This window comes from Rhizobium sp. Root708, from assembly GCF_001429725.1.
GTDB lineage: Bacteria > Pseudomonadota > Alphaproteobacteria > Rhizobiales > Rhizobiaceae > Rhizobium.
This window is the reverse complement of record NZ_LMHV01000044.1, coordinates 115,344-173,014: the sequence shown is the minus strand read 5'-3', so window position 1 is coordinate 173,014 and position 57,671 is coordinate 115,344. Positions and strand designations below refer to the sequence as shown.

Below are 57,671 nucleotides of genomic sequence, written 5' to 3'. Positions count from 1 at the left end.
GCCTACCGGATTGCGCTAAGGCGAGCGAGGGAGGACCTGACGATCTGCCGGCGGGATGTGCGCAAGCTCATTTCGGCCGCGATCGAGGAGGGCGCCGCAGGCAATTGGGAAGCGATCGAAGACGTTTACATTGACCTCGTGAGCCGTATTCCGAAGTCTCCATCGTTGGCACAGGTTGCCGATATCCTCGATGAGATGGGTTTGCTGAGGGATGAGATCCTCAACGCGCTGGATAATCAGGAAGATTCCGAGAATAATAGCACCAATGCTGCTCATTTTGAGCGGCACAAACAGAATTCAAATCCCGAATCCAGCAATGAACTTGAACCTAGCTCCGAAAAAGAGCAGGAGGCGAGGTCGAGCCAGAAACTGAAGCCGCAGAGCGAGCCGATAAAGTCGTTTCCGCTTTCGTTGGTACTGCGTGCCTGCCCGGAGATTGTCCCCTACGGTCCGGCTGGCGTAATTGGGAACTGGCGCGAAATGATGACCGCGGCGATTGTCGCGAAATCGACGCTGGGGATCAGCCCGTCGGCCTACGAGGAAGCTTCCGTCGTGATGGGCCCGGAGAATGCGGCTGCCGTTGTTGGCTGCATTCTCGAGCGTGGCGGACACATCAACTCGGCCGGCGGATATCTCCGCGACCTGACTGCAAGGGCAAGGAGAGGGGAGTTCTCACTCGGACCGATGTTGATGGCGCTCTTGCGTGCAGATGGTGCCGAAGGTCGAAGAGCCGGATGAGCGCCCTCCCCTCCAGAGAACCGCACGTTCGGGTGACCGACGGTGTCTCGAATGGAGGGTTGGCGGCGCTTGCATCTGATCTCGAAAACGGCCGATGGGTCAAAGACAAAACGTGTCGCCCAGCACTGGAAGTGCTGCATGGATCTGGTGCATCTCCTGCAGCACTAAAGGTTTCGACGCGGAAGCCGCAGTGGTCGGAGGCAGTCGTGTATCGAATAGTCAAGGATGTCGAGCAGGGGTGAAATGACCGTTTGCTGCGCATGCACGGCTATCATCGCAGAAATATAAGCCTACTTAAGCGTTGTGCATCGTCGCCGGCTGCTTCCATTTGTATTTCGAGCTTGACTGCCGCATCGAGAAGTTTTGCTGCTTCTTGATTTTCCTCAACGACGAACGGGTCCGATTCTTGAGGGGTTAGGCCCCTCGAGAGCCCGATGAGCGTTCGGAGAACTAGCTTAGTCTTTTATCCCCGACCGGGGGTTAGAAAAACCGAACACAGTCGGCCCCTGAGACCTTTAGCACGAGTGTCTGAACATAGGTCACGACCTCCCGGGCGGGAAGCCAGAGGATTCGATATCGTTTCGGCCGATGTCAGCTGTGTTCGGGATTTCCAGGCGCCAGGGCGGCTCGTACCGCTTCGAAATCTGATAGGGAAAATGGGCGGACCGCGTTGGTCCGCAGCCACGCCCGGGTAACAGGAGCAGTTCGATCGTGCAGGATGTTATGAAGAGCCAAGATATTGTCGTTCTGCTGAAACTGCTCAGCCTGCAAGAGCAGGGGCTTACCAAAGGCCCGGATCAACTCCGATCGGACGCCCCGGGCGGAGAACCGTATTCTGTGCGCAATCTCGAAGCACTGCTTGGTAAAAGCAAGACGGAAATAGCCCAATCGCTCAAGCGAAGTGTCGCCTGTAGCATTGCGCGTAAGGACAACGGCAAGAACGAGGTCAGGCCACATCGCAGAAACCAGTTCGGCTTCATCACCAACGGTCTCAAATTCGTGTTGCCAGCGCACGTCGGTTCAATGCAGCGAGGCGTGCCAACCGCTTTTACAGCTCCAATGCTTGAAGGATTGCTGATCAGCGGCGGGACCTACAACTACGTTTGGCCTTTCGCCGAGGGAAAGGAAATGGGCCAATCGGTCGTCTTTTCAAAAGACGTTCCTTTGGCTGCCATGAGAGACGAGCACCTCTATGAATATCTGGCTCTCGTCGATGCGATTAGGTTCGGAAACCAGCGGGAAGCCAGTCTCGCAGCCGACCAACTCCGGTCAAGGATCCTGAGCAAATGACTGCGATCCGCGCCCAACTGCTCGAGATGTTGAAGGCTCTCGCATCAGCGCTCGGGGAAGACCGCCGGGTCGACGGATCGACGGCCGGAAAAACCAACGGGCACTGTGATGAAGCTCATTGACGCTGTAATCGCCGCGGACTCCGTTGAACAAAAGGCAAAGTCTAGCGCCTGTTGGGTTTCCGGAAGCGGATCCAACGTTCATCGAAACAGAACATGGTGGCTGATGGCGGCGCGCAACGCTGGGTCCCTTTTTGTGCCTCATAGCCATTGAATGCATAGGTGGCGAGGCGGCGGCGATGCGGCCCGTGACCTGCGGCATGAGCTTTTACTGCTCGAGGCTTGATCTCTGAGTGAGGTTTCGATCGCCGCAATCGACATTGTTCGGGAACGGGAATGGATACTCTGCTCTTCAGTTCGCTGGCCCCTGCCCTCCATTTGTCGAGATCGGAATACATTAGGTATGTGCCCGATTCTCTGCGCGTGGCTACAAGTCCCTCGAGGGGTCAGGATCCATAGGCTTCTGACCGGATCGCCGTTTTCGTCAAGCCGACGCGCGAGGGCTTTGTCGGCCGGCGCCGCGGAAGCCTCAGGAAGGCGGGAATTCTCTCCGCTTGGTGCTGCATTTGGGTAAAACGAGAAGATCCTCGTGAGGAGTTCAGGGTCGGTGGTGATTTCCCGTTCAAACTTCTGGAACGTTCGTACGTTGAGCATTCTGTTGTCCGTCCCGGAGACTCGGTCCCGGCATCAAGCAAGGACTTCTGCAGCTACCATTCGGAGAAAATGAACGGGGCTAGGCTGAACGTTTTCGAAGAACTCTCAACAGGGCTGGAGACGAGCGCGCCCGATTGCGTTGCGTGTGGCCGAGGACATACGAACAGTGCTGCGAGGCGGTTGCTGCGCCTCGCGCCTTCACTGACATCAGCATGGATTCTCAGGCGATGGCAACGTATGGGTTGCGTTCGTCCATCGGGTGGTTAACCACGGTTCAGCGTGGAGCGAATAAGGAGTGGTACTGTCGTGCAGTCGCGTGTTTTGCGTTACCGCCTCCCCTCCCCTCCCCTCCCCTCTCCTCTCTTATCCGAAACCGGGAAGACGGACGGTTTATTGCAGCGGGGCGCGTGTTCTGATGTGTCTTCGCCAGGCGAGTCGATCTTAAGGACTTGTTAAGGAATGAATGGTCTCGGTTTGCGTTCGTTCTCCGCGTTGAGTTTTGCGATGCGCGATAATTCGGGGGCCGTGTACGCTGGAACCGCATGTTGGGTATCAGCAGTCTGATCAGTTTCAGGACGTCGCGAGTTTGCGGGCGTTCAGCGCGTCGGTAGCTACGCACGCCGATTGCGCAGAAATGCTACCCGGGCACAGCAATCGTTGCGTTGGGTCACCGGCAAGTGCTTGTGACGTAGTGATCGTCCTGACCTTGTCAGCTGACAAGCTTTCAGTCGTCTTACCATTTAAGTGATCCTGCTCTAGGATTTAGGTAACAGGACGTTTGGCGGCTCCACGGTTGGAATAGAGTTGCGGTGGACGTCGTTGCGTCGAGCGCGCGAGGTGCTTTTGCTCGGCCGAACGTTGTCAGGTCTCAGGGTCCCACGCGGTTCGTCGGCGCCGGAGGGCCAAACCTTGTTTATCTGCTCGTGAGTTACGAGGGGAATGATCCTGGTTCGGCTGGAGGCATGGCTGCGAAATTGCGTCAGTGATAGCTGTCGAAGCGATGAGATCCCCTCGCCCCGCTCAGCGCTGTTGCTCACGCTTCGACGTCGGTCCTGTTAGTATACGGGGCAGCTGGCGTGCGCGGCGTTTTGGTTTTTCTTCAACAGCGGTTTCGCAGCAGGAGGATATCAGCGTCCATCGACCTGATTTGAGATCCTTGTCAGCTGACAAGGATCAGGCGTTCGCTCGGCGTCTCGTCCGAGGGCGCGGGAGTGAACCCACGGTCCGCGGTGGCGCGTTAGCCCTCAGTATCGGAGATCGTCCATCGGATGGATAGAAGGAGCACCGCGCCCTGCTGGCAGAAACGCGGTCCGAGTAGAAGGCTATTTAACAGTGCCAGGGAGAGCTATCTCGCGGCGATCCATTGAATCGTTCGAAATCGCGGCCTTGAGGATGCGGTGCTTCGGGCGCCGGCGTTTGATGGTGCATATGTCGATCGGATCGCATTGGCGCAATTCGCTGCCATAACTGTGGGTGATGTCGGGGCCATTTGAGTCGTTTATGGCCATGAGGACCGCGGTGTTGTAGGCAAGAAACCTTGTCAATTGACAAGGTTTCTTGCCTTGCCCCGAGCCGGGATTGGCTTCGGCTTAGGCACAGAGTCGGGGCTCAAGTCGCCAGCGCAGGTAAACAACGAACTGGTCGCAAGCAGTGCGAACGGCTATTCAAAGGCGCCTGCGGCCTATGTGTCCAAGGGAACAAGGTATGCCAATTGTTAGCGTTATGGCGCCCGTCCATTCTAGGACGCCCGGGAGCATTGCCCCGCCCGAGCCGGCTCGGTCCTGCTTAGACGGACAGTGATATCTACGCGCAACGTTCGCATGCTCGCATTCTTGGTCCTTGCCCGTTCTGCGGCGCCCAAGAGGTTCGTTGTCATCTGACAAGTTGTCGGACTGTGTTCTGAGCGAACAGACCGCGACTTCGATCCGGTTCATTCCGACAGGATGTACTCTGCCGAGTGACGAACCCCAGTTAATGCGGTGCGATCCGCGGCGGGCGAGGTCGACATTTCTCTCCAACGTAGGAAAATTTGTCAGCTGATAGGTCGCCGCCAGTCGCCAGGTTATTCTTGTGGGTTCCGCTCCGGCGGTGGAGTAGAAGGAGCCAACCGACGCCGGGAACCGTGGGGAACGAGTATGATGGTATGCCCTTTGCGAAATAAAGTGCAGCAGGCTTTTCACGGCAGTCGGGCCCTAGATGAGGCGTGCTTCAGTCAGTTTAAATTGTCGTCCCGCCAAGTCTTGGGTGAAGACCTTGTCAGTTGACAAGGTTTAGACAGCTTCCACTAGAAGGGGTCTAGCATGAAGCCAGTGCGCCAGACGGTGAGTGAAATACCGAATTGCGGGATGTAATTTGCATCTCGTCCGCGCTCAGCGGCGACCGGTGCGTTCGGGTTAGGGACTAGCATTGCACTATGCCCTTGCGCATCTGCATTGCCATTACCCTGGCTTGATACTTCAACCCCTGTCAGCTGCCAAGGTTTCGGCTGGTCGACGATGCTTCTGCCAGCGAGTGAGTAGCAGCGCGCAGGGTTCAGCTGGACGAGGCGGTGTCCCATTCCTGTCTGTTCCGATGATTGTTAGCCCGGTGACGAAAGAAGCGATTGTCGTGCTACGCGGGCGTCGGATTGTTTTTGTTCGTGAAGAGGCAATACTAGAGCGGGAGCGAGCCCGGCGGCTCTTGTTTGTAGTGGTTCGTCCGCCTGAAGACGGTCTTCGGGGATGCGACCAAGGATTCAGAAGTTAGATGGCTCGATGTTTGGCAAGCCTTGGCAGCTGTCAAGTCGAAGGTCGCGGTGTGGACGTAAACGGCGAACGAAACCAATTTTGTGCTTCGGGAGTCCGACAGGGGTGAATTGATCGGGCTCTTCGTTAATGCTTGTAAGCTGCCATGTTTTCGGACGCGACGGACAGCGCCGAGCGTTGCCGTCGATGGCGTCGGGTTGGGTTCTAATCTGCGTGGCTCACTAGGAGCTGATCGGTGATGGAAACCCTGTCAGCTGACAAGGTTTCTATCACGCCGGAGCTGCGCGACATTTGCTTTGTGACTGCTGGAGTACGCTGATCGCGACTGCTCGTCATTGGGAACACTGACCCCGCCAGAACTGATGGATGTCTCTTTGCCTTCTAAGTTGCACCAACGCTAAACCTTGTCAGCTGACAAGGCCAGACGGGCTAGGACGCACGAGAGTGCCGGACGACGGGTGCGCGAAGAAGATAACAGGACCGGCTTTATCAGCGCGATGCTCGAGCTGCAGCTTGTGCCTGCCAACGTCTGAGCGTACTGCAAGGAGGCGATGTCAGCTGCGAGGGTCTCCAGGGGCGCCCGCTTGGGGACTTTGCGCGGAAGCGAGGGGGAGGCCAGTCCACAACTCTGCGCTTGGTTGATAACCCCAGGGTCGGTGCGGACCGGTGAGCCGATAATGGGAAACAAGGGGCAGGCGGCGAGGCGAGCTCGCGGCGACCTTTGTCAGCGCTCGGGACAGGCTGGTTCGTTGAACATGAAGAGGAATCGGATGGTTCACCAAGGTGGTTTGATTGCGCAAACGGCGACGCTCAATCGAGTAAGCCGTGCAATTGGGGTTAGAACACGGGGTGCATGTTGGCTGAACCGACGGAGCTTGATTCCGCCTTCCAAAATGAAGGCGCGGATGTTGTCATACATTCCAATCGAATGACCGCCATTGCCAGCTTGTGAGGTCTCCCAGTCAACGGCCCCGGAGAGCATCGGGGTGAGGAATTTCTGACAAACGCAAGCGACCAAGTGGGCCCCATTGCTAGGAGGTACCGCCTCGATCAATCCGTAAGTAAGTGCGGTTTGAAAGAAGGCTACCCATGGAGGCGCGCCGAGGTTGGTCGCGACGATCGGCAAACTAACATCGCCTAAGGTTGGACAGGACGTGCGATTGTGGAGACCGTTAAGGCGCATGTGAGCACGGTGCTGGCAGGTCGGTCGCTCGCAGTTCCGTCAGCTGACAGGGCGGTCGGAATACTGGAGCCCGGTTGCCCTGTTTACGTATACGATGTGCCAAGCTCGCCGCGCGCCTGAATGGCTTGAGTGGACTTTAAGGAAGCCTGTGTGTTCAGAATGTAAAGGTATTAAAAAAGGAACAGTTGGAAGCGCGTTTTAAGGGGCAAATGCAGCCCCACCAGACTCAAAGAGCGACGTCGAACGGGCATCGGTTCGTGACCAGCGTCCAGCGCGCTCTGGCGGCCATCTGCGGCGGAGATGCCTGAAAATAAGGAGATCGGAGGAGGGGAGGGCCATCAAAGCCGGTTCATGCGTAAAGACCATGGGGAATTCTGAGCTCATCGGCACGAGACGGCTGCTGCAAGTGGCCTTCAGAGCAGAGACCGTCCCGCCGAACCTGGCCCAAATCTGCTCGAAAGGCCGGAAAACCAGGCGTTTCCGGTTATCCAAGGCGACCGACATTGCTGATTTGCGACTCCAGATCAACTTCCATCGATAAGGGATACTTATCGATGGTTAGCCCATCAACCTACAATCATACCATGTGAGGAACCAGAATATTCAGATAGAGTTCCTATAGGAATTCATTTACCATGATTTCAATGGCTTACGATTTCGCGAAAATCAGCATGACAGCGCTTTTGGAGCCGGCTTTTCGGGCGGGTATCGAACTGGCGCGTCTCGATGAACGCCTTGCCCGCTCGCCGGTCGGCCAAGGCTTCCTCGAACGCGTGCACTTCACCGATGCCTGCGCCTCGCTGTGGATCGACGGCGAACTCGTCCATCTGGAGGACTTGGTCCTTCATGACGCAACACGCGATATTCGCACGCCAACCCACGAATTGACAATCGCCCGCGACGTGCTGCGGACCCGCCGACGAATTGCGGGGCAGCTGCCCGGCTGGGCGTTGTCGGCCGACGGCGTTCGTACGCTCCGGCAGACATCTGAGATTATGTCGGCCGATGGCGACGAGGCGGAGAGCGTGCCCGCCAAGCGCGCGATTGCGATCCAGCCGGAGGGGCAGGGGGATGATGATACCGACGGCGGCGAAACGTTTCCCGATATCGACTATGCCGCCATCGACGCAGTGCTCGCCCGCTCGGACGCCGCCATCGCGCAGGCCAGGAAGCCCGGCCGGGCTGCCGAACAAAATCCGATGATCTATGATCTCGACTGGGACGAGGATTCTAGGCTCGACGAATGGCGCGGCGTGGTGCGGCAGGCCGAAGACCTGCCGGCCGTGCTGCAGGCGATCGTCGCCCTCGATGCCTGGAACGAGCTTTTGGTGCTGCAGCACGCGCCGTGGCTCGGCCGACTGTTGGCCGCCTCCATCCTGCGCCAGGCCGGCGTCACCACCGGCGCCCATCTTGTCGCCATCAACCTCGGCCTCAAAACCATTCCGGTCGATCGGCGCCGGCATCGCGATCGGGAGACCCGGCTGCTGGCCATCGCCCACGGATTTTTGGCGGCCGCCGAGATCGGAATGAAAGAGCATGACCGGCTGACTCTGGCGAAGACGATGATGGACCGAAAACTTGAAGGACGGCGGACGTCGTCAAAACTGCCGGAACTGGTCGAGCTGGTGATGGCGAAACCGCTGGTGTCGGCGAAAATGGTGGCGAAGACGCTCGAGGTGACGCCGCAGGCGGCGCGGCGGATTGTTTTGGAGCTGGGGTTGAGGGAGATGACCGGGAGGGGGAGGTTTCGGGCGTGGGGGATTCTCTGACGAGACTTTTGTCTGCTGGTTGTCGTCTTTGATGAGACCCAAGCTACCTCATGGCAAAGGGGATCACGTTGTCACTTTCGTCATGCGCGACCAGCGGTAACTGGAGTCCCGATACACTGGCAAACATCATATCATTTAAACCCGCCTCGTAAGCCAGCCGCCTCACCGCACCTGGGAAAGCTTTCTCAAGTTCCATCATGGCGGTTTGGAGCAATTCGGGTTCTTCGGCAGGAATTTTATCGTCGTAGCGCTCAGACCTTTTCTGGCCCGTTTTACTGAGGTGGATATAGCCCGTGCGATACTGGTCGGCAGAAATAATATTGAGATCATACGCTCGACGTATGATCGCAGCGGCAGACACTTTCCACCGCAACTTCATATCATATATTGCCTGCCAGTTTAGATTTCGCGCTCTACTGAACTCATGGATAAACGATGACCGAGGCAGCAGGAAAGCACTCGCGAAGCGATTAGCTTGCCCTTCAGTTACCTTGTCGCCCGTTTCGATGCCCCGGTGCATGACCAAATGTCCGCACTCATGTGCTAAGTCAAAACGTAGTCTAACAGCGGCGGGTTTAGCCTCACTTCGTATGATAAGGGGGCGAGGACGATCTATTGAAAGTGCATCAACCCTCTCCGAAACGCCGTTGAAGAAGCTGACCACGGCCCCGGCGTTCTCCACAACGCGCATCATGCTTGAGATCGGACCTGAACCAAGTTTCCATACGCTTCTAGCAGCGTCTGCTGCTTCCTCTATCTCAGAAGCAGTATGGGCTTGGACGTCAGGAAAGGAAACTTGCGGCAGGTCAAGTTCCCGATCCAACGAGGCTACAAAATTGTCGAGCAAGGTGCCACGCGCTATGACTTGGCTGACAACGGACATTGGCGTGGTGCGCTGTTTGCGGAAATGACACTGCTCTGGACGCACGCTCCCCTTCAACGCCATGTAAAAAAACTGCGTGGTTACGCCGATCGCAGCGGCCAGCGCGTCAGTCATCTGTCCAGTAGGCAGTTTTGTGCCTTGCTCTAACTGGTTCAAATACTGACGTGTCGCACCAACTCGCGCGCCCAGATCATCAAGCGTTAAACCTTGGGCAACGCGTGCTAGGCGCAAGCGCTCCCCTTCGAAAGTCAGGTGGTCGGGCATTTTTGGTCTTCCGTCAGACTACTAGGCTCACGAGCCGGTGGCGCCGTCATCGCGCTTACGGTCAGAACGGACGCCAACGGACGGCGGATCCAGTTTGACGATTTCCGAGGCTTCTCTACCCACTGTGCCTGTAAAGCCAAGGGTGCTATCGAACGGGACATTCCAATTCAGTATGGCAGTATCTCCGTGGAACCCGACAAAGCTGACAGCAAGAACCGCGCCGTCAACGTCCGTTTCGACTGCGAACCGATAGGCCAAATCCTGTGCTTTTTCGTCCCGAAGCAACAGAAGGCCCAACTGATTGAGTTCGCCAAAACTCTGTCGAAGTGTCCGAGATGTCGGTTCATCCGGCATCCCTTTATAAATCCGGACTGGGACTTCCCCAATTTTGAAAACCAACTGAAGAGTTCGGTCAATTACGGACAGCCAAGGATAACTTCCGCTATCTGCAGCATTGAGAATGCGGAAACGGCCAAATTGGAACGCGCGGCAGCCGTGGGTCCAGCTATTATCACCCGCAGCTTCGTCATAACGCTCCAGCGCCGAATGTCGCCCATCAACAATCATGGAAGCGACGGCGCAGAGCCTCTCCTCAGTGAGATCTGGATGATAGTCCCAAGGGGTGAGTTCCGTCAAAGCCGTCTCCTATCTCTAGCTTCCCTATAATGGGCATTTCCGTGATTCTGTCAACTAGCCTTGGATTTGTAAACCGGAACATATTTTCTCCCCTAGCTACAGCGTTTTAAGCTTGTTGGGCTTGACGCAATTGGAAAAGCGCAGTCTCTGGCTGAGCGAGCTGTCGTTGAAAGTATATGCTTAGGATTGTGGTCGCTGTATCAAAGGCTGGGGGCGGGTGGGAGAACATGGATCATTGGCAGCTCAGAGAGAGCGAATGGACACCGCAGCCAGAAGACGCACGCGGACCGTTCGATGTCGACTACGCGAGGATTGTGCATTCAGGCTCGTTTCGAAGGCTTCAAGGGAAGACCCAGACACTAAATCTCGGCGATAGTGATTTTTATCGCACGCGCCTGACGCACTCCTTGGAAGTAGCTCAGATCGGCGCCAGCATCGTGCGGCAATTGGCGGCGGCGAAGACGCACAACGCGCACGACTTCCTGCCACCTGCAAGTCTAATCCAAGCTATCGGTTTCGCTCACGACTTAGGTCATCCACCATTCGGTCACGGGGGTGAGGTCTCGCTAAATTTTTGCATGCGTAACAACGGTGGCTTCGAAGGCAACGGCCATACGCTACGCATACTCTCGAGACTGGAGAATTTTTCGGAAAAGCATGGCGCGGATCTGACGAGGCGGGCCCTTCTGGGGATTCTGAAATATCCAGTCAGCTTCAAAGAGGCTGCAAATCCAGAAATTAAGCCTAAAATTGACGCTACGCCCCAGTCGATCAGGGTAATCAACCGAGAGAGCTCGAAACCACCGAAATGTTATCTTGATAGCGAGCGCGAGGTGGTGGATTGGATCCTAGAACCGCTTAGCGACGACGACCGGGATCTATTCATTAGTGTTGATCCCGAGCTTGTTGATGCAAAAGGAAAGGCGAAGCATCGGAAACCACTTCATAAGTCGTTGGATTGCAGCATTATGGATGTGGCCGACGACATTGCCTATGGCGTGCACGATCTGGAAGACGCGATAGCAATGGGTTTGGTGTCTGAACGCGATTTTCGGGAAGCTATTAACGAAAGCGCGTGCGCGCCTTTCTTGAACTCGTTGAATGAGAAGTACTCGCTCGCCAACTCGAATGACGTCTACGAGTCTGTCGTGAGAGCTCTGTTCGGTCTCGGGAAAGAGCGGAAGCACTGCATCGGCCGGCTCGTTCATCATTTCGTCACGCATGTCGAAATGACTGAGCTTGAAGATTTCGAAGAGCCGCTGATCAGGTACCGCGCAAAACTGCACGCTCCGCAACGCATTTTCCTGGATGCGCTCCAGGCGCTTATCGTTACCAAAGTGATCAGGAGTGCCGAGGTTCAACATCTAGAGTTCAAGGGGCAGAAAATGGTCGTATCTGTCTTCGAAGCGTTCGCATCTGACCCAAGGGCTTTTTTGCCAGTTGATGCTTATAGCGATTTTGTTGGGGCAGAAGACGGTGCCCGGGTAATTTGCGATCATGTTGCGGGTATGACTGACAGCTTCCTACTAAAGACCTACGACCGCCTATTCAGCCCACGTATGGGGTCCGTCTTCGATAAACTATAATCCGAAATCTTGCGAACGCGGCGTCCCCGCCGCGTTCGCCTCGAAGCTATCCATTGCTTAAGAGAGGACGTAAAACAGAAGTTTCCGAGCCCACTTCGCTGCCAGTCGTGCTTGGATAAGCGGTGCCGGTTAAGTCGCTAAGCGTTCTCCTAATACAAAGCAATATTCGGCGCCGATCGGTATCAAACATTAAGTTCGTCCACATCGTTCAATCTGAGTGATTTCGTCAGCTGCAGGAGACAGCCGGTATAATTCTTCTTCATGGCAACGATCGTCCAGGAGGATTTAGCAACGGATACTAAGTTTACTAAAGCGGCGTGCGATAATCTTGCGGATACCCTGTATTTGTTCGATACAAGCACAGTGCCAAATTGAGATCGTGAGGTACTGATTAGTGCGTCAGTGGGTAGGGAAGTAATTCGATGGACAATGCACAGGCGAAAATTTTCGCCGAAGGATTTATTGGGAACAGCGTTGGCGGTTGGGCTATCGATGGCATTCTCGGAAACGGCAAGTCTGCCGTTGTCCTTTCAGGTATTAGAGGTGGTGTCGAAGGCGCCGTAAAAATATTTCATCCCGAGCTAATCGAACGCTACGGGAGGGCTGTTCAATTGGAGCGTATCAACCGCGAACGACAGCTAATTGGCAAAAGGCATCCTCATCTGGTCAGGATATTGGAAGGTGGAGAGTGCACTGCCACCGGCCACCTATTCGTCGTTATGGAACGCCTGCCTTTCAAAAACTTTCATCAGGTTGGGTCATCAATTCCGCCTGAGAATTACGGAACCCTTGTCTCACAGATAGCTTCCGCAGCTCGGTTTCTCGAAGACCTTGGTATGGCTCACCGGGATATCAAACCAGAGAACATCGCGATCAGTGATGACTTCAGTCGCGCCATTCTCCTCGATCTAGGTGTACTACTTCCTATAGGGGTCTCCAACCTGACTGATGCAGATCAACGGCCATTCATTGGTACCCTGCGCTACAGCTCCCCGGAATTCTTGGATCGCAAGGAGAAAGATACGATAGAGGGTTGGCGGGCCGTGACCTTTTATCAGATGGGCGCGGTGCTGCACGATCTGCTGATGAAGAAGCCAATTTTCGCGGACGTGAGCGAACCCTTTACCATGCTGGTTGATGCGGTACGAGGAACGACGCCTAACATTAGTGGCGGCGAGCCCCGCCTAATGTTCTTAGCTCGCCGTGCCTTAGTCAAGAACCCCGAAGTTCGTCTGGAAATGCTAAGTTGGAGTGACTTCGAGGACGCCGCCAAGCCGGAGAATGTCGACGCCGACGCACGCAAACTGTCTATTCTGGAACGGCAGAAGCTCGCAAGGGCCAACATGTCGACGGCCAGCTTGGCAGACGCGGAGAGACGACGCTTGTTCTTGCAGAGGATGGACCAGTTCGCTCAGCAGCTCGACACACGCTTGGCTTCTATCCTTGCGGAAGCTGCATATTTCCCTCTTCGGAGATCCGATATCTTTGAGGCTGAGAACGACAGTCGTGAAATTATGCTTTCGTTCAGTGCGGATGAAGCTAAGGGTATGGAGTTTCCGCTCGCCCTAAAATTTGTGATCTCGAACCTGGACGATAATGAAGGCGCTCCGCAGTACGTTATCCGTTACAGCGACGCGCTTTCTTCTAGGGCCATCGAAGCCTCCGAATTGAACCACCAGCGCACGATTTTTAAAGGTTCCGAAGAGGATTTGTACAGCAGCTCACTGCTTCAGGCTGTGCTTCTTGAGACATTAGAAAGCTATTACACCAAAATTGAGAAAGGGTCGATTGCTGGCGATGCGATCCACTTTCTATCAGCGAAAGAGAACGGCATATGAGCACTTGGTGGAAAGACGACACTGATCTTATCGACGAGCAAATGGCAATTCTCGACATCGCCGCCGATGAAAGCATTTTGATTCAAGGCCCACCAGGTAGCGGCAAAACCAATCTCCTGCTGCTCCGCGCGAATTATCTGGCGTTAGGTGCATCCCCGAATTTGCAAGTCGTTGTCTTCGGTTCGTTATTGAAAAGCTTCATTCAAATCGGCGGCGCACAATATAAATTTCCTGTCGAAAGGATCACCACTCATGCGAGGCTGTTCAACGATATCCTGCGTGAGAACGGTAAGGGTTTCGATGCAAATGGCATGGACTTGGAGCAAGCACGTCAGCTGAGAGCTGATGGCGTTCAGGCATTGATCAACAGCGGTAAGGTGGCGAAGCTATTTGATGCGCTTTTGCTGGACGAGGCACAGGACTATACGCCTCAAGAGATCAAGATATTCGCTGCGCTGACAAAAGTCCTGGTTGCGGCGGCTGATGAGCATCAACAGGTGTTCGAGGTTGACAGCTGCTTTGCTGAGCTTGAGGCAGCAACCACCATAAAGCATGGTCTTAACTATCATTTTCGAAACGGTCGCGATATCTGCAGTATCGCAGACGCCATACTCGCAGGCTATCCGTCACACGTTCCGTTGAGGCCCAATGCGCAGTACGATGAACTGGCATATCCTGTGAAGGTCACCTCCAAGTCAGATCTTTCGATTGCGGAACAGGCACAAGCCATCGCAGACCAGATCGCCGATCAGCTAGTGGCTTATCCGGGGGAGAAGATCGGTGTTCTTTGCCCTAAGAATGAAGACGTTCTGCTCATCGCGGATCATCTCGCAGGCCTGGGTTATGCGTCCCAACTGACTATCTGCAAAAGTGATGAGTTTGATCCGCAAGCTCCGATCTGGCTGTCTTCAATGTCGGCGGCAAAAGGTCTCGAGTTTCGATGCGTGCACATTGCCGGGCTCGATAACCTCTCACGTATGGGCGGGGTTCAGAAGAGACTTGCTTATACAGCCGTGACGCGTGCCAAAACCGCGCTGAGCTTTTACTACGATAAAAAAATACCAGCTTATCTCGACGGTGCTATCAGTGTTGTAATTCCTCGTAGTAAGATTGTTACAAAGGCGCGTATTTTTGGCAAGGAATGAGACAATGTGGACAGCGTCCTTATCTAGACGAGAGCTTCTGGAGGTTTTTTCCTCAGGAACCTCCGACGCTGTAATTGAGAGATCGAGACGCTTAGACTTGAAAGCGGTTTTGAAAGAGGAAACCGGCGGTGTGACGGTCGTCTGGGGGCAACAGCCCGTGAATCAGATGTCGTTTCCAAATCTGGCCATTGCACGCGAAGGCGAGATTAGCGACTTGCTGGCTGCTCTTAACGCCAATCCAAACGCCGTTTCCCCTTTCTCCGCTTTTTGTCGGCTTGTCCCATTCGAGGCCGCAAGAGCATTTCTTGAAGCACCACGCGGCGATTCTCATTTAGTTACTTCCATCGTCATCGACGCGGTGGCTATGCTGTCACTCGTCGAAGTCCAACTCCACTCAGATGGAATAATGAAATTGCGACAGGCAAGCCCCGCCGCCTGCCGTCGCACGCTCAGCTATGTTTGGGCGCGGGCGCTGGCAGCGGGAACCCCGGAAAGCCAGTTGCCTTCGCTTCCAGACAAATGGCTCGATATATATGAAATTTTGAACGGTGGCGTCCTGGGTGATTTGGTGCCGTCCGTATCGAAGCAAGCACTCGCAGTACTTCGGGTAGCGGCAAGCGTCTTTCACGAAAAGCAATCGACTTCGGTGGTGCAGAAGCTCACCGAGGCTCTTGTCCGTTCGGATGGTGTCGGACTCGATCGAGCCTGGAGAGACATTTCCGCGAAGGTCGGCATTGATGTTTCGTTGGAAGGAATTTCAAAAGCTCCACGGGAGGAGCGAGGCTCCTTGCTGCAGAAGTCTTTGCAGGATCAGGATTTAAGTGCGAGCACAGAAGACCGCGACGCAGCGCGGGGTTTTCTAGCAACTCAAGTGGCACCGAACTCCCTTGATCACATCGACATCCTCCTGACAAGAAGCGGTCCCGGAGCCGCTTTCTGGTACGTATTTTTCGCGACTTTGCAAAGCCCTCTCGCATTGCTGAGTGCGTTTAGCGGAATCGGGCGTCGACTTAGCCGCGACATATACGATGTCGAAAGCTTTGACATGCCCCCCAAGGCAGATATCGGGTTTGAAGAGTTTAAGGTTCTTTCCCGATTTGGAATGGACGACCTTGGCCGCAAGATTGGTCACTCTAACCAGATCGAGGTCGAGTTGTTACCGTTGGTCACGGCAGCATTTCGATTTGGTCGCACGCAATCTGCAAAGCCAGCATCGTCGAGCGAGATATTCGATAACCCGGTACCGGAAGAAGTGATCTCGAATCTGCAGCTGATTTCCTCGATCGTCAATGAGACGATGGCCAGCCTTAAGTCGAAACCAAATCTAGAAAAAACTTCTAAGCCAAGGCGAAACCGCAAGCCTTATTACTGAGGATGTCGAACCAAGTTAGATCAAAGTAAGAGGATTGAAATGACTGAGCTGGCCTGAGTACAAGACGAGCCATGCGGCGTGGCACACGATCCTCGTCGAGGCAAAGGCGCATGCCCCCAGGTCTCTGGATTTCGTCCACGATCAATTCGCCTGCGGCGGGCGCTTCCGCATCTCCAATGTGGTCGACGATGTCACGGGCGAATGCTTGGTGGCGATCCCGTATTGCTAAGGCAATGTCGTTGGGGGAGGCGTCCGCGATTACCCCATGTTCAAGAGCAAGTCGACATGTTCTAGGTTGACCCGACGTATGCCACCTTCCTCGAGCCGTCTTGAAGAAACGACTCGCAGCAGGTGAGAACGTCGTCCATTGGCCTTCGCTTCAAGCCCTTAAGCGAACATTCCCAAACAGTGAGAACCCTCCATCCCGCCTCGGACAGCGCCAGATCCGTCCGCCTGTCGCGTAGACGGTTTGCGGCAATTTTCTCCGCCCAGAATTCCTGACGCGAATTTGGCATCTTGAAGAGATGACAGTCGTGGCCGTGCCAGAAGCATCCGTTAACTTGAATGACTGCTCTGTACTTTGGAAAAACAATATCCGGGCGGCCGGGGAGATCACGCACGTTCACCCTGAAGCGGTAGCCCCGCGCGTGCAGCCCTTTGCGCAGCAGCAATTCAGGTTTTGTGTCCCGACCGCGGATGCGGCTCATGTTAAGACGGCGTTGTTCCTGCGTCAGAACATCCATTATTCAGGCTCCTCTGACGTGGCATCGGCGATGATCAGTCGGAGGGCTGAGGCCAGATCTGACGTAGCCATGCCCGGCTTCAAAGTCATTGCTCCGAAGCGGAAACCGGCTCGATATTGCGGATGAAACAGCCGGCCGGGCATAGCTGTGGAGCGGTAGGTGCTTCCGACAGCCGGCATGTCAGGCGTCAGCAGATAGGCAGCGCTTACAATTCCTTTGACGTCTCCTGCTTCAGCCTCCTGAACCAACGCGTCACGATAGGTGTGGATCGAGGTCAAAGCATCGTTCAGCCCGTCAGCGACCCTGTATTTAGCATCGAGAACGATCATCCTGCCCCGGTCGCCTTCAGCCGCCGCGTTTCGAGCGGCAACGATGTCCGGCGTCATCGTCCGGCTGTAAGATCCGCGCCGATCCGGCTCAAGCCAGAATTCGCGATATTGTTTCTGGAAACAGAGCTGCCAGCTATCGCCAACGGAGACAGTAACAGCGCCGGCTGCAAGCGTGAGACCTCCCGAAGCATCGCTGATAAAGAGATCCTGAACTGCAAAACTCTCGTCTCCAAATTCCAGCGTCGCGGCGCGCACGAGCCGCAGGAAACACCAGAGTTCGTACAGCTCGAAGGTTCGCGCTAGCGGCAGGTTCAGGAAGTCACCGAAGATTGCAGCGATGCCGAGATTCATGTCCTGCCAGAGCCGATAAAAGCGGCGATAGGACGGGTCGTTCCGAAACAGAGCCGAAAGCGTCAGACGCGGAGGAGCGTCTCCAGCGTCAACGAACGGTGCAGACGTTCCGAGCTGGCTAAGTCGTCTTGCAAGACGTCTGCAGCGCCTCGCCCAGCCGCTCGCTTCCCTGCCGACCTCGGTGCCGCGCTCGCGGCCACCTTTGTCCAGTTGCTCGGCGGCTACCGTTAGCCATGCCGTCCAGGCGCGAAGACAGGCGGCCATCTGTCGATGTTCCGGAAGATCAAGAGAACTCTGGCGCTGGCGGATACGAATCTGAGCTGGAAGAAAACCATTCAGCGCGGCCGGTAGCCGCGTCGTATTCGTCGTCTCTCTCAGAACCGGTCCGGATTGGAAGGATCGCAGGATTTCGGGGCCGGTTGCCCGCGTGGCCTGATAGTGCGCGACATTCCGATCCTGGGCCTTCAGGATCCGCCTCGGACTGCGTGCTATCGCAGCGACGATGGTCTCCAGTTCCTCGATTCGCGACCGAAGGAATTCAAGCCTTGCTATTGCCGGTGGGCGGGCGCCGTTCCCCCTTGCGATCCCCTTCCTGAAGCTGCTCAATGAAAAAAGGGCAAACGTATCGTCGAGGATTTCGCGAACCATCGCATCGAAGTCGTCTCGCGTCAGCTTGCGCAGATCAGGATCGGTGGTGATTTCGAAGCGGCGAGGCGAGCGGCCTGAAAGACGAAGCTCGGCTTCCACCAGTCCGGCCTGGAAACCCGGCGGCCATCGCCAGCGCGCGGCGTCGGGTGCCGGAGCGCGTAAAGCCTCCAGCCTGACATCGTCAATCAGGAGATCTGCCGTGTCCGCGTGCTCGGCTCCGGTGAGTTCGAAGAGGTAGGAGCCGGTTTCGTGGATCGATCCCGCCGGTATGACGTCTGGATCGGGCCAGACGCGCCATTCAGCGCCGGTTTTCTCGTCTCTTATGAGCAGGGCTTCCATCTGGCTACCTGTTCGCCTGGAAGGCCCCGTACTCGTCCAGATCTGAAAGAAGCTTCGTCAGGAAGTTCTGAGAGCGCGGAAGTCCTGCAAGAGCTTTTGTCAGTCCCGCCAGCATCGGGCGCTGACGCTCACCGCCACGCAGTTTGACCAGAATTTTCTGAACCATCAGATCGTCGATAACCGAGTTCGGAGCCGGGTTCAGGTGCTTTTCTGCGAAGGTATGGTAGCGCACGACTTCTTCAGCAACGCGATAGCCGAAGCCCAATCCGTGCGCGGCAAGGATTGTCCGCGCCTGACTAAGCACCTCCTCGCAGGCCGCTCGCGCGTCGGTCAGAGAGGGTTCGCGTTTCACAAGGGCGTCAAAAAAGCCCGGGAGATCAACGCTGGACATGTCGATCACGATTGCCCGGTCCAGTACTTTGTCGCTGACAGGATTGGTTGTTTCATCGACGTTGATCGTGCCGGCGATGTAGAGGTTCGACGGGAGCTCGAGCGCCGCAGGAACCGGCGTGCCATTTGAGCCTTCCAGCGGCACGCCGCTGGAATGAAGGCGTATTTTTTCGCCACTTTCCATCGCAGAGAGGACGTCAGAAAGATAGTATTCGACTCGGGCCAGATTCATTTCGTCAAGGACGACGAATACCGGTGAATCCCGATGCGCAGTCGCCAGCAGGACTGCCTCAAGGAACGGGGGGATCATGTATCGGTTCGATAGCACATCGTAATAGCCGGTCAGCCCCGTCGGATCCGTCCACTCCGGCCTGACCGGGCAAATGAACAGGAAGGGATCGCGGCTCTCCTTGCCGGATAGTCCGTGGACGGCATGGGCATATTGGATCGCCAGGCGGGTTTTCCCTGTGCCCGACAACCCGGACAGGATGACAAAATGCTTGGAGGGGAGGAAATTCATGGCGCCGTGGAAGCGCGAGATTTCTCCATCGGGATAGTGGCCACCCGCTGCGGCGACTGCGTCTTCGATCTCCTTGAGAGACAGACTTGCCGGCATGCGTTGCATGTCGGCGCTGACGGCGTCCATGTCAGCCCACACGCGTAACTCGTGGATTTTCTCGCGTCCGATCAGGTTGCCCAGATACCCGATCAGTTCGCGAGCCATCAGGCCCCTACTGGCAGATGCTGCTGGCGGCCATATGGCAAAGACGATCCGATCAATTGCGACAGGCTTGCTGATCGTTGAGAGATCAGCTGGCATCGTATCCCAATACCCTTTATTGCGCAGATAAAGACGCCCGTCGCTGGCAATGTAGCCTTTCACATTCTTGTTGTTATCAGTGTAATCCAGAGTGTCAGGGGCCGCGCTAGCGATCGGCTCTTCGTTTGCGATGCTCTCCTCGACAGGCTCGTCCTCATCGGCAACGCTTTTCTGCCCGGAGTTCCTGGGCTTCGAGCTGCCTGACGCACGCATCTCTTCTAGCCGGGCTTCGAGGACTGGAAGATCATTCTTCACGAAGATCGTGAAATAGATCTCGTCCTCCGGCGGGAAGCGAAGCAGGCAATGGACCGCTATCTGGTCATATGCCGCGCTATAGGATGCGAGATTGATGTTAAAGGCAAATAGTGCCCCGCCCACAATCTTGGCGCTGTTCGAAACACCAAATGCGTCGGCTACGCGTGTGCCCTTCGTCATGCCCGGAAAGGCCTGAACTGCGTCCTTATACTGCTGCTGCCGCTCTCGGATATCCATCAAGACTTTCTTTCTGACTCGGACACAAGGTCTCCATGATCCGGGCAGCAAGTGCTCTTGCCATCAGGGGAGGTACGGCATTTCCAATTTGCTTGAAGCTCGGGTTCATAGTACCGCTGAAGACAAATCCGTCCGGGAACGACTGCAATCTAGCGGCTTCACGGACCGAGATCGTACGTGCCTGCTCGCTGTCATAGTGAATATGGCTGTAACTGTCCTTGCCCAGATGAGCCATCAGGGTTCTGGCCGGCTGATCACTCCACATCTTGCGCCACTTGTTCGGAAACTTCGACGCGTCATAGGGTGGGACGATCGCGACCCTCAGGCTCTCATATTCGGGAGATCCCTCGGCGATTTGTTTCCCGGCCTTTTTGAGATCAGCAAGTTTTTCGTTGAACATGTTCGTCGCATGCTGCCATGCCTGCGGATATTGGTCGCCAGGGTTGAGACGAGCAAACAAAGGGTAGTCTCTGGGCAGGTAGCGGATGACGTGGTCGCGCAGCCCGTCTTGCGGCGCTTCGAAGCCCGGCCAGGACCTCATCAGCTTCGCGTATGCCGATATCTTCTGACGCCGGTCGTAAGGGATTGTCTCATCCATGCGGCGTGCACCACGTCGCAGTTCTCCTGAGGCGAGTTTGCTGCGGGCATCGATGCGCGGAAGATCTCCGATCGCTTGTTCGACGGTGACTGCCGCGGGCAGCGAGGGGACTGCAGAGGGAGGTTCGAGATAGTCATGCGCTGACGAAAGGTGGCCGTTGAGAACTTTGAGCGCAACTGCCCGAGATCCTTCGTAGCCCGGAGGAAGCACCAGCCAGTTTGTTGGGTCAGGAAATGATATCTTCTCGGAGACTTCGCGACGATAGGCGATCAGGAACATACGTTCGCGCATTTGCGGCACGCCATAGAACGCCGCGTTCAGCAGCGTATAGGCGCAGACGTATCCTTTATCCTCGAGAACCTCGCAGATCTCCTCGGCGATGTTCTGGCCCCCATGGTTCAGTACGTCCGGAACGTTTTCCACCACGACTACCAGCGGTTTGAATGCATCGACGTAGCGCAGATATTCCTGATACAGACGCGCGCGCGGGTCGTGGCGAAAAGCCTGCGGGTGGGCATCGACCTCACGAAGCTTTGGGCGGCCGACACGTGCGAAGGCCTGACATGGCGGGCCGCCAACGAGAATGTCGAACGCATCCTGGACCGGTCCCAGACCGAGCTCTGCAACGAGATCTTCAGGGTGTGTATTGATGATGTCGCGCGCTTTGCTGTGACGGGCGTCACCCCCGTGGAAGTTCAGACCATGGGAACGCGCTGCGTCCGGGTCGAACTCAACGGCAGCACGCACGGAAAAGCCGATTGAGTGAAATCCGAGTGAAAGGCCGCCGCATCCCGAAAACAGGTCCAGAAGTCGCGGTTTGCCACCGGCCTGTAGTCGGGCGATTTTCTGACGAATCGTTTCCGCGCTCATCTCACATCCTCTTTCGATCTCGGAAGACGCAGCGGGAGATTTGTCTCTTCACCGTGCTCCGCAAGAAACTGCATGACAGCCGCACGGATAACCCACGCGGCGGAAACATCACTGGCATCCGCAAGCAACTGGATGCGGTTATGAACCGCTTCCGGAAGCATTACGGACGTTCTGACGGTTTTCTTATGAGCTGGAGCTTGCATGAATCATACCGGGTGCAGATATCGCCGAACCTATGCCAAAGTGGTGCATATTGCATCATGACGTCTCTCAAATCCTGTGGACTGCGGTTTTGAATTGGAACATATAGCGAACATCTATCGCGTTCGCAATGCCGATCCTGGAGCGGCCCTCAATATGTCTTTGTAAGATTGGGAGAAACTGGAGTTTCGCATCTTGAAAAATGCGGTCGCCTTTGACCAGACTGAAGTGAAGTAGAGGAAGGGTACATGAACGAAACCATGCTGGTTCAACCTGGGGAGCCTTCTGATGAGCTGGTCGGCCTCAGTGATCTCGACTTGCTTCGTTTGCGCGCCCGTGTCGCGGCCGAGCTAAAGAAACGAGGTCTGGCCTTAAATGTCGGTCAGGTAGCGGAAAGCCTTGCGATTGCAACGTATAACGCTACACCGGGTCGTGCCAACCTGCAGCCTGCTCCTACAGGCACACAGAACGTTGATGCGCTCTCCAGACGCGGCGATCGCTATTCGATCAAAGGCGTGCTTGATGCCCGTAAGACCGGGACCGTTTATCCCGACCGGGAGGATCCGGACAAACAGCTGTTTGAGTACCTGATCGTCGTCCGCATCGACGCCGACTGGCAGTTGGTTGCGCTTTACGAGTTCGACTGGAAGACGTTCTGTGAAGTCCGTAGCTGGGACAGGCGCATGAACGCATGGTATGTCGGCCTTGCGGCAAAAACGCTTGCCCGCGCAACGCAAATCATGCCCCGGGTCTGACGGGTCCATAGAAGTACGCTCTTTCGTGGAGTGCAGCGAGGGCGCTGGACGATGGAAGCAGCTGGTTGCGTGATGGATTCCAGTTGTCCGAGCGCTGATAATCTCCGAAGTTGTAGGCGGAACGGTTCCACCGGGCGCAGTCGATCCCGCCTTCCTGCTGTCGCGGCGCTATGCTAAGGCTCCTGCGGCTGCGCATTTTCCGGCTGAACCGTGTCGAGAATTCCCGCTTTCCCGGACACGTCCGGCGCTATGCTGAAAGCTCCGATACTCTTCAACTTTCCCCGGCCAGCGCGCCGCGCCGGCTGATCGGTTCTGATTAAACGAGGAAGAAGAACACCTGAAAGTGGGAAAGCGACGCATCTAGCCTCTAAATCAACGAGTTAGCCAGAAGAGTAGACCGGACGCCGGTTCGAGTCCTTTCAAGGCGAGACATTGATAGGTCTTTGCGCTCCGTCGCGAAGCGTTACTGGTGCCGAACGGTCCTGAAATCCGTCGGGCTCGAGCCGATCATCTGCCGAAACTGCGTCGAAAAGTGGAACGCCGAGTGAAAACCCAGGAGCCCGGCGATCTCCTTGATCGACTTGTCGGTATTCACCAGAAAGTCGCCGGCGCGCTGAATGCGGACGGTCATCTGATATTGTTTGGCCGACATGCCTGTCTGCTCGCGAAATAGACGCCGGAAATAGGGATAGCTGACGCCGAGTTCCTCGGCGAGCCGCTCGACTGACAGAGGCTGGCCGCATCGTTCCATCAAAATCATCCGCGCACGATCGACGAGCCTGCCGGACGCGTTGCTGTTAATATCGGTGGGACGGCATAGAAGCGCCAGCAACTGAAGGCCGAGGGTCGAAATAAGCGGCTGATTGCGCAAGGAATCGTCCTGCGCCAGCGCGTGGATCGATGCGAACACACCTGCAATCTCAGGGCTGCTGGCATGCACCGGCCGCTCCGGTTGCAGCAGACCCGCATCGCAGGCAAAGTCGAAAGCGCTCCCCCGGCATTCGATCCAGTGTTCGACCCATCCGGTGCGTCGATCCGGAGCGAACCGGTGCCAGACCCCAGGAAAGAGCAGGAAAATCGAGCCTTCGACGATTGCGACCTGTCGACGTTCAGGCCCGAATTCCAGCCGCCCGCTGCCAGCGCTGATCTGCACAACCTGATAGGCGTTCAAGATACGACCGCGCGCCCAGCTGAAGTGGTGATCGTCCGGATGGCGGCTCGGTGGATAATCGGAATTCGGTACGATCTCCGTATAGCCGCTGGAAACAGCCGTGCAGCCCCAGGCGGCGCAGAGGCGGTTGTCCGGCATGTAGACGAAGTAACTCTGCATCATACCAGCTCAACTTTTGGATCATATTTTGTATGCAAAAGATCATTTTTGCGGAATATGCCGGCGTGTCAATGAAAATGCTTGGTGTTAACGTCAGATGGTAAGGTCATTTTTCGAATGACCTGCACATCTTGCTGAGATCATCAGCGGTTGCTGCTGCCAGGGAGGGCAGCGGCTGGGAGGAGAGAGACATGAAACATCAAGCCAGATTGCTGGCAGTTGGCGCGTGCCTTGTCGCGTCTGCTGCCTATGCCGAGGATTTCCACGGATTCGATCCGCAGAAATTCGATGGCAAGATGCTATCGGCCGACAATCTGAAGGCGATGGCGGCGGATGCCGCCAAGGTAACACCGCCGAAGAACGGCAAGGGCTATAGCATCGGCTTCGCCAATCTGCAGCGCGACATTTCCTTCGGCGTGCTCGTCGAAAAAGGCATCCAGCAGAATGCGGACGCCGCCGGCATCGAACTTGTGATTGCAGATAATCGCCTTGACGGACCGACGGCGCTCGCCAACGCCAAATCCTTTGCGGAGCGCAAGGTCGATTACGTCATCGAATTCCAGACGGATGCCAATTTTGGCCAGACCGTGATGGACGTTTTCAAAGCGGATGGCACGAAAGTCACTGCGATCGACATTCCTATGCCAGGCGCAAGCTTCTTCGGGGTCAACAATCCGAAGTCAGGGTTTATGGGCGGGTCCTATCTGGCAACGGCGGCGCAGAAGAAATTCGGCGCCGATGTCGTCAATACCGGCTATCTGGTCATCGGCGCCCTGCCGCAATCGGGCGTCATTCCGCGCATGCGTACGGAGGGCCAGCGGGCCGGCTTCATGGCGCTGACCAAGGACTTCCCGGCAGATCATATCATCGAGATCGATACCAAGAACACGCTGCAGGAATCCTTTGCGCAGATGAACAACGTCATCGGCCGCATTCCGCCCGGCGCGCCGATCCTCATCATCGCGATCAACGATCAGGCGACGATGGGTATGCTGCAGGCCGTGCGGGGTGCGGGTCGTATCGATCAGGCAATCGCGGTCGGTAACGGGGCAGATGAGGCAGAGGCGCTCGCCACCGATCCGAACCTGGTTGCCGCTACCGGTTCATTCCCCGGCAGCTACGGCAACTATCTGATCCCGATCGCGCTCTCCTCCCTTGCTGGAAAGCCCGTCCCGGAGGCGACGTTCGTCACCCACCAGATGGTCACCAAGGCCAATATCTGCCAGTTCTACAAGGAGTTTCCCTGCGTCGGCGAGGCGGATGGCTACGTATTCCCGGAAACGGAATTCGCAACCTATCTCGCAGACCTGAAGAAGCAGGACTGGCTGAAGGGCTACGAGGCCATTCTCCCTCAGCAGTGAGCGGAGACCGTCAAGGGAGCGTCACATGACCGACCAGAGAACCGAAGGGAGCCGCAATCCGCGGCTCCAGATCGCCAATGTCAGCAAAGCCTTCACCGGCGTGACAGTTTTGAAGAACGTATCGCTTTCGGCCCATGAAGGAGAGATCGTCGCGCTTCTCGGTGCAAACGGTGCCGGCAAGTCGACACTCATGAAAATCCTGTCCGGCGTCTACACGCTGGACAGCGGACAGATCCGGATCGACGACACGCTCACGACGGTCGCCACCCCGCAGGATGCGATTGCGGCCGGCATCCGGCTGATGCCGCAGGAGCTTTCGGTGCATCCGGATCTCTCTGTTGCCGAAAACATCGCGCTCGGTTCCATGCCCAAGCGGCGGTTTGCGGGCATTCCCATGATCGACCGGCCGGCAATGGACGGACAGGCGGAAGCGCTGCTCAAGCGATTGCGGCTCGAGCATGTCGCGCCCGGTCGGCGCATGGGCTCGCTGCCTTTGTCCGAGCAGCGCATCGTCGAAATCGCCCGGGCGCTCTCCGGCAAGGCACGGATCCTGATCATGGACGAGCCGACGGCATCGCTGGGCGAGGCGGACGCCGACAATCTGTTCGAGGTGATCGAGGCTCTGAGAGCCCAGGGCGTCACCATCATCTATATCTCGCATTATCTGGACGAGGTCTTCCGGCTCAGCGACCGGATCGTCGTGTTACGCGACGGCGAGGTTCGCGGCCAGTTCAAGACGGGGGAGACCAGTCGCGACGAGGTGCTGACGGCCATGCTCGGCAGCGAGCTCGGTGACCTCTATCCGGCCAAATCGACGGTGGTTCCGGATGCAAGGACCGTCCTGTCCGTGGAAGGCTTGTCTCTTCCCGGATGGCTCGACGGCGTCTCGCTTTCTGTGCGGCGCGGTGAGGTGTTCGGCGTTTTCGGACTGATCGGTTCGGGCGCCGAAAAGATCGGTCGGGCCATCTACGGTGCCGAACCTGCTGCCCGCGCCACAGCCGTCCGGCTGAGCGATATCGATATCGGCCTGTCGGGACCGCGAAAGAGCGTGCGCAACGGCATCGGCTTTGTTGCCGCCGAGCGCAAGCGTCAGGGGTTGATCGGCAATCTGTCGGTGCGCACGAACACCACGCTGCCTTATCTCAGCCTGTTCACGCAATCCGGCATCGTTGATCAGAAGCGCGAACACTTAAGTACCAGAGACTGGATCAAAACCCTGAGGGTCAAGACCTCGGGGCCGGATCAGGAGATTCGCCTTTTATCCGGCGGCAACCAGCAGAAAATCTGCCTGGCCCGCTGGCTGCTCGGAAGCCCGAATTTCCTGATCCTCGAAGAGCCGACACGTGGCGTCGATCTTGGCGCCCGGCGCGAAATCTACGCGGAAATCCGCCGTCTGGCGGAGGCTGGACTGGCGATCCTGATCGTCTCCTCGGACGCGGAAGAGGTGGCTGGACTCGCCGATCGTAGCCTCGTTCTGGAGGATGGAAAGGTCGTGGCCGAGCTTGGGCAGGATGCGACCGCGACGGACCTGATGCGGGCGGCGGAACCCCCGTCTGCCAACCGCGATACGAATGAACTGGAGAAAGCATGAGCAAGTCGTCCTCCATTCCCGCAGCGTCGGGTGTTTCGAAGAAGCAGGCAAGTTCGCTGACCGACCTTCTCGGTCGTCCTGCCGCCGGCATTGTGCTCCTTCTGGTCTTCTACATCCTGCTTCTGGCCGCGTTCTCGCTTCTCTCTCCTTATTTCCTGACGCTGAGCAACCTGTCCAACATCGGCACCAACATGGCCTTCATCGGCCTGATGGCCGCGGCCGGTACGCCGCTAATCATCGGCGGCGGCCTCGATCTGTCGGTGGCCGCCGTTGCCGGTCTTGCCGGTGTCATCGTGGCGCTGATGCATGCCAACGGCATCAATATATGGGCGGGCTGCTTCACGGCGCTTGTCATCGGCTGCGCGGTCGGTGTGCTCAATGGGTTCATCGTCACCAGGCTGAAGCTCAATCCGCTCATCGCCACGCTCGGGACGATGAGCATCTTTTCCGGTCTTTCCATGGTCATGACCGGCGGCCTGTCGAAGCCGCTTTTCATTCCGGCCTTCAACTGGCTCGGATCCGGCCGCCTCTTCGGTATCCCGTTTCCGATCGTCCTCATGCTGCTGGTGTTCGTCGTTCTGTGGCTGATCCTGTCGAAAACACCATTCGGACGCTTCGTTTATGCGACCGGCGGCAATCCGGAGGCCAGCAGCCTGCTCGGTGTGCCCGTCGAGCGGACCCAGATGGTGCTCTACATCGTCTCCGGACTTTCGGGGGCTGCGGCCGGCATCATCCTTGCGGCGATGCTTGGTGCGGCGGCGCCGAACGCCGCCGGACAGCATCTGCTGACCATCATTGCGGCCATCATCCTCGGGGGCACCAGCCTGTTCGGTGGGCGCGGCAGCGTCTGGGGCACGCTGATCGCCGTTCTGATCCTCGGTACGCTCAACAACGGACTGACGCTGATGAACGTCTCCTCCTTCTGGCAGGATGTGACGCGCGGCGTCGTCCTTCTGATGGCCGTCGGCCTCGATCAGCTACGCGTGCGCCTTCAGAGCTGACGCTTTTCAATATTGCATCGGAGAAACAGATATGTCTGAACGCCCCTTGAAGGCCGGCCTTTTCGGCATCGGTCTGGAGGCCTATTGGCCGCAATTCAAAGGTCTGGAAACAAGGTTGCGCGGCTATGTCGATTCCGTCGAGGCAAAGCTTGCGCGTCCCGGCGTCGAAGTGGTCAACCTCGGGCTGATCGATACACCCGAAAAGGCGCTCGAGGCCGGCCATCAGTTCCGTCAGGCCGATGTTGATATCATCTTTCTCTACATCACCACCTATGCCCTGTCGTCGACCGTTCTGCCGGTGGTTCGTCGTGCCAAGGTTCCGGTGATCATTCTCAATCTGCAGCCGGCCGCAGCCATCGACTATGCCACCTTCAACGCGCTTGGCGATCTCACCGCGATGACCGGCGACTGGCTGGCGCATTGCTCTGCCTGCCCCGTCCCTGAAATCGCCAATGTCTTCCATCGGGCAGGCATCAGCTTCCATCAGGTGACCGGCATTCTTACCGGCGATCCCATCGTCGATGAGGAGATCAACGACTGGATGGAGGCCGCGCGCGTCGCGCATGTCATGGCGCATAACCGGCTCGGTGTCATGGGCCGCTATTACAATGGCATGCTCGATATCTATTCGGATCTGACCGCCCAGGCCGCAGCCTTCGGCACCCATATCGAGGTGCTGGAGATCGACGAACTGGCGCGGCTCCGCAATGACGTGAGCGAGGCGGATGTCTCCGCCTGTCTGGCGACGATCGAGACCGAATTCGATGTCCAGCCCGACTGCGACCCGAACGAACTGGCGCGTGCGGCAAAAACCGCCGTGGCGCTGCACAGGTTGGTCACCAACAAATCGCTCGGGTCCCTCGCTTATTATTACGAATCCCAGCCCGGGCACGACTATGAGGACATTATCACCTCGGTCATCGTAGGCTGCTCCATGCTGACGGCCGACGGGGTGCCGGTTGCCGGCGAATATGAAATCAAGAACGCCCAGGCGATGAAGATCATGGACAGCTTCGGTGTCGGCGGCTCATTCACCGAGTATTATGCCATGGATTTTGCGGCCGACGTGGTGCTGATGGGCCATGATGGGCCGGGGCATACCGGAATTGCCGAGGGGCGCATCAAGATCCGGCCACTGCAGGTTTTCCACGGCAAGGTCGGTTCTGGCGTCAGCGTCGAGATGTCGGTCAGGCACGGACCGGTGACGCTGCTTTCGGTCATCGAGAGCGCCGGCAAGATCAAGCTGCTCTGCGCCGAAGGTGCCTCCGTCGCAGGGCCGATCCTCGAAATCGGCAACACCAACAGCCGTTATAAATTCCCACTTGGAGCCCGGCGGTTCGTTGAGGCATGGAATGCGCAAGGACCGGCCCATCACTGCGCCGTTGGCGTCGGACATATTGCCGGGCGCATCGAAAAACTTGGAAAGCTTCTGCATCTTGATGTTGTGAAAGTCTGCTGACATGACGACGAACTGTCAGGGCGCTTTCGGCTAAACTTGCACAAGAGGTTGCAGAACCATTGTCCCCGAATCAATGAAACGAACTAAAGGGGATACGCGTGCTCCAACCAACCATCCTCATTACGGATGAGATTTAGAATTCAGGCAGAGCGCTCAGGAATTTGTCCAATGACGACATGCTCGCAGTCGAGGTTATCGATGTCTACGACACCGGCTGCCACTTCGTACTAAGCAAGAGACTTTCAATCCCGCCAGGCCTAGTTCGCGGCCACTTTACTGCCGCGACATCGGAGCCCGCGCAGTTTGGCGCGATATGCGAGACCTCTGTCGCGTTCCGAAAGTGACCCGGCGAAGGATGCGACTTAATCCAATACCCGTGTTTGGACGTTCCGCTGATCCTTGGGTTCGGCGGCCTGCCGATTAGCCACCTCAACGCTTAGAGGATTGGCAGGCCGCAATCCATTCAAGCGGATTCCCTTTAGTCGTCGCTACCGAACTCAAGGAACAAGAAATGGCGGAGCGAATTATCGTGAAGAACGAGCCACGCGATTTAATAATGTTTCTTCGCTCATGGCTAAGCGAACCACTGAGGGTGGGTGCGATTGCCCCATCAGGCGCGGCGCTCGCAGCAATCATCACGCGAGATGTCTCGCCCTGGACCGGGCCCGTGATCGAACTCGGTCCGGGAACTGGGGTCTTTACAGCCAAGCTCCTTGATCGCGGTGTGCCGGCAGAGCGATTGACGCTGATTGAGTACGGCCCCGAATTCGTCGAGCGCCTGCAGAAACGCTTCCCCGATATCCGCATCATCAACATGGATGCCGCCGACCTCGGGCAGTTGCCGCGTGCGGATGGGCCGGCCGGTGCGGTCATTAGCGGCTTGCCGCTTCTCAGCATGCCGCGAGACAAGGTCATGTCGATCCTGAACGGTGCCTTTGCCCATCTGCGGCTGGGAGGAGCCTTCTATACGTTCACTTACTCATGGCGTTGTCCGGTTCCTCGCCCAATCCTCGATCAGCTCGGTTTGCGTGCAACGATGACCGGAAAGACGCTGCTGAACATCCCCCCCGCCAGAGTCTATCGGATTTCCCGCCTCGGGAAGCCGGTACCCAAGCCTGAGATCTGCCTGACAACCGCACATGGGAACCCCGACAATGACGAAGGTCTTTGATCGAAGTCTCTGCGTCAAAGCCCCCGAAAACCTGTGAAATCATCATAATTCCTGTTCTTCCGCCGTTCCTCCTGGGCGTCGCACTGTTGGCAGCCTGTCAGAAACGAGACCCACAACCAGACGAGCCATCGCGGTTTCAGTCATGGAAGTGCACAAGCCAGCTGCCATACGGGAACTCACGGCGGCGGGCGACATAGCGGCTCGCACACAAAGCGACCTTTCCTTCAGGCTGCGCGGCCGCTTGAGCGAGCGGTTCATCGATGTTGGCAGCCATGTGGTCAAAGGGGAGCTGATCGCGGGGCTCGAGCCCGGTGAGTTGCACGCTGCCGTGACATCCGCCGAAGCTGGCGTCGTTTCTGCCGAAAGCCATCTGCGGCAGGCGGCATCGACGCTCAAACCTGAAAAGGTGCTTTTGCTCAAAAAATACGCCTCGTAGTGTCCTTGACCAGGCCAAAACGGGTTTCGCATGGCGCAGAGCGGGCTCGAACGTGCCCTGACGGCGCTTGAGACGAGCCAGCAGCAATTGGCGCAGACGGAACTCCATGCCAGTGCTGATAGAATGATCATCGGTGTCTCGGTTGAATCGGCGAGGTCGCACAGCCGGCGCAATTGGCCTGCACGCCGGCGGAGGACGACCGACGAGATGCTCGATGCCGACCATTCGGCAACTTAACACCGATGAAGTCGCGACCGCGGGCGGTCTCAAGAGTAACCAGCTCGAGACGTTGCCCGAAAAGGCCAGAGCATTCAATGAATCGATGGCGTCGAAAGTCAAAACCCGCTCAACGCAGCGTTTTGCCAAAATATTACGTCTCTCGCGAGTAGTTAAAAGCCTGTCGCCGCCATTGGCTCGAATTCTCGTGGCTCCACGATTGCGAAGACGGTTTGACGGATTGCGCCACTCCATTGACGCTTTCCGCCACTGCCCGACCGACTGCGAGCGACTAGATTGAGCGGGCCTTGGCATTCGCCCACATAAGGACGGTTCATCGGGTCGCTGCCTGGGTCCGCAATCGTCGATTACATGCACAAACCACCGTTTTCGCCAACCGAGACGCCCCAAGTCGGTCGCGGCCCGGTGGTTTGGCGTCGGGCGGGTCCGGTATGAGGCCGTACTCGCCCGATTTTCCCTTTGCAGCGACCACGGAGACCGCCAGCCATGAACAGCCTACCCTTGAACTGGTTGCTCGAACTCGGTTTGATCGGCATCGCGGTAGTCGGCCTACTTGAGAAATTTCTACCGATCTTGCCTTCCTACGTATTGTTTGTGTTCATCGGCCTGGCGACGGTCGAGGACACGCTGGATCTGATTCAAACCGTGCTCACGGCGAGCTTAGGCTCTGTCTTGGGTGCGCTCGCTTGGTATTCCATCGGCCATGCGCTTGGGGCCTCACGCTGTGAACGGATTGTCGAACGTTACGGCAAGTTTGTCTTTCTAAAGCCGGAACTTTATCGGCGGCTGGCCGCTGCTTACGGGCGGAACCACTTTCTGGTGACAGTCGTTGGCCAGACCATTCCGACCGCGCGAATATACCTTGCCTTGCCAGCGGGCATTCTGGGAGTACCGCTTGGGCCATTCCTGGCGGCTACAATGATCGGAACACTAGCATGGAATACACCACTCATTGCGATTGGTTATTTGCTGCGCGGCACCGGTTGGGACCCGGCCTCCGCCGGCATGACGATTGGACTGTCCTTGATAGGCCTAGAGGTCCTGGTGATCTTTATCGTCTCTCATGCACGCCGACGCCACCTGCGACAGCAGGTCTTTTAGCGCCAAGAAAGTGACGATTCGAACGTTTGGCGCAAAGTGCAATAGTGCTGGCGCCTTCCGTCGATGCGCCGGAGATCGAGAGGCTCTATTTGTAGACCCGCAAACAAAGAGGCTAAAATGATCGACAATCGCAAGAAAACAGCACTCGTCACCGGCGCATCGTCCGGCATGGGCAAGGAAATAGCAAAGCGTCTCATCAGCGACGGATTCAAGGTCTACGTGGCCGCCCGCAGCGTCGACAAGATGCGGGATCTGGAGAAACTTGGCGCGAGGGCCTTGCATATGGATCTTTCCGATGACGAAGCCATCAAGGCGGCTGTCGAGACAATTCTCGCTGAGAGCGGCGGTGTCGATGTCCTAGTGAACAATGCCGGTTTTGGCCTTTATGGACCGGTCGAGGAAATCTCTACCGACGAGGCCAGATATCAGTTCGAAGTCAACGTATTCGGCCCCGCTCGCCTGACACAGCTTCTGCTGCCTGCGATGCGCCAGAAGGGCTCAGGCACCATTGTCAATATCACCTCGATGGGCGGCAAGATATATACGCTGCTGGGGGCTTGGTACCACGCCACCAAGCATGCGCTCGAAGGATGGTCCGACAGCCTGCGATTGGAACTCGCACCCTTCGGCATCAAGGTCGTGATTGTTGAGCCGGGCCTGATCGAGACTGGTTTCGGGGATGTCGTCGCCGATGGCCTCATCAAGCGATCTGGAGCGGGCGCCTACGCAAAGGTAACACAAATGGTCGCCAAGGCCACGAGAGCTGCCTATGGTCATGGACGTGGCTCCGATCCGAAGGTGATCGCCGATGTCGTGTCGATGGCTGTGAACGCAAAAAGGCCGCGCACGCGCTATGCCGTTGGCAAATACGCCAAGCCGATGATCGCGATCCGAAAATGGTTTGGCGACCGGATGTTCGATCGTATCATCGTGAGCCAGATGAAATAATATGATGGTGGCAATTCTATTCAGCCAGTTATATCGGTTGAGCTCGCAGCCTTTGGAGACCGTCAGCGATGAGTGCAGCGCCCGCAGACAGATGTAAGATTCCGCAGGCTTTTTGGCGCTTGATCGAGCGGATTGGTCTGCCACCGGCTGCGGTGTTGCGCCAGGCGCGTCTGCCGGGAACGCTTCATCTCGGCGAGCAGGGACTGGTGACGACAGCACAGTATTTCGCGATCTTCAAGGCGCTTGAAGAACTGATGCCGGAGCCGGCTCTTGGCATCAGGCTCGTGCAGGAGGCCGATACCACGGCTCATCCACCCTCGATCCTGGTCGCGTTTCTTGCGAGAGACTATCGCGACGCTTTATCCCGCGTTGCGCGCTTCAAGCGTCTCTGCACCCCGGAACAGTTGAACTTTAGCGAAGACAAGGGCGAGTTTTTTATCACGAGCGAATGGCTTCATGCGACGGAGCCAGAGCCCGCAATCGCGACCGACCTTACTTTTGCCTTCCTCGTCGAGCTCGGCCGAAGGGCCACAGGTCAGCATTTGACGCCGCACCGCGTCGAGTTGATGCGTTCCGGCCCCAGATGCGATACCTATCGATCCTTTTTCGGTTGTCCGATCCGTTACGGGGCGTCGCGCAACGTTCTCATCCTGAAATCTTCCGATCTCGGACGTCCCTTTCCTGGCCATAATCCCGAGCTCCTGGAAATCCTTACGCCCGCACTTTCATCCGCGCTTGAAGAGCTGCAGGCACGGAGCTCGATCGGCGACCAGGTGAAAATTTTCCTGAAGAGAGGCCTAGCGAGCGGCAGGCCGGAATTGTCGCAGGTGGCCCAGGATCTTGGTATGAGCGAGCGCACGCTACAGCGCCGCATCACGGAGGAAGGCAAGACATTCCGCGAGCTTCTGGCTGAAGCGCGTCAGGAACGCGGGCGACAGCTCCTGTCGAATCCGTCAACTGACATTGACGAGGTTGCCTTTCTTCTAGGCTATCAGGACAGAAGTTCGTTCTATCGCGCTTTCAGGGACCGGGAAGGTTTGACGCCGTCGCAGTGGCGCGAACTGAATGGCCGCGAAACTCCGCACGGGCATTTGGTGCACTGAAATGTGTAGGTGTTAGCCGGACAGTCATGCCACCTCCTGATCCTGGCATTTAAGCCGAAGTCAGGCAGAAACCCCACTTATTCTGGCTGTTCGAATTTCCCAAACCAGCTGTAGCTGCTATTCATTAATCCAATTCTCCTTGAGGGTATTGCTTGGCTGCGCTGCGCTATGGCGTCAGGCTCTGCCACTTCCAAGGGATAGACGTCGTGAAATCTCTTTACGTTTGATGCAGAATTTTTAACTTGTCGTGCGGACCGCGCCTGCACTGCGCAGCAGCTTAATCATAGCCGCCGGTCGGGCGCGCCGTTCTCCACGTCTCTCGAATCCCTCCGCATTCACCTGTCAAGCCATCAAAGTGTGAAAGGTGATGGTCACGGATCGGCAACAGCTGAGAGAACAAGATTTGGGAGGGCGACTTTGGTGCGGAGGGCTTGAATGCATGGACCGCTCCGCGCTACTGGGGCTGCGACAAGGGTAGCGTCATTCTCGTGGCCGGCCCGTGACACTATCGGCCCGCATTCATCATGGCTGGCGGGCTTTCCAAGACGTCAGGAAGGCCAGGATGGCGGCACCGACGAGCAGAATGGCAGCTACTGAGAAGGTCAGCTGATAGCCGCTCGCGTCGAATAGGATGCCGCCAACGACCGCGCCGAGCGTGATCGCCAGTTGAACGACTGCAACCATGAGGCCGCCGCCGGCCTCGGCGTTGTTTGGGAGCGTTCGCGACAGCCATGTCCACCAGCCCACCGGCGCCGATGTGGCGAATAGACCCCACAGCGCCAACAGCAGAGCCGCCGCGGCACCCCAGCCACCAAAGATCAACAGCACAACAGCGATAGCCGCCATCAACACCGGAATGACGATGAGCGTTCGGTAGATGCTGTCGTCCTTGAGGAAAGAGCCGATCAGCAACGTGCCTACGAAGCCCGATACACCCATCAGCAGAAGAAGCAGCGACAGGGTTGATACCTCGACATGCGCCACCGTTTCCAGGAATGGACGCAGATAAGTGAACAAGGTGAACTGTCCCATGAAGAACAGACCAACGCCCGCCATGCCGAGAGCAACAACAGGTCGCTTCAGCAATGTGAAGACATTGCCCGATGCCTTCTGCCCTTTGATATTCATGGACGGAAGGCTGAGCCACTGCCAGACGAAAACGATTAGGGCGACCGGCACCACGCCGAAGAACGCTCCGCGCCAACCGATGAGACCGCCAAGGAAGCTGCCCATCGGCGCAGCAATGACCGTCGCGAGCGCATTGCCGCCATTGAAGATTGCCAGTGCGCGTGGAACCTTGTCTTGCGGTACGAGCCGCATCGCGGTGGCCACTGACATCGACCAGAAGCCTCCGATCACAACACCGATGACGGCGCGTCCGACCATGAAAATCTCGTAGTTCGGCGCGATGGCGACCACTGTGCCGGAGACGATCAGCAGACCCGTCAGGGCGAGCAGTAAGACCTTGCGGTCGAGCCGCCCCACTATGGAAGCAATGCAAAGGCTGGTGACGACCGCGAATGCGCCCGAGACGGAAATCGCCTGGCCGGCCTGGCCCTCGGTGATCTGCAGATCCAACGCGATCGGCGTCAGCAGGCTGACGGGCATGAACTCGGACGATACTAGCGCGAACGCGCCCAATGACAGGGCAAGGACGGCGCCCCAGTTTGCTTCTCCGACCTCGATATCGGGCCTGATTGTAGAGGCTTGCATCGCCATTGTGAATTACCTCGATCTGTTCTTTGCCGGTCAAACGAATGCTGCGCCCAACGACCTGTCGCTGACGGTCCAATTGGATTGTTGAGGATGGCTCCAGCTCGCAATCGAAGACGCAGCAGCTTTGCCTGGGCACTGTCTGTGAAGGAATGTTGGATTGTGATCCTTTGGCGAAAACGTAGTAGCGGCGACGGCTTGCGACAACCCGCATAGAAACGCATGCGGTTATGAGCGAGCCTCATCAATGACGTCCAACTGATCCCGGGTAGGTTAGGGTGCCAACTGATTGACCTCAATCCATGAGCGATCCTCCTAGCAACAAGCAGATGAAGGAAATCATCGCGACCGAAGAAGCTTGGGTTGATGGCTTTGTTTCTTCGAGCAAATGGACGCATGCCATTCCGGCACAAGATTTTTTCGCCACCCTATAACGCTGTTGCAGAAATGATCACAATCGAGGCAACCACGATGTCTACCGGACTCCTGCAAAGTTCGGCGAATTCTTCGGCGGCCGCAGAACACTCCGGCGTCATGACATGTTACCGCCAGCGAAACAGCATCAGCTCGTCTCCCCGGGGCCACCGCCACCAAGTGCCATGCCGTCGAAAGCGTCTCACCATAGCGGTCGCACGCCATAAAGCCCGCCCGACTGGGCACGATCGATCATGTCTGTTGCTTTGTTGTAGCGGCACCGCCAACCGTCGATGACGATCTACGCTTCCTTGAGCGTATAGAAGATTTCTCCGTTGAGAAGGTCATCCATGAGCCTGGAGTTAGAGCTTTTGCGGTAACAGTTCTCCCGGCCTGCCTTGGCGCCGAACATGGCAATCCATTCCCTTAACGCCTTGGCGATAAATTCCGTGTCGTAGCACCAGCGGAAGAATTGGCGGCATGCGCCGAGACAGCGGTGCGCAGCTCTTGGCTGCAGGCGCGCTCCGTGTCCGTATCGAGTTAGTTGGGTTGCGCTCATCCGGCTATGGTTGGAGCGGCTGCGTGAAACTCAAGACGGCCGCATCGTTAACGTATCCAGCGAGAAGGTTCGAGGGCAAAGATAGCCGCCGGAGTATCCGCTTACAGCACGTAGAAGGCCTCCTTGAACGCCCTGAGCCGCAACCTTGCCGCAGAACTGGCCGAAGAAGGCATCACCGTCCACTCCGCCTGTCCAGGATGGACCGCGACCGATCTCGGCGGTGAAGGCGGACAGGCCCGTAGCTGAGGGTGCAGCAAGCATCCGCTACGTCGTCGATCTGCCCGCCAGCGGCGGCACGAGCGGCTTCTATCAGGATGGGAAGTTCCTGCCTTGGTAACCATGGGCCTAGCATTGGTCAAGTAGCGATGCCGTCTGACCAGCAAAGTGCCACGTGACCTGTCTATTAGGAAGGACAGGACTGCGCAGACCGCCTTCGCAGTCCTATCCAAGCAACCCTTGTAATAGGCATCTGTCCTTGTAATAGGCATCTGTGTTTTAGTGGTGCATCCTTAGGAATGCCGGGATCTGGATGACGGTCCAGATCCAGGCGACGGGGATGGATCGTTCAGCCCTTAGCCTTGGCGAAGCCTTTGGCTGTCCATGAGCAAGATCGTCTCCGTTTCTTCATCGGGCCCGGATGGTTGTAGGAACCATGGGTTCGCATAGCAAGGATGGGTCGACGAAGATGAAGCAGCTTATCACGACAGTTGCCGGGATCGATACCGGCAAGGCATTTCTCGACGTGGCGATCCTCGACGCGGCGACAGGGATGGAACAGGCGTCCTTCCGGGCGCTCAATACGGCGGCCGGCTTCACCGAGGTCGTCGAGCGGCTTTCGACGGCGGGTGTCGAACGGGTCGGCATCGAGGCGACGGGTGGCTACGAGCGCGAGGCGGTCGCGGCATTGGGCCGGGCCGGGTTGCAAGTTCTCGTGCATCAACCGCTTCAGGTGCGCCTATACGCGCGCCTGAAGCTGCGCCGGGCCAAGAACGACCGGCTCGATGCCTCGATCATCGCTGCCTTCACGGCGATCACCGAGCCGCGGCCCAAGATCGCCGACGTCACGCAAGACGCCGTCCTGCAGGCCTTGCACGACCATCTCGTCCACATCGACGACATGGTCGAAGACGTCGCCCGCCTGAAGACGCGCCTCGAGCATCGCCGCGATCCGCGCCTGATTACGGAAATCAAAGACGACATCGCTGCCTTGAACAGACGGATCGCCAGCGAGCGCCGCCAGCTCGAAAAAGAAGTCCGTGTCCATCCCTTTCTCGCTCGACGCCTCGATCTGGCAAACTCCGTTCCCGGCATCGGCAAGCCCACTGCGGTGTCGATGGTCATCGACATGCCGGAACTGGGCCATGTGTCGCGCGAACAAGCCGCCGCCCTCATCGGCCTTGCACCTTTCGATCACGACAGCGGTAATCAGCGCGGCCAGCGCCATATCGCCGGCGGACGCGCCAGGCCCCGCAGCGTAGTCAGTCGACGCAAATTTGTGAGCTGAAATCATAGCCCTTAGAGATTTTCCACCGCTAATCAATGAATAATTTCTCTTGTATGGTCCGTTATACCCCAGCTTTGATGGAGATAGGTATGATCCTCCGATTCGCCAATCACCCCACCGCACGCAACATAAACAGTGAGCGCTCAATTCTAACTCTGGCTACAGCTGCGGTCGCTGTTTTAGGCGCTGTTGCCAAGCTCGCGCCGAGCGCGGCTGCGCAGGAAACGGCTGACCCGATGCGTGGCGTTTTCGCCGTGATCTACGAGCGCGGCCCTGCCTATGACGACAGTAAAGACATTACAGAGCAGGTATCCATCGAGGATCACATAGCCTATGGCCAGACTATCAAAGATAAATTCCTGGCTGGCGGACTGCTCGGCACGCTTACCGACGACAACGTGCTCGGTATGGTGGTGTTCGAGGCTGAGAATATCGAAGCGGCTGAACAATGGGTCAGTCACGATCCAGGGGTGGAGAATGGTGTGCTAACTGCAAAGGTGCGGCAATGGCAGGTTAGCAGCATCAGAGCCTATCAGGGCAAATAGCTGGGAGCTCCTGTGGAAGCATGGTCCGGTAGGGGACAAAATATCACCCTGCGCGCTTTTGTAAGAAAGTTTGTCGTTGAGCTGAGTTCCAGCGGCGGGGGGTTCCTTATTAGATCGAGCAAGCACGCTCGCCGCAAGGAGTTGGAGGCTGAAGAGGTTTCGGTTTCGAAATACCTTCGGCTTCCAGGTTTGATACGATGTTACAGAGATACAGGCTCTGCCGTCGAAACCACATGCATTTTGCACGATCGATGCTGGTCCGAAAATGGCAAATGATTGGAGAGTTCGGCGCGTGCGTACTCGAACAAAGGCTAGTGCCTTTCGCACCCGCTAAACTCTATCGACGACTTCGGCCCATTCCCGTCGCAGTAGAAAAACTACCCGTCCGGGCGACCGCAATAGACACACTGACAGGATCCCAAGCCAACGGATGCGTGTCGCTGATAAGAGGCAGATCATCAAATCATTAGCTAGTCTTCTGTGGATGAGAGCCATACTTCTGGTCAGGTAGAGCCAGGATGTTCGCGGCTGCTCAAATTTGGATATAAAATGGCAATGTCATTGAAACGCAGGGCAGGAGTCGTCGTGGCTATCGCATCAACTCTCGGCATGACGGATCCGGCTTCCCCTGCCAACGATTTTTCGGGGCGAGACAAGCTGAAGGCGCACTCTGTGGAGTTCCGCAAACGTGTCGAAAAAATAACCGATGGCGTCTATACTGCGGTCGGGTATTCCGCCAGCAACGTCACCTTGATTCAGGCCCAGGGCGGCTCGATTATTGTCGACACCTCGGCCAACCCGGTCGATGCCATGGCGATCATGGGAGCCTTCGGCGATCTGATGATCCACCCTGTTCGTGCAATCATCTACACTCACAACCACCCCGATCACACCGGCGGTGCAACGGTATTCGCAGGCGATGACAAGCCGGAAATCTACAGCCATGACCTTTTGGTCAGGATCAAGCCGGTCACAGGTCGTGGACGACGTGACGATGGAGATGCGTTCGGAACCGCTTTGTCCGACGATCAATTCATCAACGCCGGAACCCAGTTGGAATATGGCAGGGTCACGCCGCATACCCGTGAGGGATTCTTGCCGCCCACGCAAACTTTCGACGGAGAAGAAGACAGCTTGGCGATCGCTGGCGTGCAGATCAAACTGATCCACACTCCTGGTGAAGCCGATGAGAACATCTCGGTCTGGCTTCCGGACCGCAATGTGTTGATCGCCGGCGACGTCCTCCTCAAGACCTTCCCCAATATAGCGCCGCTAAGAGGTCTTCCGACGCGTCCGGTGGAGGAATGGATTGCAAGTCTGGACAAACTGATTGCTCTCAATGCAAGGTTTGTCATTCCTGGCCATATGGGCACGATTACTGGCGCATCCGAAGGGAAAGACGCCCTTACTGCCTACCGGGACGGAATTAAGTTCGTCTACGAAAAGACCATGGAAGGGGTCGCCAGGGGCAAAACTCCCGACGAGTTGGTTCAGGAGATAAAGCTGCCCGCAGAACTGGCGCGCCATCCATACCTGCAGGAATATTACGGCACTGTTGCGTGGGCGGTGCGTGGAATCTACCAGCAGAATGCAGGCTGGTTTGATGGCAACCCTACGCATATCTTCCCGCTGACTGAAAAAGAGCGGGCAGCGAAGCTTGTCGCAATGATCGGAGGCACGGCGAAGATGCTGGGGAGTGCCGAGGCATCGCTTTCGGCCGGGGAATTCCAGTGGGCTGCTGAACAGGCCGACTACGTTCTTGCTCTTGAACCACAGAACCGCGAGGCAAGAACCGTCAAGATCCACGCACTCCGGGGATTAGGTGAACGTCAGATGAACGCCACCGCCCGAAATTATTATCTGACGGTGGCTCAGAGCCTAGACAAACCTGAGCCCCTATCAAAGTAGCTATTGTTAGATTCTCTGTTCGTCCGCCCCGAATTGTAAGTCTTCTACCTGGTCGCTGAGCACGCCCAACTGTTCCCTCAAGGAGGTCGGTCGGTTGCCGGCGCATGGTTGATTATCGGCCCGGAGTTGTTGCTCTAGCCCCACCCGCCGGTTCAGCGGGATGTGTTGGCCGAACTTGTCGCACAGGATCACCGCCAGAAGGCTCGGACCTTCCCAGCCCCTGGGGATGACATGGAAAGGTGCCGGCGCCTGGCTGATCTTCTCACAGTCGCGGCAGCTGAACTTTTCGCGCACCGTCTGAATGACTTTCCAGGAGCGCGGGATGCTCTCCATCGTCTCGGTGATGTCTTCGCCCAGTTTGCGCAGCCGGTCACTGCCGCAGCAGGTACAGGCAATCGCACCAGGCACAACGACACGCTCGCGCGGCAGGTGATCGGGGAAGGGCCTTTTGACCGGCCGCTTTCGTACAAAGCCGGCGACGGTCACAGAGGCGGCCGCAGCAACGGGCATTTCGGCGGCAAGTTCATCCTCGGTGGCTGCCGCCTCGGCATCCTCAAGCATCAACTCCATTTGAGCGATCAGTCGGGCAGTCCCGTTACGACTTCTGACCACGCAACTGCCTTTCGAGCTTTTCGATATGGACCTTCTTGCCAAGAATGACGGCCCGATCGTCCGCTTCCTTGGCTTTGGCAACGGCAAGCTCGGCTAAGGCAACGGCTCGCTCCGCACGCGCAACGACCAACTCTGCCTCAAGCGCAGCAGCATAATCTGGGCGGTTTTCCGAGCCGATTTCCATGTGTCAATGCCGGGTGAAATTTCCCCCGAAGGGAGGTGCGGACGAAAACTTGGACTAACAGGAGATAGTTCATGTATTCGTACGAAGACCGCATGAGGGCTGTGCAGCTCTATATCAAGCTCGGCAAACGGGCGAATGCCGCCATCCGTCAGTTGGGTTATCCGACGAAGAATGCTCTGAAGCATTGGCATCGCGAACTCGCACGTGGCAACGACTTGTCGGCAGGCTACGTGCGCACCAAACATCGGTATTCGGATGAGCAAAAGAGGACTGCTGTTGAGTACTATCTGGACCACGGCCGCCGCCTGGCCTGATTTTACTCCGGCGTTGACACTCGCATCTTCGCTGGTCGGCACAGGAATTGGGCCTGGCAGCAATCGCGGCAGTCGCGACGCCGCTACAAGAGTTAAGACCGTCTCCGTTACAGTTCATGTGGCGTTTCTAATTAATGAGCTGTTTCGATAACCTTATGCAACAATCCTCACCTAATCTTTCCTAGGCTGACCTATATTATAGAATAAGCATGGGTCTGCACACGCGCCTGGAAAGGGCGCTTCTCAAGGCGAAGTGGAACTGAGATGCATAGCGATCAATTCGAAATCTCCCGTCGAGACTTACTTGTTTCCTCAGCTGCGGCGATTGCGGTCGCCGGAGCCGCAACCACTGCGGCAGCTCAACCCGGTGGGAACGAAATGTCTCTCACCTCGAAGCTGTCGTTCAACGTCAACGGCAAAAGCCACGATATTGAACTCGACAATCGTACCACGCTGCTCGATGCCTTGCGGGAGCATCTTCACCTGACTGGGACGAAGAAAGGATGCGACCACGGCCAGTGCGGCGCCTGCACGGTCATTGTCGAGGGTCGGAGGATCAATTCCTGCCTGACGCTGGCCCTCATGCACGACGGCGATAAGGTGACGACCATCGAAGGGCTGGGTCAACCGGGCAACCTCCATCCGATGCAGGCAGCCTTCGTCAAACATGACGGTTTCCAGTGTGGCTACTGTACCCCGGGACAAATCTGTTCGGGGGTCACTGTGCTTGAAGAAATCAAGGCGAATATTCCAAGCCATGCCACGTCTGATCTTACGGACACAATACAGGCCACGCCCGCCGAAATCCGCGAGCGGATGAGCGGCAACATCTGTCGGTGTGGCGCTTATTCCAACATTCTTGACGCCATCACCGAAGTCGCGGGGACAAGAGTATGAAAGCCTTCACCTACGAACGGGCATCGTCGATCAAGGCCGCTGTCGAGGCGGCTGCCGACAATGCTGACGCAAAATTCATTGCCGGCGGCACCAATCTTCTTGATCTCATGAAGCTGGAGATTGAAACACCCACCCATCTGATCGATGTTAACGGCCTCGGTCTCGACAAAATCGAAGTAACACCGGAAGGCGGATTGCGGGTCGGGGCACTCGTCCGCAACACGGACCTTGCTGCAAACGAAACGGTGCGAAAAGATTATGGGCTTCTGTCGCGAGCACTGGTGGCGGGCGCGTCTGGCCAGTTGCGCAACAAAGCTACGACAGCTGGCAATCTCTTGCAGCGAACACGCTGCCCGTACTTTTACGACACCCACCAGCCGTGCAACAAGCGGCAGCCGGGCAGCGGTTGCTCTGCAATTGGCGGCTTTAGTCGGCAGCACGCCATTATCGGAATGAGCGATGCTTGCATTGCCACCCATCCGAGCGACATGGCCATTGCAATGCGGGCTCTCGACGCTGAGGTGGAAACGGTGAAAGCCGATGGAAACAGCCGGTCGATCCCGATTGCGGACTTCCATCAACTACCCAAGGAAACGCCACATATTGAAACGATTCTTGAACGCGGCGAATTCATCACGGCGGTTGTGTTACCGCCACCAATTGGCGGCAAGCATATCTACCGCAAGGTTCGCGATCGTGCCTCTTACGCGTTTGCACTCGTGTCTGTCGCTGCCGTTGTCCGGCCCGACGGAACGGGGCGTTTTGCCGTCGGCGGGATCGCCCACAAGCCGTGGCGTCTGAAAGCTGCAGATGAACAGCTTCCAAATGGTGCACGCACAGCAAGCATGGCGCTTCTCGCACAGGCCCAACCGACAGAGCAGAACAAATTCAAGGTTGACCTCGTCGCGCGCACGCTCGGCGCGGTGATCGCTGAAGCCAAGGGGTGAGATGTCATGAAGTTCGATAACCCAGCCACCGAAAATCCCATTGATCAACTGAAAGTTGTTGGTAAACCGATCCCCCGGATTGACGGCCAACTTAAGACAACCGGTAAGGCGATGTACGCCTACGAATGGCACGATCCAAACGTGTCCTATGCGTACGGCTATCCTGTGGGCTCCGCCATCGCCAAAGGACGAATCAAGTCAATCGATACGTCCATCGCAAGGAAAGCGCCGGGCGTGTTGGCGGTCGTAACCGCACCAGAAGTCGGTGAGCGAAAGCGCGGGCCTTACAACACGGCGGGCCTGTTTGGCGGCGACAAGGTCCAGCATTATCACCAGGCTGTGGCTGTTGTCGTAGCCGAAACGTTTGAACAGGCGCGGACTGCCGCCATGTTGGTCAGGGTGGACTACGCTGTCGAGGATGGCGCCTTCGACCTCAAGGAAGCAATGAAGACCGCGGTCAAGCCTGACGAATCGCAGCAACCGGACTCTGCCGCTGGCGATTTCGAAGGAGCCTTCAAAGAGGCGGCGGTCACCCTGGACGAACATTACACCACGCCGGACCAGTCGCATGCTATGATGGAGCCCCACGCATCGATAGCAGCGTGGAATGGAGATGAACTGACCGTATGGACTTCGAGCCAGATGATCGACTGGTGGCGCACCAATTTGGCGATCACGCTCGATATTGACAAGGAAAAAGTTCATCTTATGTCACCCTTCATTGGCGGAGGCTTCGGTAGCAAGCTCTTCCTGAGGGCCGACGCTGTGCTTGCAGCTTTCGCCGCGAAAGCTGCCAAGCGTCCCGTCAAGGTCGCTCTGCCTCGGCCGTTCTTGATGAACAACACTACTCATCGCCCGGCAACCATCCAGAGGATCCGCATTGGAGCCACACACGATGGCAAGATCACCGCCATCGCTCATGAGAGCTGGTCGGGAGATCTGCCCGGTGGTGGGCTTGAGACAGCCGTCAACCAAACCCGCCTCCTATACGCTGGCGCAAATCGCATGACCGCCATGCGCCTCGCGACGCTAGATCTGCCAGAGGGCAACGCGATGCGCGCACCCGGCGAAGCGCCTGGGCTAATGGCCTTGGAAATCGCTATGGATGAGATGGCCGAGAAATTGCAAATCGACCCAGTCCAATTCCGCATCACCAACGATACGCAGGTCGACCCCGAGAACCCGCAGCGCCCGTTTTCCCACCGCGATCTCGTCGGTTGTTTGCAAACAGGCGCAGAGCGGTTCGGTTGGAACAAACGAGGTAAACCCAGTTCGCGGCGCGAGGGCAATTGGCTCATCGGCATGGGTGTCGCTGCCGCGTTCCGCAACAACCTCCTTCTTCCTTCCGCAGCGCGAGTACGTCTCGGCGGCGATGGTGTAGTGACAGTCGAGACGGACATGACGGATATCGGTACCGGCAGCTATACCATCATTGCACAGACAGCTGCTGAGATGATGGGTGTTGGAATCGACAAGGTCGCCGTTCACCTCGGCGACTCGCGCTTTCCCGTTTCATCTGGATCGGGTGGTCAGTTTGGTGCAAACTGCTCAACGGCTGGCGTCTATGCTGCCTGCGTCAAGTTGCGAGAAGCCGTGATTCTGAAACTTGGTTTCAATTCTGCCGACGTCGTATTCGAGAACGGCACGGTTCGCTCTGGCAACCGTTCGGTACCGCTCGCCGAAGCGGCAGACGCCAGTGGCCTGTCCGGAGAGGATACGATCGAATGGGGCAACCTTGGCAGTACTCATCAACAATCAACCTTCGGCGCGCATTTTGTTGAGGTTGCTGTAGATGTCGCAACCGGCGAGAGCCGGATACGCAGAATGCTTGCGGTCTGCGCCGCTGGCCGCATTCTTAATCCGATTACTGCGCGTAGTCAGGTTATCGGCGCCATGACTATGGGGGTAGGAGGCGCACTTTCGGAGGAGCTTGCTGTCGACACGCGCCGTGGCTTCTTCGTCAACCATGATCTGGCGGGGTACGAGGTGCCGGTGCATGCTGATATTCCGCATCAAGAGGTCGTTTTTATCGACGAGACCGACCCGTTCTCATCGCCCATGAAAGCGAAGGGCGTTGGAGAACTTGGTCTATGTGGCGTGGCTGCTGCTGTTGCCAACGCGATTTATAACGCGACTGGGATCAGAGTGCGGCACTACCCGATCACGCTCGACAAGCTGATCGGTGGTCTGCCTGATGTGGCATAGCGCTTCGGTAGGTGGCCTCGACCGTCGACCTGCGGGCGGCGATGAGGGGAATCGATGATCGACATTTCAGAACGGATTTCCGGGCCGGCGCCCGTCAAGGCACTGTCTACCGACGATCCCGCCGAGATCCTAGGCTTTGCCCTGAGCAGTCTGAAAGAGGGCAGTGACGTCGCACTTGCTACTCTGGTCGAGATCCGAGGAGGGGCAGCACGCGCGCTGGGATCGCATATGGCGGTGGCGGCAGACGGTCGTTACTGTGGATATGTCTCCGGTGGCTGCGTCGAGGCGGCGGTCGCCTCGGAAGCACTTCTTGCCCTGTCGGAGGGCCGTGACAGGACGGTGATGTTCGGTGACGGCTCTCCGTTCTTCGATATTGTCCTGCCTTGCGGCGGAGGTATTAGCATCATTCTTCATTTGCTGCGGGAAGCCGGCGCGATCGAACAGGTTCTCGATCGCCTTGAAAGACGCCAGCCGGCGGGACTTCGCTATTGCCCAAAGCAACAATCGCTTCAGCCCGCCGAGCCGCCGGAGCGCGCTTATTGGCAGGCCGAGGATTTTCTGACGATCTACCGCCCGCGCACCCGCGTCGTCATCTCCGGACAACCCCTTGAGGCAAGCGCGGTCGTTCGCCTAGGCGCGGCTTCGGAATTCGAGGTTCTCGTTTGCGAGGCGGGCGAGGCCGGGCGAACCATCATCCGGGAGATCGATGCCTATACCGCAATCCTCTTCCTACATCACGATCTCGATCGGGAGGTGCCGGCCCTTGAAGCGGCTCTCGGCTCGCCGGCATTCTATGTAGGAGCCCTCGGGAGCACGCGAACGCATCGAAGGCGCGTCGAACGTCTGACAGCGCTCGGATACCGCAATGAGGATCTCGATCGCATTAAGGCGCCGATCGGGATGTTTGGACCGACACGGGATTCGACGTCGCTTGCGCTGTCGATCCTGGCCGATGTCGCTGCCTGCCGGTTGGCAACTTATGGATGAATCCCGGTACGAGCAGCGACGCAAAATGCCGCGACGACGAGATCAACTGATTTCCGTCGCCGTCGTCCTGTTCGCGGCCGGGCGATCAAGCCGGATAGGCACGAGCGGCGTCCAAGAGCTCCTTGCCGAATTTCAGGGCGCGCCAGTCGTCCGCCGGTGGCGAGTAATTGTGAGACCCATTCACCAATCGGAGGCCGCGCCCCCAAGCCTGAAACCATTGTTAGGAACGGAGCTATGTCTTTCAGGAAACGGCTGACTTCGCTAAGCTTTCTTTCCGGCAGTCAAACATTGGAAATCGCCCAGCGCACTGGTTTTATATTGGCGGTACTCGGCCGCACCGTCGCGGTAACCTTGCTCGCCTTAGCGTTCCTATGGGGCTATCATTATCCGGTCAACTTGGTAATTTTTACGTCGACACTGTTGCTGGCCCTTCTCGGGCTCGCGGCGTTGTTGCCGGCGAAAAGCCGGTTTGAAATCTATGCGCGCTATGCATTTTTTACGATCGATGCAGCGTTGGTCTCGGTCATCTTGACCTTTGCACCCCTCAGCAGTGGAGATGCAATCCCGCAAAATCTTGTGTTCCTTACGAGCCGCATGCAATATTTCTACGTCGTCATCGCGGCGTCGATCCTGACCTTATCACCTTGGCTGGTAATCTGGACTGGCAGTTGGTGTGCTATTGGCCTTGGCGTATCCACTGCATGGATCGTGCGTGGCATGCCCAATGTGCTGACCTTCTCGGATCTCCCGCCCGCGCCCTCGCGGCAGGTTTTCTATGATGTAGTTCTCAATCCGAACTTCATTGGAATCGCATCACGGGTCGAAGAAACCTTGATCATGGTTGCTTTCACGGGAATTGCCGCTGTTTCAGTTCATCGGGCACGCTCGGTCGCCAGAGCCAAGCTCGACGAGGAGGAGAGGCGGCGTCAAATTCAGCGTTTGTTCGGCAAGTATGTTCCAACCTCAGTGATCACAGAGCTTGCAAGCGACGGCCAGCTTGCGCCGCAAATGCGGAATGCATCACTGCTGTTTGCAGATGTGGAAGGTTTTACGGGAATATCCGAAAGTCTCACACCTGCTGAGGTGATCAGTTTGTTGAACGGCTTGTTTTCGTCCGTAGCTGCGGTCGTGGGCAGTCAGGGTGGATTGGTCGTTAATTATTTCGGGGACGCAATCATCGCTGCCTTCAATCTGCCCTTGGCTTGCGGAAACCACGAACTGCATGCCGTTACCGCCGCAAGAGAGATCCTGCAGATGCTTGCCGAGAGAAAGTTCGATGGACATCGAATTAAGCTAAGAATCGGAATTGCATCAGGTCTGGTAGCGGCCGGTACAGTGGGAAGCGATGACCGATTGTCCTTTACCTTGTATGGCGACACGGTAAACCTCTCACAACGTCTGGAGGCACTCAACAAAGAACATGGCACAAGCTGTTTGATCTCTGGCAAAACCTTCGAGGGTCTGGCTGGCCGGGTTGTCGGTTTGCGTTGCCTTGGCGAGTTGGTCGTGCGCAACCGTGATAGACCGGTCACGGTTTATTCACTGAATGAGCCGTTGTCGGAAGAATAGCTCTGAGGTCTGTCGAAGCCGGCGACACAGCGCTGCGCTTGATTTCAAGTGATCGACGTTGGGTAACGAAGACCAAAGCTTGCAAAGCGCCCGATCCAGACTGCCATGGTTGCCTGTTGTGGATAACCTGCGACACGAACTTTTCGAGACGGCGTTGTTCATCCTGCTGGGATGGGACATCGCGGTCAATCATTTCTAGTTCAAACATCAAAACCATACAGTGCGCGACCGCTCACTGTCCTCAGCACACATATCGTGTTGGCAAGCAATATGCTGGTACTCGTGATAACGAGCCTGGTGATTTCCAAATCGGTGCTTGCTTTCCTTCCACTACCCGATGTCATCTACCATGCGACTCCATTGGTTTTCGGTAGGCGCGATTTTCAGTGCACGTGTCTTTTTTGTCTTTGCCCGCCCCTTGCGGCCTCTTGTTCGTCGTAGATGATCCCATATTGCTGTAAGTAGAACTCACCAAAGAGAGGCCCAAGAAACGCTATGCTCACAAAGGTCTCCCCACGGGATTGATGAATCTGCCTCACAACTACAATCAGCTTAGCACTACTAATTCCGCCCCACAGTATTTGGTAGTTGTTACGCAAGAATGATATCCGGCGAGGCCGTCTAGAAGCAGAGAGCTGAGCTGACGTCGTTCAAGCGTTTGATCGGGCTAGCGCAGCCGATCGAATTGTCGGGTCCGCAGATCATTACTGCCGCAGCGGTCCGTCTGATGCCGGAAATCTGAAAATAACCGCACCGGGGGCACCTCGATGCGCCGATCTCTTGTACGCGACAGGGCATTTTGCGCCAATGAGCATAAAGACTAGATCCTCTGGGTTGGCATTACTGAGTGGAGCATTGGTCCTTGCCAGCGGCTATCTAATGCTGCCGGAAGGCTCGGGAGGGACACCGGCTCACGCCGAAACAGGTGCGGTGACCTTCCCGGAGCTCGATAGGCTCGTGCACTATACGACCGTGCGCCGCGGCGTAACGCGCGAGCACATGCTTACCAATCAGAGCGCACTCGAGGCCATTCAGGCCGGAAAACCGGTGCCGACGGGAACGCATGTCGTTCTCGTTGATCACCAGAGCGACGTTCTAGCCCGCTATCTCGTCGCTGAGAAAACAGGAGGCGGTCCGGACGACTGGACCTATCAAGCGTTCAATCCGGACCGATCGATCAAGACTGACGATGAAAATCCTGAGCGCTGCCATTCCTGTCATCAGTCCCGCCAGGACCGCCAGTATATGTTCACCTTCAACGATGCGCGCAGTTTCAAGAACTAGCTCCTTAGCATCTATTCCAAGGAGTGCGTTATCGTGAAATCGACCCCTCTTATCGATCGTCTCCTGCTGCCCGGCGCGATGGCGATCTTCCTTCTGCTCTCACTGGCCTATTGGTGGCTAGAGAACGTCCCCCACGAGATCTTCGGCACCGCCATGTTCGCATTGCTCGCCTGCCATATCGTGGTGAACCGGTTCTGGTTCAAAAATCTCTTCAAGGGTCGTTATGACGCACGCCGCGTCCTTATCGTCGCGCTTCACCTACTTCTGATCGTCAACATGATCATCCTGTTGCTCACCAGCATCGCGATCTCGAAATCTCTGTTCAGCGCACTTTCGATCCCCGACAGCATCTACATGCGGGAGATCCACTGGTTCTCAGCCTATTGGGTGATGGTCATCGTCGGCATCCATCTCGGCCTGCACTGGGTGCGCGTAATGGCGTTAAGCCGCTCGATCTTGAGGCTGTCGTCGGCTAACGCAGCCAGGACGTGGCTGCTGCGTGTCTCCGCAGCTCTTCTGGCTGGTGTCGGCGTCTGGAGTTTTTCAGTTCTTGGTGTCTGGAATCACCTGACCTTCACCTACAGCCTCAATGTCTGGAACTTCAAAACCTCGGTGACGCCGTTCTTCGGGCATTGGGCGGCAGTGGTGGCGCTTCCGGCCATCGCCACGCATTATGTGATGGTGGGACGGAGAAACCGACAGCGCACAAAGCCCGCAACCGGCACGGTAGGGAAGCCGCAAGGCGGGAAAGTCGCGCAAAGGCGTTGAGACATCGGGGTTTCCTGGAGAAGCGAGCAGACGACGACGATCTCGCCCGACAATCTTACGCTCTCTACATCCTTATGATTGAGCATTTGATGGCCAACTGCATTGATGAATCATTACCATAAGTCCTATCGATTTATGCCCGCTAATCAACGAGGTCGATCTTTTGTATGGTCATACTTTCTTCAGCTCGGTCGACAGAGATAACGCCATGAACGTGCACATCGTCAAATCGCTTCACAGGGGCAGCTTGGCTGCCCAACGCGCAATTCTGATGCTGGCTGTTGCGGGGATTGCAGCTTTCGGCACGGTTGCCGTTTTTGCGCCCGTCGCCATTGCGCAGGACGGAACTGCCGCAAAGGCCGGCGTTTACGCGGTCATTTACGAACGCGGGTCCGCCTATGAAAATAGCAAGAACATCACTGAGCAGACCAACATCAAGGACCATATCGCCTACGGCCAAACGCTCGGGGGCAAGTTCATTGCCGGAGGACTGCTCGGTACGCTCACCGACGACAAAGTACTTGGCATGGTGCTATTCGAAGCTGAGAATATCGACGCGGCGAAAGAATGGGTGAGCCAGGATCCGGGCGTCAAAAGTAACGTCCTAAGCGCGAACGTGCGCCACTGGCAGGTCACCAATATCAAAGCCTATCAGAGCAAATAGCTGCGTCGACGTGAAGGGCCACAATCAACTGGGATATACATGTCTGATAATATTGCCGACAAGGTGATAGTGATCACCGGCGCGAGCAGCGGCCTGGGCGAAGCTACCGCACGACACCTGGCCGAGTGCGGGGCGACCGTCGTGATCGGCGCGCGCCGCGCCGACCGCATCGAGGCGCTGGCGCAAGAACTGAATGCAGCCGGCTACAGGGCTTTGGCCGTCGCGACAGACGTCACTGTAGCTCACCAGGTCAAGAGTCTTGTCGATACAGCCGTGCGCGCGTTCGGTCGGGTGGACGTCATGCTGAACAACGCCGGCCTCATGCCGCTCGCTCCATTGGAACGCCTCCGCGTCGATGAGTGGGACCGCATGATTGATGTGAACATCAAAGGCGTGCTCGATGGCATTGCAGCAGCGCTGCCGCATATGAAAGCAAAGAAGTCGGGCCATATCATCAACGTCTCGTCCGTCTACGGCCACGTCGTGGATCCGGGCGCGGCCGTCTACTGTGCCACCAAATTCGCGGTGCGGGCGCTGTCGGAGGGTCTGCGCAAAGAGGTGAAGCCTTACAACATCCGGACGACCATCATTTCGCCTGGCGTGGTCAAGACTGAGCTTCACGACCATATCGGCGAGCAGGATATCCAGGATCAGACCAAAGCCTTCGTCGCGGAAGTCGGCGTACCTGCAGCCACATTCGCAAGAACGGTCGCTTTTGCAGTCAATGAGCCAGACGACGTGGATATCAACGAAATTCTGTTCCGGCCCACGGCGCAGTCAGTCTGAATGAAAAACGCGATGAAGGGCGCGGACATGTCTTGGCCTGCACTGGGGCGCGCGCAAAAGCGTTGAGCCGCTCGATCTTGGACTGTCGTCGATCAACTCAGCGAGGACACAGCTGCTGCGTCTCGCCATCTTCCCTCTGGCGGGTGTCGGCATATGGAGCACTTCCCTTCCTGGCGACTGGGACTATCTCACCTTCACATACTGCCTTGATGTCTGGAGCTCCAAAACGTCGGTGACGCCCTTCTTTGGGCGTTGGGCGGCGGTAGTGGCGCTTCCGGCAATCGCCACGCACTACGTGATGGTGGGGTCCAAAAGCGCATAAAGCCCGCAACCGGCGTGGGGCGAAAGGCGCCAGATAGAGAAGGCGCCAGATAGAGAAGTTGCACTGATATCCTAACACGATCGCCATCGAGTCTGAGCGCTGGGGCGCTCCCCGGGGCGGGACTATCGCAGTATAGAACTACGTGCGATGGCGTAACGCTTCGACGAGGGCGACGAAAGCCGGCGAGGACTGACGACGGCTCGGATAATACATGTAGTAGCCATCCCAGTGCGGACTGAAGTCCTGTAGCACCCGCACCAACCGCCCCTTCTGGATATGCGGCAAAGCGACATCCTCAGGCACATAGGCGAGACCGAACCCCGCGACCGCCGCCTCGACGGCCTGATACGAGTTGTTGAAGACGAGCTGGCCCGTAACGCGAATCTTGATCTCGCGACCTTGGTCCTCAAACTCCCACGCCCAAAAGCCCCCGCTAGTGGGAAGGCGCTCGTTGATGCAGGTGTGCCGGATGAGATCCTGGGGGTGCTGCGGCTCTGCCTGGTCCTTCAGGTAGGACTTCGCACCCACCACGGCGAAACGGAAATCTGGGCCAATTCGGGCCGAGATCATGTCCTTCGCGAGCTGCTCACCCATGCGAACCCCTGCCTCGTAACGCTCCGTGACGATGTCGGTCAGGCCATTCTCGCGTATTAGTTCAACTTTGATATCGGGATATTTCGGCAGAAATTTTTGCAGTTTCGGCCAGAGCACGGAGTTGATCGCGTGGTCTGGGGCCGAGATGCGGATGTTGCCTGCGGGCTTGTCACGCAGGTCGCTGAGTGCGTCGATCTGAGCATCAATCTCGTCAAAATGGGGGCCGATCCCGTTCAATAGCCGCTCGCCGGCCTCGGTCGGCGACACGGCCCGTGTTGTGCGCGTGAGGAGCCGAACGCCAAGCCTGGTTTCAAGCCCTCGAATGGTGTGGCTCAAGGCGGACTGGGAAATCCCGAACTTGGCCGCGGCTTTGGTGAAACTCCGTTCCCGGGCGACCGCCAGGAAGGCAAGCAAGTCATTGACGTTCTCTCGCGACACTCATGAGTCCTCTTCATATCGATATGCGAATTATAGCGCCTAATCAGGTTGTGGAACAACGACTAGGTTAAAGCTCGTGCGCAATGGAACTTCACGAACAACCCTATTGGATGCATTTGCAGGTACGTCTTTGCTTGACGGCACGAGCAATGCCCACCCGACTGGTGCGAGAACCCGAATGGCTACCGACGTCGATATTGCGATCGTGGGTGGCGGAGCCGCGGGTATTGCGGCGGCCAGGCGCCTCGCCGCCAGTGGTTTCTCGACCATCATGCTGGAGGCCTCAAGCCGCCTCGGAGGGCGTGGCTGGACCCAGGAACTCGCGGGCTTCCCACTGGATCTAGGCTGCGGTTGGCTCCACTCGGCAGATCGCAACCCTTGGACGGGAATTGCCGAACAGGCAGGCTTCGCGATCGATCGACGCGAGGCAGCTTGGGGCAGCCAATATGCCAATCTCGGCTTTTCTGCAGAACAGCAGTCCGCTGCCCGCAGAGCACTTAACGTTTGGGAACAGCAACTGCCGCGCCTTGTCTCGAGAAGCGACCGGGCCGGGGATGCCCTGCTGCCGGGCGCTGAATGGAATCCCTATGTCCATGCGATCTGCGGTTTCTCGAACGGTGTCGCGCCCGATCGTATGTCGGCGGCAGACTACCTTGCCTATGACGCGGCGTGCAGCTATCGCAACTGGCGTGTGCCTGCCGGCTATGGAACGTTGATCTCCGCGAGTCTGCCATCCGCCACGAACGTCCGCCTCGCGACGCCGGTCGAAGTGATCAGCGAACACCGTAACGGCCTTGCCATCACTACCCCGACCGGGACGATCCACGCTGCCGCCGCGATCCTAACCGTGTCAACGAATGTACTCGCTGGCGCCTCGATCGATCTGCCTTCATCCCTTGATCCATGGCGCCATGCCGCAAGCGTCCTACCCCTCGGTAGCGACGAAAAACTTTTCTTCCAGATCGACGGCGAAACGCTTTTTGCGCCCGAGACCCATCTCATCGGCGATCCCTACGACACCCGGACCTGCGACTACTATATTCGCCCGTTCGGCTGGCCGGTCATCGAATGTTCTCTGGGCGGCGACAGCGCCAGGATTGTTGCTGAGGAAGGCCTCGTCGCCGCGTTCGACCTGGCCATTGAACAATTGATCAAGCTCGTGGGCTCCGGCGTTCGATCAAAGCTAAGGGTTTTGGGCGCGTCCAACTGGAGTCGTTCGGACAGGATCGGCGGCGCCTATAGCTGTGCCTTGCCGGGTCATTCACAGGCGCGGCAAATCCTTTCTCGTTCCTGGGAGGGCCGCATCTTCTTCGCGGGCGAAGCCACCCATGGGCATGATTTTTCTACTGCACACGGCGCCTACGACAGCGGTCTGCGCGCCGCAGACGAGGCAATCGAAGCGCTTCGGCCGCAAGAACTCCGGTCGTTGCGGGGCTGAAATCTTCGCACTTAAGTGTCCCAGCATTTGCGCGGTGCGCCGCCTCGACAGCAACCATCGAGGCCCCTTCACTCGGATCTAAACTCGTAACGATTCATTCAGGCCTGCCCGGGCTACGCCCCGGGCAGGCTTTTGTTCGCTCACCAGGGCAGAACCTGTTCATCCTGATAGAAGCCGCCGCTGCCGCTGCCGGCGGGCAGGTCGATGACGTGCAGGATGCTGGCTGCGCCCTCGGCGACTGGCCTTCCGCCCTCGCCGCCCAGTTCGGTCGCGGTCCAGCCGGGGCTTGCGGCATGGACGGTGATACCTTCGTCAGCCAGTTCAGCGGCAAAGACCCGCGTCAGGGCGTTGAGCGCAGTCTTGGAAATCGCATAGGCAGGCACGGACGCGCCCATCCGCTCCAGCGACGCGGCCTCGCTGGACACGTTGACGATGCGGGCGCCCTGGGCCTTGCGCAGCAACGGCAGCACGCTCTGCGTGACACGCCAGGCGCTAAAAAGATTGGTTTCCAGCGCCTGTTGAGCAACCGCCAGGTCGGCCGTGGACGCCTTCTGGCCGTAGTCGTAGACGCCACCGACATTGTTGACCAGCACGTCGAGACGACCGAACTCGGCTTCAATCCTCCTAGCTGCGGCGCTGATGCTGGAAACGTCGGACGTGTCGAGCTGAACCGGGTGGACATCGCCGCCGATCTCCGATGCCGACTTCTTCGCGGCGCCTTCGTCGCGGGCACTGAGTAGTACAGTGTCCCCGGCTGCGGCGAGTTGAGCGGCAAGTTCGCGGCCGATGCCGCGGTTCGCGCCAGTGATGAGGATGATGCGGGACATATCTGTGTCTCTCCTTGGAAAGGTGGTTGAGGCAGCCGCGACGAGCAGTGACTTCGGCATCGCTTGTCGGCTTGCGCGCAGCCACGACTAGGCCAATCCTTCCGCATTGTCAAACTATAAGGAGAAGAATATCTACGGGATTCATTATCGTGGAATTACGAAAGGGCATTTCGGGCGTTAGATCGCCTGCAATAGGCTGGATGGCCTGGCAGAGGGGTGGTAAGGTTCAGCATTATGGAATCATCGCCCTCTTCCGAACGCGTCATTCAGTCCGTGCAACGCGCCTTCGATCTCTTGGAGCGTATTGCCGCGCAACCCGAAGGCGCGCGGTTGAGCGAGCTTGCAGATGGCTTAGGCCTCAACCGGAGCACCGCCCACAACCTGCTCGCGTCTCTCGAGGAACTCGGCTACATCGCGCAGGAGAAGAAGGGCGCCGCATACCGGCTGACCGGCAAACTCAGTCGTCTCGTGCGGCCAGATGCCGAAGCCGAGCACGCGCTACGCGCTCGCATCCGGCCCGTGCTTCAAGCCATGAGCGCGGCATCCGGCGAATCCGCCTTTCTGGGTCTGGTCTCCGGAGCCGAGTATCTCTGTGTCGATGCCGTACAATCGCAGCAGCCCCTGCACCTCGCAGTGAGGCCGGGCGAACGCAAAGCGCTGATCGCTGACGCACTCGGCCATACCCTCCTGGCGGCCAATGCCGAGTTGGCGCGAACCGTTCGCGCCAACGATCCGCCTCTATGGGACCGCCATGCCGAGGAAATCGCGGAGGCGCAGCGCAAAGGCTTCGCCCTTGACCTCGATAGCCAACGGGCTGGAATTTCCTGCGTCGCGATCGCTGTCACCCCGGGTGCCGCCATCGCCATTGCCGGACCAACGAACCGCCTGCCAAAGGCGCGCCTGATCTCGATCGCCGAGCAGATGCGCGAGGAACTGGATAAGGTCAGGCCCGCCGGCCAAGACTGGCTGTAATCGCAGCTTTCCGGTTGGGATGTCGTCGCTGCCAGCTACCGACAGCTCTGGCCACCGTGCCCGAGGAAAGGCGGGGCCTTTCTGCGGGCACAGCGTGGCGTTCCCTTACCGGTTGAGCGCCTCGGTCGCGACGATGTCGTGCGGGCCGAGCCGGTCGGATGCCGACTTGGCATGATGCCAGAAGGGATAGATCAGCGCCGGCGCCGACACCCGGTCCAGACGGGTGCGCTCGTCAGCCGTCAGGTGGAGGTCGGCGGCGGCAAGATTGTCGACGAGTTGCTGTTCGGTTCGCGCGCCGACGATCAGCGACGACACACCGGGCCGGCCAAGCAGCCAGGCCAGCGACACCTGCGCCGCCGACACGCCGCGCACATCGCCGATGGCGACGAGTTCATCCACGATGTTGTAGAGAGCATCCTCATCACGTACGGGCGGCTCGCCCCAGCCATTGAGCTGCCGTGAGCCTTCCGGAGCCTGCTGGTCCCGCCGATACTTTCCCGTCAGAAGACCCGCGGCAAGCGGGCTCCAGACTAGGACGCCGACCCCCGCATCTTGGGCGATCGGCAGAAGCTCATATTCAGCTTCGCGTGCCTGCAGCGTGTAGTGGATCTGCTGGGAGATGAACCGCTGATAGCCAAGCCTCTCGGCGATCCCGAGCGCCTTCGATAGCTGCCAGCCCGCATAGTTCGAACTGCCCACGTAGCGGACCTTGCCGGCCCGGACGAGCGTGTCCAGCGCCTCGAGCGTCTCTTCCAGCGGCGCTTGGCCATCCCACTCATGGACCT

Annotated in this window: 45 protein-coding genes and 2 pseudogenes (2 of these 47 cut by a window edge); 32 read left to right on the top strand and 15 right to left on the bottom strand. The window is 57.5% G+C overall.

The window, feature by feature from the left end:
• From repC to ASE04_RS28945, 3 genes are all read left to right on the top strand, one after another.
• Positions 1 to 738: the 3' portion of a plasmid replication protein RepC gene (gene repC / locus ASE04_RS28960; protein WP_056826156.1), read on the top strand. 477 nt of this gene lie to the left of the window's left edge; only the last 738 of its 1,215 coding nucleotides appear in the window; its start codon lies beyond the left edge, outside the window; it ends in the stop codon at positions 736 to 738.
• A gap of 723 nt (positions 739 to 1,461) precedes the next feature.
• Positions 1,462 to 2,028 (top strand): hypothetical protein, encoded by a 567-nt coding sequence (locus tag ASE04_RS28955; protein WP_056826154.1) that lies wholly within the window; start codon positions 1,462 to 1,464, stop codon positions 2,026 to 2,028.
• A 5,275-nt stretch (positions 2,029 to 7,303) separates the two neighbouring features.
• Positions 7,304 to 8,437, top strand: coding sequence for an RHE_PE00001 family protein (locus ASE04_RS28945; RefSeq protein ID WP_056826151.1), 1,134 nt, complete (start codon positions 7,304 to 7,306; stop codon positions 8,435 to 8,437).
• A 43-nt stretch (positions 8,438 to 8,480) separates the two neighbouring features.
• On the opposite strand, the gene ASE04_RS28940 is transcribed toward ASE04_RS28945, so the two are convergent.
• A complete protein-coding gene (locus ASE04_RS28940; RefSeq protein ID WP_056826149.1) occupies positions 8,481 to 9,584 on the bottom strand; it encodes an XRE family transcriptional regulator in 1,104 nt (367 codons plus the stop codon).
• Between the two features lie 27 nt (positions 9,585 to 9,611).
• Complete coding sequence (locus ASE04_RS28935; protein ID WP_056826147.1) at positions 9,612 to 10,220, bottom strand: hypothetical protein; 609 nt, start codon at positions 10,218 to 10,220, stop codon at positions 9,612 to 9,614.
• A gap of 227 nt (positions 10,221 to 10,447) precedes the next feature.
• On the opposite strand from ASE04_RS28935, the gene ASE04_RS28930 reads away from it, so the two are divergent.
• From ASE04_RS28930 to ASE04_RS28915, 4 genes are all read left to right on the top strand, one after another.
• Complete coding sequence (locus ASE04_RS28930; protein ID WP_056826449.1) at positions 10,448 to 11,806, top strand: anti-phage deoxyguanosine triphosphatase; 1,359 nt, start codon at positions 10,448 to 10,450, stop codon at positions 11,804 to 11,806.
• A gap of 422 nt (positions 11,807 to 12,228) precedes the next feature.
• Positions 12,229 to 13,644, top strand: a complete 1,416-nt coding sequence (locus ASE04_RS28925; protein ID WP_056826145.1) for a protein kinase domain-containing protein — start codon at positions 12,229 to 12,231, stop codon at positions 13,642 to 13,644.
• A complete protein-coding gene (locus ASE04_RS28920; protein WP_056826143.1) occupies positions 13,641 to 14,789 on the top strand; it encodes an ATP-binding domain-containing protein in 1,149 nt (382 codons plus the stop codon). Before ASE04_RS28925 ends, ASE04_RS28920 begins: the two co-directional genes overlap by 4 nt.
• Before the next feature lie 97 nt (positions 14,790 to 14,886).
• Positions 14,887 to 16,161, top strand: coding sequence for a hypothetical protein (locus ASE04_RS28915; protein WP_156408915.1), 1,275 nt, complete (start codon positions 14,887 to 14,889; stop codon positions 16,159 to 16,161).
• 290 nt (positions 16,162 to 16,451) lie between these two features.
• Here the strand turns inward: ASE04_RS28915 and ASE04_RS28910 are convergent, their stop codons facing one another.
• The 5 genes from ASE04_RS28910 to ASE04_RS30440 are packed head-to-tail and all read right to left on the bottom strand — an operon-like array spanning position 16,452 to position 21,902.
• Entirely contained in the window at positions 16,452 to 16,904 is a 453-nt protein-coding gene (locus ASE04_RS28910; RefSeq protein WP_156408914.1) for a very short patch repair endonuclease, read from the bottom strand.
• Entirely contained in the window at positions 16,904 to 18,571 is a 1,668-nt protein-coding gene (locus tag ASE04_RS28905; protein WP_056826137.1) for a DUF2357 domain-containing protein, read from the bottom strand. The genes ASE04_RS28910 and ASE04_RS28905 overlap by 1 nt, the downstream gene beginning before the upstream one ends.
• 4 nt (positions 18,572 to 18,575) lie before the next feature.
• Positions 18,576 to 20,273: an McrB family protein gene (locus ASE04_RS28900; protein ID WP_056826135.1), complete on the bottom strand. Its 1,698-nt coding sequence runs from the start codon at positions 20,271 to 20,273 to the stop codon at positions 18,576 to 18,578.
• Positions 20,242 to 21,741, bottom strand: a complete 1,500-nt coding sequence (locus ASE04_RS28895; RefSeq protein WP_056826133.1) for a DNA cytosine methyltransferase — start codon at positions 21,739 to 21,741, stop codon at positions 20,242 to 20,244. Before ASE04_RS28895 ends, ASE04_RS28900 begins: the two co-directional genes overlap by 32 nt.
• Positions 21,738 to 21,902, bottom strand: a complete 165-nt coding sequence (locus ASE04_RS30440) for a hypothetical protein (protein ID WP_082597545.1) — start codon at positions 21,900 to 21,902, stop codon at positions 21,738 to 21,740. Before ASE04_RS30440 ends, ASE04_RS28895 begins: the two co-directional genes overlap by 4 nt.
• Before the next feature lie 288 nt (positions 21,903 to 22,190).
• Here ASE04_RS30440 and ASE04_RS28890 point away from each other — a divergent pair, with 288 nt between their 5' ends.
• Positions 22,191 to 22,697 (top strand): hypothetical protein, encoded by a 507-nt coding sequence (locus ASE04_RS28890; protein ID WP_056826131.1) that lies wholly within the window; start codon positions 22,191 to 22,193, stop codon positions 22,695 to 22,697.
• Positions 22,698 to 23,160: 463 nt separating this feature from the next.
• On the opposite strand, the gene ASE04_RS28885 is transcribed toward ASE04_RS28890, so the two are convergent.
• Complete coding sequence (locus ASE04_RS28885; protein ID WP_056826129.1) at positions 23,161 to 24,030, bottom strand: helix-turn-helix transcriptional regulator; 870 nt, start codon at positions 24,028 to 24,030, stop codon at positions 23,161 to 23,163.
• A gap of 188 nt (positions 24,031 to 24,218) precedes the next feature.
• Here ASE04_RS28885 and ASE04_RS28880 point away from each other — a divergent pair, with 188 nt between their 5' ends.
• The 5 genes from ASE04_RS28880 (at position 24,219) to ASE04_RS28860 (ending at position 30,610) form a co-directional block, all read left to right on the top strand.
• The gene (locus tag ASE04_RS28880) at positions 24,219 to 25,388 is read left to right on the top strand and encodes a sugar ABC transporter substrate-binding protein (protein ID WP_056826127.1); all 1,170 of its coding nucleotides are present in this window, start codon (positions 24,219 to 24,221) and stop codon (positions 25,386 to 25,388) included.
• Between the two features lie 25 nt (positions 25,389 to 25,413).
• Positions 25,414 to 26,979 (top strand): sugar ABC transporter ATP-binding protein, encoded by a 1,566-nt coding sequence (locus ASE04_RS28875; protein ID WP_056826125.1) that lies wholly within the window; start codon positions 25,414 to 25,416, stop codon positions 26,977 to 26,979.
• Positions 26,976 to 27,980, top strand: a complete 1,005-nt coding sequence (locus ASE04_RS28870) for an ABC transporter permease (RefSeq protein ID WP_056826123.1) — start codon at positions 26,976 to 26,978, stop codon at positions 27,978 to 27,980. The genes ASE04_RS28875 and ASE04_RS28870 overlap by 4 nt, the downstream gene beginning before the upstream one ends.
• A gap of 31 nt (positions 27,981 to 28,011) precedes the next feature.
• Entirely contained in the window at positions 28,012 to 29,439 is a 1,428-nt protein-coding gene (locus ASE04_RS28865; RefSeq protein WP_056826121.1) for an L-arabinose isomerase family protein, read from the top strand.
• Positions 29,440 to 29,950: 511 nt separating this feature from the next.
• On the top strand, positions 29,951 to 30,610 hold the full coding sequence (locus ASE04_RS28860; protein WP_056826119.1) for a class I SAM-dependent methyltransferase: 660 nt from the start codon (positions 29,951 to 29,953) through the stop codon (positions 30,608 to 30,610).
• Positions 30,611 to 30,746: 136 nt separating this feature from the next.
• On the opposite strand, the gene ASE04_RS30895 is transcribed toward ASE04_RS28860, so the two are convergent.
• Entirely contained in the window at positions 30,747 to 31,517 is a 771-nt protein-coding gene (locus ASE04_RS30895) for a hypothetical protein (protein WP_156408913.1), read from the bottom strand.
• A 252-nt stretch (positions 31,518 to 31,769) separates the two neighbouring features.
• Between ASE04_RS30895 and ASE04_RS28845 the strand changes: the two genes are divergently transcribed.
• The 3 genes from ASE04_RS28845 to ASE04_RS28835 all read left to right on the top strand — a co-directional run bounded on the left by ASE04_RS28845 (position 31,770) and on the right by ASE04_RS28835 (position 34,435).
• Entirely contained in the window at positions 31,770 to 32,384 is a 615-nt protein-coding gene (locus tag ASE04_RS28845) for a DedA family protein (protein WP_056826112.1), read from the top strand.
• Between the two features lie 117 nt (positions 32,385 to 32,501).
• Complete coding sequence (locus ASE04_RS28840; RefSeq protein WP_056826110.1) at positions 32,502 to 33,332, top strand: oxidoreductase; 831 nt, start codon at positions 32,502 to 32,504, stop codon at positions 33,330 to 33,332.
• Between the two features lie 68 nt (positions 33,333 to 33,400).
• Entirely contained in the window at positions 33,401 to 34,435 is a 1,035-nt protein-coding gene (locus ASE04_RS28835) for an AraC family transcriptional regulator (protein ID WP_056826108.1), read from the top strand.
• 522 nt (positions 34,436 to 34,957) lie between these two features.
• Here the strand turns inward: ASE04_RS28835 and ASE04_RS28830 are convergent.
• Together ASE04_RS28830 and ASE04_RS31835 are read right to left on the bottom strand one after the other, a co-directional pair.
• Complete coding sequence (locus tag ASE04_RS28830) at positions 34,958 to 36,154, bottom strand: MFS transporter (RefSeq protein WP_056826106.1); 1,197 nt, start codon at positions 36,152 to 36,154, stop codon at positions 34,958 to 34,960.
• A gap of 712 nt (positions 36,155 to 36,866) precedes the next feature.
• Positions 36,867 to 37,010: pseudogene (locus ASE04_RS31835) on the bottom strand (IS3 family transposase); the annotation flags it as partial.
• Positions 37,011 to 37,244: 234 nt separating this feature from the next.
• Here ASE04_RS31835 and ASE04_RS32000 point away from each other — a divergent pair.
• The 4 genes from ASE04_RS32000 to ASE04_RS28810 all read left to right on the top strand — a co-directional run bounded on the left by ASE04_RS32000 (position 37,245) and on the right by ASE04_RS28810 (position 41,078).
• Positions 37,245 to 37,367, top strand: coding sequence for a hypothetical protein (locus tag ASE04_RS32000; protein ID WP_274533916.1), 123 nt, complete (start codon positions 37,245 to 37,247; stop codon positions 37,365 to 37,367).
• Positions 37,368 to 37,806: 439 nt separating this feature from the next.
• Positions 37,807 to 38,625 (top strand): IS110 family transposase, encoded by an 819-nt coding sequence (locus tag ASE04_RS28820; protein ID WP_162260551.1) that lies wholly within the window; start codon positions 37,807 to 37,809, stop codon positions 38,623 to 38,625.
• Between the two features lie 89 nt (positions 38,626 to 38,714).
• Entirely contained in the window at positions 38,715 to 39,170 is a 456-nt protein-coding gene (locus ASE04_RS28815) for a YciI family protein (protein WP_056826100.1), read from the top strand.
• Between the two features lie 585 nt (positions 39,171 to 39,755).
• Positions 39,756 to 41,078, top strand: a complete 1,323-nt coding sequence (locus tag ASE04_RS28810; RefSeq protein ID WP_244490511.1) for an alkyl/aryl-sulfatase — start codon at positions 39,756 to 39,758, stop codon at positions 41,076 to 41,078.
• 141 nt (positions 41,079 to 41,219) lie between these two features.
• On the opposite strand, the pseudogene ASE04_RS28805 reads toward ASE04_RS28810, so the two are convergent.
• A pseudogene (locus ASE04_RS28805) lies at positions 41,220 to 41,874 on the bottom strand (IS66 family transposase zinc-finger binding domain-containing protein); the annotation flags it as partial.
• 71 nt (positions 41,875 to 41,945) lie between these two features.
• On the opposite strand from ASE04_RS28805, the gene ASE04_RS28800 reads away from it, so the two are divergent.
• The 10 genes from ASE04_RS28800 (at position 41,946) to ASE04_RS28750 (ending at position 52,295) form a co-directional block, all read left to right on the top strand.
• Positions 41,946 to 42,188, top strand: a complete 243-nt coding sequence (locus ASE04_RS28800) for a hypothetical protein (protein ID WP_056826097.1) — start codon at positions 41,946 to 41,948, stop codon at positions 42,186 to 42,188.
• Between the two features lie 264 nt (positions 42,189 to 42,452).
• Entirely contained in the window at positions 42,453 to 43,085 is a 633-nt protein-coding gene (gene paoA, locus ASE04_RS28795; protein WP_056826095.1) for an aldehyde dehydrogenase iron-sulfur subunit PaoA, read from the top strand.
• The gene (locus tag ASE04_RS28790; protein ID WP_056826093.1) at positions 43,082 to 44,032 is read left to right on the top strand and encodes an FAD binding domain-containing protein; all 951 of its coding nucleotides are present in this window, start codon (positions 43,082 to 43,084) and stop codon (positions 44,030 to 44,032) included. The genes paoA and ASE04_RS28790 overlap by 4 nt, the downstream gene beginning before the upstream one ends.
• Positions 44,033 to 44,038: 6 nt before the next feature.
• Positions 44,039 to 46,237 carry an aldehyde oxidoreductase molybdenum-binding subunit PaoC gene (paoC, locus tag ASE04_RS28785; protein WP_056826091.1) on the top strand — a complete coding sequence of 733 codons (2,199 nt, stop codon included), beginning with the start codon at positions 44,039 to 44,041 and terminating at the stop codon, positions 46,235 to 46,237.
• A 54-nt stretch (positions 46,238 to 46,291) separates the two neighbouring features.
• The gene (locus tag ASE04_RS28780; RefSeq protein ID WP_056826089.1) at positions 46,292 to 47,224 is read left to right on the top strand and encodes an XdhC family protein; all 933 of its coding nucleotides are present in this window, start codon (positions 46,292 to 46,294) and stop codon (positions 47,222 to 47,224) included.
• Between the two features lie 234 nt (positions 47,225 to 47,458).
• Complete coding sequence (locus tag ASE04_RS28775; protein ID WP_056826087.1) at positions 47,459 to 48,793, top strand: adenylate/guanylate cyclase domain-containing protein; 1,335 nt, start codon at positions 47,459 to 47,461, stop codon at positions 48,791 to 48,793.
• Positions 48,794 to 49,648: 855 nt separating this feature from the next.
• Positions 49,649 to 50,077, top strand: a complete 429-nt coding sequence (locus tag ASE04_RS28765; protein ID WP_244490510.1) for a cytochrome P460 family protein — start codon at positions 49,649 to 49,651, stop codon at positions 50,075 to 50,077.
• A gap of 33 nt (positions 50,078 to 50,110) precedes the next feature.
• Complete coding sequence (locus ASE04_RS28760) at positions 50,111 to 50,845, top strand: DUF4405 domain-containing protein (RefSeq protein ID WP_244490509.1); 735 nt, start codon at positions 50,111 to 50,113, stop codon at positions 50,843 to 50,845.
• A 208-nt stretch (positions 50,846 to 51,053) separates the two neighbouring features.
• Entirely contained in the window at positions 51,054 to 51,509 is a 456-nt protein-coding gene (locus ASE04_RS28755; RefSeq protein WP_056826080.1) for a YciI family protein, read from the top strand.
• Positions 51,510 to 51,548: 39 nt separating this feature from the next.
• Positions 51,549 to 52,295, top strand: coding sequence for an SDR family oxidoreductase (locus ASE04_RS28750; protein WP_056826079.1), 747 nt, complete (start codon positions 51,549 to 51,551; stop codon positions 52,293 to 52,295).
• 460 nt (positions 52,296 to 52,755) lie between these two features.
• Here ASE04_RS28750 and ASE04_RS28745 read toward each other — a convergent pair whose 3' ends face one another.
• Positions 52,756 to 53,649 (bottom strand): LysR family transcriptional regulator, encoded by an 894-nt coding sequence (locus tag ASE04_RS28745; RefSeq protein WP_056826077.1) that lies wholly within the window; start codon positions 53,647 to 53,649, stop codon positions 52,756 to 52,758.
• 178 nt (positions 53,650 to 53,827) lie between these two features.
• Here ASE04_RS28745 and ASE04_RS28740 point away from each other — a divergent pair, with 178 nt between their 5' ends.
• Positions 53,828 to 55,087 carry a flavin monoamine oxidase family protein gene (locus ASE04_RS28740; protein WP_056826075.1) on the top strand — a complete coding sequence of 420 codons (1,260 nt, stop codon included), beginning with the start codon at positions 53,828 to 53,830 and terminating at the stop codon, positions 55,085 to 55,087.
• Between the two features lie 140 nt (positions 55,088 to 55,227).
• On the opposite strand, the gene ASE04_RS28735 is transcribed toward ASE04_RS28740, so the two are convergent.
• On the bottom strand, positions 55,228 to 55,914 hold the full coding sequence (locus tag ASE04_RS28735) for an SDR family NAD(P)-dependent oxidoreductase (RefSeq protein ID WP_056826073.1): 687 nt from the start codon (positions 55,912 to 55,914) through the stop codon (positions 55,228 to 55,230).
• A 234-nt stretch (positions 55,915 to 56,148) separates the two neighbouring features.
• Between ASE04_RS28735 and ASE04_RS28730 the strand changes: the two genes are divergently transcribed.
• The gene (locus tag ASE04_RS28730; protein WP_056826071.1) at positions 56,149 to 56,886 is read left to right on the top strand and encodes an IclR family transcriptional regulator; all 738 of its coding nucleotides are present in this window, start codon (positions 56,149 to 56,151) and stop codon (positions 56,884 to 56,886) included.
• 105 nt (positions 56,887 to 56,991) lie between these two features.
• Here ASE04_RS28730 and ASE04_RS28725 read toward each other — a convergent pair whose 3' ends face one another.
• Positions 56,992 to 57,671 carry the 3' portion of an aldo/keto reductase gene (locus ASE04_RS28725; protein ID WP_056826068.1) on the bottom strand. The gene runs 373 nt beyond the window's last position, so 680 of the gene's 1,053 nt are visible here — the last part of the coding sequence; its start codon lies off the right edge, out of view; its stop codon occupies positions 56,992 to 56,994.

Excerpts from the sequence above, each read along its gene's own strand:
- ASE04_RS28930 (WP_056826449.1), top strand. The coding sequence starts at position 10,448 with ATGGATCATTGGCAGCTCAGAGAGAGCGAATGGACACCGCAGCCAGAA.
- paoA (WP_056826095.1), top strand. The coding sequence starts at position 42,453 with ATGCATAGCGATCAATTCGAAATCTCCCGTCGAGACTTACTTGTTTCC.
- ASE04_RS28925 (WP_056826145.1), top strand. The coding sequence starts at position 12,229 with ATGGACAATGCACAGGCGAAAATTTTCGCCGAAGGATTTATTGGGAAC.
- ASE04_RS28800 (WP_056826097.1), top strand. The coding sequence starts at position 41,946 with ATGTATTCGTACGAAGACCGCATGAGGGCTGTGCAGCTCTATATCAAG.
- ASE04_RS28775 (WP_056826087.1), top strand. The coding sequence starts at position 47,459 with ATGTCTTTCAGGAAACGGCTGACTTCGCTAAGCTTTCTTTCCGGCAGT.
- ASE04_RS28735 (WP_056826073.1), bottom strand. The coding sequence starts at position 55,914 with ATGTCCCGCATCATCCTCATCACTGGCGCGAACCGCGGCATCGGCCGC.
- ASE04_RS28740 (WP_056826075.1), top strand. The coding sequence starts at position 53,828 with ATGGCTACCGACGTCGATATTGCGATCGTGGGTGGCGGAGCCGCGGGT.
- ASE04_RS28820 (WP_162260551.1), top strand. The coding sequence starts at position 37,807 with ATGAAGCAGCTTATCACGACAGTTGCCGGGATCGATACCGGCAAGGCA.
- ASE04_RS28940 (WP_056826149.1), bottom strand. The coding sequence starts at position 9,584 with ATGCCCGACCACCTGACTTTCGAAGGGGAGCGCTTGCGCCTAGCACGC.
- ASE04_RS28830 (WP_056826106.1), bottom strand. The coding sequence starts at position 36,154 with ATGGCGATGCAAGCCTCTACAATCAGGCCCGATATCGAGGTCGGAGAA.
- ASE04_RS28835 (WP_056826108.1), top strand. The coding sequence starts at position 33,401 with ATGAGTGCAGCGCCCGCAGACAGATGTAAGATTCCGCAGGCTTTTTGG.
- ASE04_RS28920 (WP_056826143.1), top strand. The coding sequence starts at position 13,641 with ATGAGCACTTGGTGGAAAGACGACACTGATCTTATCGACGAGCAAATG.
- ASE04_RS28815 (WP_056826100.1), top strand. The coding sequence starts at position 38,715 with ATGATCCTCCGATTCGCCAATCACCCCACCGCACGCAACATAAACAGT.
- paoC (WP_056826091.1), top strand. The coding sequence starts at position 44,039 with ATGAAGTTCGATAACCCAGCCACCGAAAATCCCATTGATCAACTGAAA.
- ASE04_RS28790 (WP_056826093.1), top strand. The coding sequence starts at position 43,082 with ATGAAAGCCTTCACCTACGAACGGGCATCGTCGATCAAGGCCGCTGTC.
- ASE04_RS28875 (WP_056826125.1), top strand. The coding sequence starts at position 25,414 with ATGACCGACCAGAGAACCGAAGGGAGCCGCAATCCGCGGCTCCAGATC.
- ASE04_RS28910 (WP_156408914.1), bottom strand. The coding sequence starts at position 16,904 with ATGGATGTTCTGACGCAGGAACAACGCCGTCTTAACATGAGCCGCATC.
- ASE04_RS28870 (WP_056826123.1), top strand. The coding sequence starts at position 26,976 with ATGAGCAAGTCGTCCTCCATTCCCGCAGCGTCGGGTGTTTCGAAGAAG.
- ASE04_RS28905 (WP_056826137.1), bottom strand. The coding sequence starts at position 18,571 with ATGGAAGCCCTGCTCATAAGAGACGAGAAAACCGGCGCTGAATGGCGC.
- ASE04_RS28885 (WP_056826129.1), bottom strand. The coding sequence starts at position 24,030 with ATGATGCAGAGTTACTTCGTCTACATGCCGGACAACCGCCTCTGCGCC.
- ASE04_RS30440 (WP_082597545.1), bottom strand. The coding sequence starts at position 21,902 with ATGCTTCCGGAAGCGGTTCATAACCGCATCCAGTTGCTTGCGGATGCC.
- ASE04_RS28895 (WP_056826133.1), bottom strand. The coding sequence starts at position 21,741 with ATGAGCGCGGAAACGATTCGTCAGAAAATCGCCCGACTACAGGCCGGT.
- ASE04_RS28730 (WP_056826071.1), top strand. The coding sequence starts at position 56,149 with ATGGAATCATCGCCCTCTTCCGAACGCGTCATTCAGTCCGTGCAACGC.
- ASE04_RS28780 (WP_056826089.1), top strand. The coding sequence starts at position 46,292 with ATGATCGACATTTCAGAACGGATTTCCGGGCCGGCGCCCGTCAAGGCA.
- ASE04_RS28840 (WP_056826110.1), top strand. The coding sequence starts at position 32,502 with ATGATCGACAATCGCAAGAAAACAGCACTCGTCACCGGCGCATCGTCC.
- ASE04_RS28865 (WP_056826121.1), top strand. The coding sequence starts at position 28,012 with ATGTCTGAACGCCCCTTGAAGGCCGGCCTTTTCGGCATCGGTCTGGAG.
- ASE04_RS28860 (WP_056826119.1), top strand. The coding sequence starts at position 29,951 with ATGGCGGAGCGAATTATCGTGAAGAACGAGCCACGCGATTTAATAATG.
- ASE04_RS28955 (WP_056826154.1), top strand. The coding sequence starts at position 1,462 with ATGAAGAGCCAAGATATTGTCGTTCTGCTGAAACTGCTCAGCCTGCAA.
- ASE04_RS28880 (WP_056826127.1), top strand. The coding sequence starts at position 24,219 with ATGAAACATCAAGCCAGATTGCTGGCAGTTGGCGCGTGCCTTGTCGCG.
- ASE04_RS28945 (WP_056826151.1), top strand. The coding sequence starts at position 7,304 with ATGATTTCAATGGCTTACGATTTCGCGAAAATCAGCATGACAGCGCTT.
- ASE04_RS28890 (WP_056826131.1), top strand. The coding sequence starts at position 22,191 with ATGAACGAAACCATGCTGGTTCAACCTGGGGAGCCTTCTGATGAGCTG.
- ASE04_RS28845 (WP_056826112.1), top strand. The coding sequence starts at position 31,770 with ATGAACAGCCTACCCTTGAACTGGTTGCTCGAACTCGGTTTGATCGGC.
- ASE04_RS28750 (WP_056826079.1), top strand. The coding sequence starts at position 51,549 with ATGTCTGATAATATTGCCGACAAGGTGATAGTGATCACCGGCGCGAGC.
- ASE04_RS28900 (WP_056826135.1), bottom strand. The coding sequence starts at position 20,273 with ATGGATATCCGAGAGCGGCAGCAGCAGTATAAGGACGCAGTTCAGGCC.
- ASE04_RS28755 (WP_056826080.1), top strand. The coding sequence starts at position 51,054 with ATGAACGTGCACATCGTCAAATCGCTTCACAGGGGCAGCTTGGCTGCC.
- ASE04_RS30895 (WP_156408913.1), bottom strand. The coding sequence starts at position 31,517 with ATGGAGTGGCGCAATCCGTCAAACCGTCTTCGCAATCGTGGAGCCACG.